The 57,671-nt window shown below is 41.7% G+C and carries 51 protein-coding genes, 4 tRNA genes and 4 pseudogenes (2 of these 59 only partly in view); 30 read left to right on the top strand and 29 right to left on the bottom strand.

Annotation, left to right across the window (positions count from 1 at the left end):
• Together AC4CVD_RS12235 and AC4CVD_RS12230 are read left to right on the top strand one after the other, a co-directional pair.
• Positions 1 to 159, top strand: partial view of a TetR/AcrR family transcriptional regulator gene (locus tag AC4CVD_RS12235; RefSeq protein ID WP_183173005.1) — the final stretch only. 420 nt of this gene lie to the left of the window's left edge; 159 of the gene's 579 nt are visible here — the last part of the coding sequence; the start codon falls outside the window, past its left edge; its stop codon occupies positions 157 to 159.
• Complete coding sequence (locus AC4CVD_RS12230; RefSeq protein WP_490753207.1) at positions 156 to 1,061, top strand: DMT family transporter; 906 nt, start codon at positions 156 to 158, stop codon at positions 1,059 to 1,061. Before AC4CVD_RS12235 ends, AC4CVD_RS12230 begins: the two co-directional genes overlap by 4 nt.
• A 122-nt stretch (positions 1,062 to 1,183) precedes the next feature.
• Here AC4CVD_RS12230 and AC4CVD_RS12225 read toward each other — a convergent pair whose 3' ends face one another.
• A complete protein-coding gene (locus AC4CVD_RS12225) occupies positions 1,184 to 2,332 on the bottom strand; it encodes an acetyltransferase domain-containing protein (RefSeq protein ID WP_490753206.1) in 1,149 nt (382 codons plus the stop codon).
• A gap of 435 nt (positions 2,333 to 2,767) precedes the next feature.
• On the opposite strand from AC4CVD_RS12225, the pseudogene AC4CVD_RS12220 reads away from it, so the two are divergent.
• The 3 genes and pseudogenes from AC4CVD_RS12220 to AC4CVD_RS12210 all read left to right on the top strand — a co-directional run.
• Positions 2,768 to 3,286, top strand: a pseudogene (locus AC4CVD_RS12220) (TetR/AcrR family transcriptional regulator); the annotation flags it as partial.
• A gap of 3 nt (positions 3,287 to 3,289) precedes the next feature.
• Positions 3,290 to 4,267, top strand: a complete 978-nt coding sequence (locus AC4CVD_RS12215; protein ID WP_490753205.1) for a zinc-binding dehydrogenase — start codon at positions 3,290 to 3,292, stop codon at positions 4,265 to 4,267.
• A 67-nt stretch (positions 4,268 to 4,334) separates the two neighbouring features.
• Positions 4,335 to 4,688: pseudogene (locus AC4CVD_RS12210) on the top strand (DUF1304 domain-containing protein).
• 81 nt (positions 4,689 to 4,769) lie between these two features.
• Here the strand turns inward: AC4CVD_RS12210 and AC4CVD_RS12205 are convergent.
• The 3 genes from AC4CVD_RS12205 to AC4CVD_RS12195 form a co-directional block, all read right to left on the bottom strand.
• Positions 4,770 to 5,465, bottom strand: a complete 696-nt coding sequence (locus AC4CVD_RS12205) for a pirin family protein (RefSeq protein WP_490753204.1) — start codon at positions 5,463 to 5,465, stop codon at positions 4,770 to 4,772.
• 122 nt (positions 5,466 to 5,587) lie between these two features.
• Positions 5,588 to 6,649, bottom strand: a complete 1,062-nt coding sequence (locus tag AC4CVD_RS12200; RefSeq protein ID WP_490753203.1) for a hypothetical protein — start codon at positions 6,647 to 6,649, stop codon at positions 5,588 to 5,590.
• An 81-nt stretch (positions 6,650 to 6,730) separates the two neighbouring features.
• Complete coding sequence (locus AC4CVD_RS12195; RefSeq protein ID WP_490753202.1) at positions 6,731 to 7,972, bottom strand: L,D-transpeptidase family protein; 1,242 nt, start codon at positions 7,970 to 7,972, stop codon at positions 6,731 to 6,733.
• 202 nt (positions 7,973 to 8,174) lie between these two features.
• Here AC4CVD_RS12195 and hemE point away from each other — a divergent pair, with 202 nt between their 5' ends.
• The 5 genes from hemE (at position 8,175) to AC4CVD_RS12170 (ending at position 14,223) form a co-directional block, all read left to right on the top strand.
• Positions 8,175 to 9,245 carry a uroporphyrinogen decarboxylase gene (gene hemE, locus AC4CVD_RS12190; protein ID WP_490753201.1) on the top strand — a complete coding sequence of 357 codons (1,071 nt, stop codon included), beginning with the start codon at positions 8,175 to 8,177 and terminating at the stop codon, positions 9,243 to 9,245.
• Between the two features lie 36 nt (positions 9,246 to 9,281).
• Positions 9,282 to 10,079, top strand: coding sequence for a DUF817 family protein (locus AC4CVD_RS12185; protein ID WP_279663848.1), 798 nt, complete (start codon positions 9,282 to 9,284; stop codon positions 10,077 to 10,079).
• A 144-nt stretch (positions 10,080 to 10,223) separates the two neighbouring features.
• Entirely contained in the window at positions 10,224 to 10,694 is a 471-nt protein-coding gene (locus AC4CVD_RS12180) for a DUF3015 family protein (RefSeq protein WP_004695672.1), read from the top strand.
• 69 nt (positions 10,695 to 10,763) lie between these two features.
• Positions 10,764 to 12,650: an Lnb N-terminal periplasmic domain-containing protein gene (locus AC4CVD_RS12175; protein ID WP_279663746.1), complete on the top strand. Its 1,887-nt coding sequence runs from the start codon at positions 10,764 to 10,766 to the stop codon at positions 12,648 to 12,650.
• 196 nt (positions 12,651 to 12,846) lie between these two features.
• A complete protein-coding gene (locus tag AC4CVD_RS12170) occupies positions 12,847 to 14,223 on the top strand; it encodes a diguanylate cyclase (protein WP_279663744.1) in 1,377 nt (458 codons plus the stop codon).
• 56 nt (positions 14,224 to 14,279) lie between these two features.
• Here AC4CVD_RS12170 and AC4CVD_RS12165 read toward each other — a convergent pair whose 3' ends face one another.
• From AC4CVD_RS12165 to AC4CVD_RS12140, 6 genes and pseudogenes are all read right to left on the bottom strand, one after another.
• On the bottom strand, positions 14,280 to 14,639 hold the full coding sequence (locus AC4CVD_RS12165) for a cupin domain-containing protein (RefSeq protein ID WP_004695678.1): 360 nt from the start codon (positions 14,637 to 14,639) through the stop codon (positions 14,280 to 14,282).
• 86 nt (positions 14,640 to 14,725) lie between these two features.
• Complete coding sequence (gene folE / locus AC4CVD_RS12160; protein WP_171054237.1) at positions 14,726 to 15,274, bottom strand: GTP cyclohydrolase I FolE; 549 nt, start codon at positions 15,272 to 15,274, stop codon at positions 14,726 to 14,728.
• A gap of 93 nt (positions 15,275 to 15,367) precedes the next feature.
• Positions 15,368 to 16,054 carry a Smr/MutS family protein gene (locus tag AC4CVD_RS12155; protein ID WP_004695682.1) on the bottom strand — a complete coding sequence of 229 codons (687 nt, stop codon included), beginning with the start codon at positions 16,052 to 16,054 and terminating at the stop codon, positions 15,368 to 15,370.
• Positions 16,055 to 16,306: 252 nt separating this feature from the next.
• The gene (locus tag AC4CVD_RS12150; protein ID WP_252715872.1) at positions 16,307 to 17,128 is read right to left on the bottom strand and encodes an SDR family NAD(P)-dependent oxidoreductase; all 822 of its coding nucleotides are present in this window, start codon (positions 17,126 to 17,128) and stop codon (positions 16,307 to 16,309) included.
• A gap of 32 nt (positions 17,129 to 17,160) precedes the next feature.
• Positions 17,161 to 18,794 (bottom strand): annotated as a pseudogene (locus AC4CVD_RS12145) (long-chain fatty acid--CoA ligase).
• A 70-nt stretch (positions 18,795 to 18,864) separates the two neighbouring features.
• The gene (locus AC4CVD_RS12140) at positions 18,865 to 19,359 is read right to left on the bottom strand and encodes a 2,4'-dihydroxyacetophenone dioxygenase family protein (RefSeq protein WP_419276783.1); all 495 of its coding nucleotides are present in this window, start codon (positions 19,357 to 19,359) and stop codon (positions 18,865 to 18,867) included.
• Positions 19,360 to 19,703: 344 nt separating this feature from the next.
• Here AC4CVD_RS12140 and AC4CVD_RS12135 point away from each other — a divergent pair, with 344 nt between their 5' ends.
• On the top strand, positions 19,704 to 22,358 hold the full coding sequence (locus AC4CVD_RS12135; protein WP_490753200.1) for a winged helix-turn-helix domain-containing protein: 2,655 nt from the start codon (positions 19,704 to 19,706) through the stop codon (positions 22,356 to 22,358).
• 115 nt (positions 22,359 to 22,473) lie between these two features.
• On the opposite strand, the gene trpC is transcribed toward AC4CVD_RS12135, so the two are convergent.
• From trpC to AC4CVD_RS12120, 3 genes are read right to left on the bottom strand one after another with little or no spacing between them, the layout of a single operon-like run.
• The gene (gene trpC, locus AC4CVD_RS12130) at positions 22,474 to 23,280 is read right to left on the bottom strand and encodes an indole-3-glycerol phosphate synthase TrpC (RefSeq protein WP_004695695.1); all 807 of its coding nucleotides are present in this window, start codon (positions 23,278 to 23,280) and stop codon (positions 22,474 to 22,476) included.
• 16 nt (positions 23,281 to 23,296) lie between these two features.
• Positions 23,297 to 24,343 carry an anthranilate phosphoribosyltransferase gene (gene trpD / locus AC4CVD_RS12125; protein ID WP_005400478.1) on the bottom strand — a complete coding sequence of 349 codons (1,047 nt, stop codon included), beginning with the start codon at positions 24,341 to 24,343 and terminating at the stop codon, positions 23,297 to 23,299.
• 16 nt (positions 24,344 to 24,359) lie between these two features.
• On the bottom strand, positions 24,360 to 24,944 hold the full coding sequence (locus tag AC4CVD_RS12120; protein ID WP_005400479.1) for an anthranilate synthase component II: 585 nt from the start codon (positions 24,942 to 24,944) through the stop codon (positions 24,360 to 24,362).
• 843 nt (positions 24,945 to 25,787) lie between these two features.
• Between AC4CVD_RS12120 and glnA the strand changes: the two genes are divergently transcribed.
• The 6 genes and pseudogenes from glnA (at position 25,788) to AC4CVD_RS12090 (ending at position 30,798) form a co-directional block, all read left to right on the top strand.
• Complete coding sequence (glnA, locus tag AC4CVD_RS12115; protein WP_005400480.1) at positions 25,788 to 27,203, top strand: type I glutamate--ammonia ligase; 1,416 nt, start codon at positions 25,788 to 25,790, stop codon at positions 27,201 to 27,203.
• Positions 27,204 to 27,292: 89 nt separating this feature from the next.
• On the top strand, positions 27,293 to 27,568 hold the full coding sequence (locus AC4CVD_RS12110) for a hypothetical protein (protein WP_201953687.1): 276 nt from the start codon (positions 27,293 to 27,295) through the stop codon (positions 27,566 to 27,568).
• Between the two features lie 87 nt (positions 27,569 to 27,655).
• Complete coding sequence (locus tag AC4CVD_RS12105; protein WP_078425361.1) at positions 27,656 to 28,141, top strand: chorismate--pyruvate lyase family protein; 486 nt, start codon at positions 27,656 to 27,658, stop codon at positions 28,139 to 28,141.
• The gene (ubiA, locus tag AC4CVD_RS12100; protein ID WP_078388623.1) at positions 28,138 to 29,019 is read left to right on the top strand and encodes a 4-hydroxybenzoate octaprenyltransferase; all 882 of its coding nucleotides are present in this window, start codon (positions 28,138 to 28,140) and stop codon (positions 29,017 to 29,019) included. Before AC4CVD_RS12105 ends, ubiA begins: the two co-directional genes overlap by 4 nt.
• Before the next feature lie 107 nt (positions 29,020 to 29,126).
• A pseudogene (locus AC4CVD_RS12095) lies at positions 29,127 to 30,468 on the top strand (alpha/beta hydrolase).
• A 99-nt stretch (positions 30,469 to 30,567) separates the two neighbouring features.
• Positions 30,568 to 30,798, top strand: coding sequence for a hypothetical protein (locus AC4CVD_RS12090; RefSeq protein ID WP_078425363.1), 231 nt, complete (start codon positions 30,568 to 30,570; stop codon positions 30,796 to 30,798).
• A 1-nt stretch (position 30,799) separates the two neighbouring features.
• Here the strand turns inward: AC4CVD_RS12090 and AC4CVD_RS12085 are convergent, their stop codons facing one another.
• From AC4CVD_RS12085 to AC4CVD_RS12050, 8 genes are all read right to left on the bottom strand, one after another.
• A complete protein-coding gene (locus tag AC4CVD_RS12085) occupies positions 30,800 to 31,198 on the bottom strand; it encodes a DUF2726 domain-containing protein (RefSeq protein ID WP_481148310.1) in 399 nt (132 codons plus the stop codon).
• Positions 31,199 to 31,320: 122 nt separating this feature from the next.
• Positions 31,321 to 31,396: transfer RNA gene (locus tag AC4CVD_RS12080), tRNA-Asn, on the bottom strand.
• Positions 31,397 to 31,684: 288 nt separating this feature from the next.
• A tRNA-Asn gene (locus AC4CVD_RS12075) sits at positions 31,685 to 31,760 on the bottom strand.
• Between the two features lie 195 nt (positions 31,761 to 31,955).
• Positions 31,956 to 32,031: transfer RNA gene (locus AC4CVD_RS12070), tRNA-Asn, on the bottom strand.
• A gap of 4 nt (positions 32,032 to 32,035) precedes the next feature.
• Positions 32,036 to 32,111 (bottom strand) — tRNA-Asn (locus AC4CVD_RS12065).
• A 144-nt stretch (positions 32,112 to 32,255) separates the two neighbouring features.
• A complete protein-coding gene (sodB, locus tag AC4CVD_RS12060; RefSeq protein ID WP_010327236.1) occupies positions 32,256 to 32,882 on the bottom strand; it encodes a superoxide dismutase SodB in 627 nt (208 codons plus the stop codon).
• A gap of 209 nt (positions 32,883 to 33,091) precedes the next feature.
• On the bottom strand, positions 33,092 to 33,712 hold the full coding sequence (locus AC4CVD_RS12055; RefSeq protein ID WP_490753199.1) for a superoxide dismutase: 621 nt from the start codon (positions 33,710 to 33,712) through the stop codon (positions 33,092 to 33,094).
• Between the two features lie 345 nt (positions 33,713 to 34,057).
• On the bottom strand, positions 34,058 to 34,816 hold the full coding sequence (locus AC4CVD_RS12050) for a Nif3-like dinuclear metal center hexameric protein (protein ID WP_114837191.1): 759 nt from the start codon (positions 34,814 to 34,816) through the stop codon (positions 34,058 to 34,060).
• Between the two features lie 168 nt (positions 34,817 to 34,984).
• Here AC4CVD_RS12050 and AC4CVD_RS12045 point away from each other — a divergent pair, with 168 nt between their 5' ends.
• Positions 34,985 to 36,163 (top strand): S1C family serine protease, encoded by a 1,179-nt coding sequence (locus tag AC4CVD_RS12045; RefSeq protein ID WP_114837190.1) that lies wholly within the window; start codon positions 34,985 to 34,987, stop codon positions 36,161 to 36,163.
• A 498-nt stretch (positions 36,164 to 36,661) separates the two neighbouring features.
• Here the strand turns inward: AC4CVD_RS12045 and AC4CVD_RS12040 are convergent, their stop codons facing one another.
• The 3 genes from AC4CVD_RS12040 to AC4CVD_RS12030 all read right to left on the bottom strand — a co-directional run bounded on the left by AC4CVD_RS12040 (position 36,662) and on the right by AC4CVD_RS12030 (position 40,639).
• Positions 36,662 to 37,624 carry a Tim44 domain-containing protein gene (locus AC4CVD_RS12040; RefSeq protein WP_490753198.1) on the bottom strand — a complete coding sequence of 321 codons (963 nt, stop codon included), beginning with the start codon at positions 37,622 to 37,624 and terminating at the stop codon, positions 36,662 to 36,664.
• A 118-nt stretch (positions 37,625 to 37,742) separates the two neighbouring features.
• On the bottom strand, positions 37,743 to 39,134 hold the full coding sequence (gene radA, locus AC4CVD_RS12035; RefSeq protein ID WP_004695771.1) for a DNA repair protein RadA: 1,392 nt from the start codon (positions 39,132 to 39,134) through the stop codon (positions 37,743 to 37,745).
• A gap of 143 nt (positions 39,135 to 39,277) precedes the next feature.
• Entirely contained in the window at positions 39,278 to 40,639 is a 1,362-nt protein-coding gene (locus AC4CVD_RS12030) for an alanine/glycine:cation symporter family protein (protein ID WP_004695773.1), read from the bottom strand.
• A gap of 331 nt (positions 40,640 to 40,970) precedes the next feature.
• On the opposite strand from AC4CVD_RS12030, the gene AC4CVD_RS12025 reads away from it, so the two are divergent.
• The 6 genes from AC4CVD_RS12025 (at position 40,971) to AC4CVD_RS12000 (ending at position 46,656) form a co-directional block, all read left to right on the top strand.
• Entirely contained in the window at positions 40,971 to 42,374 is a 1,404-nt protein-coding gene (locus AC4CVD_RS12025; protein WP_419276804.1) for an amino acid permease, read from the top strand.
• 133 nt (positions 42,375 to 42,507) lie between these two features.
• Positions 42,508 to 42,732, top strand: coding sequence for a hypothetical protein (locus AC4CVD_RS12020; RefSeq protein WP_004982578.1), 225 nt, complete (start codon positions 42,508 to 42,510; stop codon positions 42,730 to 42,732).
• Positions 42,733 to 42,764: 32 nt separating this feature from the next.
• Positions 42,765 to 44,015 carry a diaminopimelate decarboxylase gene (gene lysA / locus AC4CVD_RS12015; protein ID WP_078425372.1) on the top strand — a complete coding sequence of 417 codons (1,251 nt, stop codon included), beginning with the start codon at positions 42,765 to 42,767 and terminating at the stop codon, positions 44,013 to 44,015.
• A 6-nt stretch (positions 44,016 to 44,021) separates the two neighbouring features.
• Positions 44,022 to 44,867 carry a diaminopimelate epimerase gene (gene dapF, locus AC4CVD_RS12010; RefSeq protein ID WP_004695783.1) on the top strand — a complete coding sequence of 282 codons (846 nt, stop codon included), beginning with the start codon at positions 44,022 to 44,024 and terminating at the stop codon, positions 44,865 to 44,867.
• A gap of 154 nt (positions 44,868 to 45,021) precedes the next feature.
• A complete protein-coding gene (locus AC4CVD_RS12005; RefSeq protein WP_490753519.1) occupies positions 45,022 to 45,933 on the top strand; it encodes a tyrosine recombinase XerC in 912 nt (303 codons plus the stop codon).
• A gap of 324 nt (positions 45,934 to 46,257) precedes the next feature.
• Complete coding sequence (locus tag AC4CVD_RS12000) at positions 46,258 to 46,656, top strand: hypothetical protein (protein ID WP_490753197.1); 399 nt, start codon at positions 46,258 to 46,260, stop codon at positions 46,654 to 46,656.
• Here AC4CVD_RS12000 and AC4CVD_RS11995 read toward each other — a convergent pair.
• Entirely contained in the window at positions 46,583 to 47,188 is a 606-nt protein-coding gene (locus tag AC4CVD_RS11995; protein ID WP_419381257.1) for a GNAT family N-acetyltransferase, read from the bottom strand. The two genes, AC4CVD_RS12000 and AC4CVD_RS11995, sit on opposite strands and share 74 nt — an antisense overlap.
• Positions 47,188 to 47,682, bottom strand: coding sequence for an Lrp/AsnC family transcriptional regulator (locus AC4CVD_RS11990; protein ID WP_004695793.1), 495 nt, complete (start codon positions 47,680 to 47,682; stop codon positions 47,188 to 47,190). The genes AC4CVD_RS11995 and AC4CVD_RS11990 overlap by 1 nt, the downstream gene beginning before the upstream one ends.
• 114 nt (positions 47,683 to 47,796) lie before the next feature.
• On the opposite strand from AC4CVD_RS11990, the gene AC4CVD_RS11985 reads away from it, so the two are divergent.
• The 6 genes from AC4CVD_RS11985 (at position 47,797) to AC4CVD_RS11960 (ending at position 55,298) form a co-directional block, all read left to right on the top strand.
• Positions 47,797 to 48,402 carry a LysE family translocator gene (locus AC4CVD_RS11985; RefSeq protein WP_419381256.1) on the top strand — a complete coding sequence of 202 codons (606 nt, stop codon included), beginning with the start codon at positions 47,797 to 47,799 and terminating at the stop codon, positions 48,400 to 48,402.
• Positions 48,403 to 48,883: 481 nt separating this feature from the next.
• Positions 48,884 to 49,636, top strand: a complete 753-nt coding sequence (locus tag AC4CVD_RS11980; protein ID WP_005400499.1) for an electron transfer flavoprotein subunit beta/FixA family protein — start codon at positions 48,884 to 48,886, stop codon at positions 49,634 to 49,636.
• A gap of 17 nt (positions 49,637 to 49,653) precedes the next feature.
• Positions 49,654 to 50,589: an FAD-binding protein gene (locus AC4CVD_RS11975; protein WP_078426455.1), complete on the top strand. Its 936-nt coding sequence runs from the start codon at positions 49,654 to 49,656 to the stop codon at positions 50,587 to 50,589.
• 295 nt (positions 50,590 to 50,884) lie between these two features.
• Positions 50,885 to 51,493 carry a hypothetical protein gene (locus tag AC4CVD_RS11970; RefSeq protein ID WP_490753196.1) on the top strand — a complete coding sequence of 203 codons (609 nt, stop codon included), beginning with the start codon at positions 50,885 to 50,887 and terminating at the stop codon, positions 51,491 to 51,493.
• Between the two features lie 306 nt (positions 51,494 to 51,799).
• Positions 51,800 to 54,781: a DNA gyrase subunit A gene (gene gyrA, locus AC4CVD_RS11965; protein ID WP_490753195.1), complete on the top strand. Its 2,982-nt coding sequence runs from the start codon at positions 51,800 to 51,802 to the stop codon at positions 54,779 to 54,781.
• 73 nt (positions 54,782 to 54,854) lie between these two features.
• Entirely contained in the window at positions 54,855 to 55,298 is a 444-nt protein-coding gene (locus AC4CVD_RS11960) for a DUF3887 domain-containing protein (protein WP_114837183.1), read from the top strand.
• Between the two features lie 33 nt (positions 55,299 to 55,331).
• On the opposite strand, the gene AC4CVD_RS11955 is transcribed toward AC4CVD_RS11960, so the two are convergent.
• The 3 genes in view from AC4CVD_RS11955 to AC4CVD_RS11945 are tightly spaced (each overlapping or abutting the next) and all read right to left on the bottom strand, a layout consistent with a single transcriptional unit that may run on beyond the window.
• A complete protein-coding gene (locus tag AC4CVD_RS11955; protein WP_490753194.1) occupies positions 55,332 to 56,420 on the bottom strand; it encodes an ABC transporter permease in 1,089 nt (362 codons plus the stop codon).
• Positions 56,417 to 57,547, bottom strand: a complete 1,131-nt coding sequence (locus AC4CVD_RS11950) for an ABC transporter permease (RefSeq protein WP_490753193.1) — start codon at positions 57,545 to 57,547, stop codon at positions 56,417 to 56,419. The genes AC4CVD_RS11955 and AC4CVD_RS11950 overlap by 4 nt, the downstream gene beginning before the upstream one ends.
• On the bottom strand, positions 57,547 to 57,671 hold the end of the coding sequence (locus tag AC4CVD_RS11945) for an HlyD family secretion protein (RefSeq protein WP_490753192.1). The gene runs 1,024 nt beyond the window's last position; only the last 125 of its 1,149 coding nucleotides appear in the window; its start codon lies beyond the right edge, outside the window; its stop codon occupies positions 57,547 to 57,549. Before AC4CVD_RS11945 ends, AC4CVD_RS11950 begins: the two co-directional genes overlap by 1 nt.

The following is a 57,671-nucleotide window of genomic DNA, read 5'->3' as shown; positions in this document are numbered from 1 at the left end:
ATCATTTCGGACGCAGACAAGGTCAAACAAATGGCTTTGTTGTTGTCTTTTGTTTTAGAGGGATCGATTTCGCGAGCAGGCTTGGAAAGCTCGAGTGAAAAAGTACAAGCTGCAACGGTGATGGTGAAAATACTTTTAGCACAGGAAATCAGTACGTGAATCAGTCTGTTTCTGCGGTACCGAATTATGGTTTTATCGCGGTGCTGTTCGCTGCTTTTCTATGGGGAACGACGGGCACAGTCGCATCTTTTGCACCTAATTTGAGTCCTTTGGCTGTTGGCGCTGCCGCCATGGGCGGTGGTGGACTGTTACAGGCACTTTTGGCACGAAAAAGTATTATCTACCATCTGGCACATATCAAAGCCAATGCGGTGATGCTCGGTGTAGGCGTAATTGCGGTTTTTATTTATCCTTTGGCCTTTTATTCATCGATGCACTATGCAGGCATCACTATTGGTACGGTCGTGTCGATTGGTACGGCGCCTTTATTTACCGCACTTTTAGAAAGGGTGTTTGACCGAAAAGCACTTTCGATGACATGGTTGATGAGTTTCGTATTGGGCGTGACGGGCGTTGCGCTACTTTCTCTCGGAGAATCACATGCTGTGGCAACCACCGAGCATTTGTCCCAAAACCGACCAATGTTGGGTATTGCTTTAGGGGCGGTTGCTGGATTGACCTATGCTTTATATTCTTGGGCGGCAAAACGGATGATTGACCAAGGCATGGATGCAAAAGCGTCTATGGGGCTCATCTTCGGACTTGGTTCTTTATTATTACTTCCGACTTTATGGATAACAGGTTCAAACTTGTTTGAAGAAAACATCAACCTTTATGTCGTGGGTTATATGATGTTGATCCCTATGTTTTTGGGCTATGTTTTATTTGGATATGGCTTAAAAACTGTGCCTGCCAGTAAAGCCATTACCTTGACCTTGTTTGAACCTTTGGTTGCTGCTGTTTTTGCAATCCTGTTGGTGGGAGAACAACTTACACCAATCGGTTGGATTGGGATGGTTTTAATTTCAATCTGCTTAGCATTACTCACCAAAGCAAAGTAAATTTTTTGCTTCAGACATTCGTTGGCGCATAAAACATATTTGCCGGGTGTCGGGAAATTTGATGCCTAGTTGGACTAAGCATCAATCTTATTTCAGTGAAATTGGCTATACACCTTAAATCTTTATAGGTATTTAAGAATGCGAATGTGTTTGTTTTTATGTTTAAAGGCTGAAAATTTCAACATCAAGGGATAGAGAGCTACAGTTAAAATAATCGAAATGAGCCATAAGGTGGAGACATGATCGACGCCAAAGTATTCGCCATGGGTCGTGCCAAACAGTGCGACTGCAATGAGATAGAGGGCTTTCAGCACATATAAGTGTACGATATAGAAAAACATCGGCACGGAACCAAAGATAATCAAGGGTTTGACCCAAGGTTTACTTTCAACCCTTTGAAGTAACACTAACAGAACTAAGCCTAGCCCGACATTCCACAAAATAAACAGCAGCGATGGCGGATACTTGGTCAAGTTCAAAAAACTCATAACGGTTTCAGTGCTGGTCGGCATGACTGACCATGCTTGGTCGCCATAGAGATTGATCATTCTTAAAACGATAAATAAGCTGATACTGGCAAGCCCGAAGCCTAACAAGATTTGATTTCTTTTTGCGACATCGTATGTACTGTTAAATATGGTATGACCGATGCAATAGCCAAGGGTAATCACCCCAATCCAAGGCAGTACTGGGTAGGAGGTTCTAAAACGAATCAGATCTCCAAATTCGATCCAACCACGTTCATGTAAAATAAACCACAGATTTTGCAGGATCGGCATCTGCGAAAATGACACTTGATCCAGCGCATTATGTCCATAAATAATGCTGAGACTGATCACCCAGAGCCATTTTTGCGATAGCCCAATCAAGCCTGCTAAAACCACCATACTCAGACCAATGGCCCAAATTACTTGTAAATAGATGACATCGGGCGGGAACTGTCCAGTCCAAGCGAAGTTGATAATGATCAGTTCGAGAAAAATCAGAAATAGACCGCGTTTGAGTAAAAATTCACGTGTCATTTGAGCGCTGTTGTTTTTTGCTTGGTAAAGATAAGCCGATAAGCCTGTTAATACCACAAAAACAGGTGCACATAAGTGAGCCAAGATCCGGCTAAAGAAAAGGGATTCTTCGGTTCCTGGAATCAGCATCGGGTCGGGGACTTGCTGGTGGAGATAAAAAGTTTCTCTGACATGATCGACCATCATAATCAGAATAACTAATCCTCTGAGGGCGTCAATCGCTTGTAAACGTTGTGAAGGTGTAGACATAAGATGAATTGAAAATTAGTGTTATGGTATAAAGTAACATTTATTTCAATCATTTATATCTGAAATTCAATCAGTAAAATTTATATGCAATCCAATGGTTCGAGATGAAGTATCAAAGGTAGATGCATTAATTTGTAGACGACTGGTCTATTATTGATTTATAGTGTGGATATGAAACGATCAGACAAAAGTGAAGCAACACGACTACACATTTTAAATAGCAGTTTTCAACTGGTATTACATAAAGGTTTTGTCGGAGTGGGTTTACAGGAAATTCTAAAGAATTGTGGGTGGTGTTTCAAAAAGTATGCTAGTTAATTCTGTCAATAGAGAAATTGAAAATAAGTAAATTAAATTCACTATATTTTTAATGCTTTATGAGATTTCAATTGTGGTTAAAATATAATCAGTATACTTTTTGAAACACCACCGAATTGTGATGTGCCGAAAGGTTCATTCTATTACTACTTTGCTTCGAAAGAGGCTTTCGGCTGTGCGCTACTCCAGCAGTATCTGGCCGACTATAAAGTCAAAATCGATCAGCTGATACAGCAAGAACAGCGAAGCGCCTATGCAAGCTTGATGGCACTTTGGCAAGCATGGATTGATAACTCATCACATATTGAAAGTGATGTTGAACATCATAGCGATGGGGGATGGGCGGAGAATTGTTTAATCGTCAAATTGGCAGCAGAAGTCTCAGATTTATCTGAAGATATGCGTCAGATTTTGAACTTCGGGGTGCGTAAGTTAACAGAACGTATTTCGGTTCTAATCCAAGCCGGGCAGCAAGACGGTTCAATTCCAGTGCATATTGATGCTGAAAAAATGGCACAAACCATGTATCAACTGTGGTTGGGGGCAGCTTTATTGGCAAGACTGGCCCGAAATAAGCAGCCCCTTTACCTTGCTTTGGAAACCACCCAACAACTATTACAGCCGATAAAGGAATAGCAAATGCAAAGTATTATTCATCACCATTTTGGTGAGCCTGTTGACGCCTTGGAAGCTGCGGATATGCTGCAACCTGAACCGAAAGCGGGTGAAGTGCGTATTAAAATGATTCTATCGCCAATCCATAACCATGACGTGTGGACAGTGCGTGGTAGTTATGGTTATAAGCCAACACTGCCTGCAATTGGTGGCAGTGAAGCTGTGGGTGTAATTGATGCTCTGGGTGAGGGGGTACAAGGCGTATCGATAGGGCAGCGTGTAGCGGTTGCAGGAATTCATGGTAGTTGGGCTGAGTATTTTATTGCGCCAGCGCATGGCGTTGTGCCTTTAACTGATGCGATTGATGATGAAACGGCAGCGCAGTTGATTGGGATGCCGATCAGTGCACTGATGCTTTTAGATTTTATCGACTTACCAGCAGATTCGTGGTTGATTCAGAACACTGCCAATGGTGCGGTGGGTAAAACCGTGGCAATGATTGCAAAAGCGCGTGGTCAAAAGGTGATTCATTTGGTTCGCCGTACTGAGGCTGTAGCTGAAATGCAGGCCTTAGGCATTCAAAATGTGGTGGCAACAGACCAAGCCGATTGGAAAGAACAAGTGAAAGCGATTCATGCAGATCAGCCACTGATTGCGGGTGTAGACTCCATTGGTGGTCAGGCCAGTGGTGAAATGTTGGCTTTGCTGAGTGAAAATAGTCTATTGGTTTCATTTGGCAGCATGACGGGTGAGACCATGCAAATTTCTTCGGGAGATCTGATTTTTAAACAAGCCACAATCAAAGGCTTTTGGGCGAGTGTGGTGAATAAGCAATTGTCTGCTGAACGCAAAAAGGCGTTAATTGTAGAGTTATTGACGCTTGCTGCACAGAAAAAATTACTGCTGCCTGTTGAAGGCATCTTCAGCTTTGCACAAATTAAAGATGCAGCACTGAAAGCGACGCAAGGCGCACGTCAGGGTAAAGTACTTTTGAAACCTTAACCGTTTTCGACTTAGATCAGCTGTGAAGCTGATCTAGCATCATTCATCAAAAATAAGGATAAAGCATATGATGGGACAAATTTTGATTGCTTTAATTGCACTGTTGCATGTGTATATTTTAGTTTTAGAGATGTTTTTATGGGATAAGCCCTATGGCTTAAAAGCCTTTGGCAATACGCCCGAAAAAGCACAACTGACCAAAGTTATGGCACAAAATCAGGGTTTATAGAATGGTTTCTTGGCTGCAGGTTTATTTTGGGCATTATGTGCACCTGAAACTTATGCACTGCCACTGGCCAATTTCTTTTTAGGCTGCGTTTTGGTTGCTGGTATTTACGGTGGCCTGACCGCCAGTAAGAAAATTATCTACATCCAAGCCTTACCTGCGGCTGTAGCGTTACTTGCGGTAAATTTTTTCTAAGGCAAGAGAAAAATTGCTTGAGTTCTACATTAAAAAAGCCAACGTCGAGACGTTGGCTTTTTATTGTGAGTGGGTACGTACTTATTTGACTTCAGGCAAATCAAACCAAATCACTTGTGCATCTTCCAAGGCTTTAACGTCACTTGCTTCTAAGAACGCAATTGCGTCACCTGCATGAAGAGTATGTTCTGCAACTTGGATTGAACCTGAAATCACATGTACATAATTAATATGCTGTGTAGCTTTAACTTCTAGCATTTGATCTTTTTCAATCACAGCCGTTTTGACTTCGGCATCTTGACGAATATGCATTGCAGCATTGTCATTTGGACCACAGATCACATGCCATTGATTTGGTTGCTCATGCGGATCAAGATGAATCTGTTGATAGGTTGGCGCTGCATCTATTTGATTTGGGGTAATCCAAATTTGTAGCAAATGTACTGGCTCATCACCCTGATTCATTTCACTGTGCTGTACACCCGTACCTGCACTCATCAGTTGCCATTCACCTGCAGAAATACCGCCGTGGTTGCCCATGCTGTCTTTATGGGTGATGGTGCCTTTGATCACACAGGTCAAGATTTCCATATTGTCATGGGGGTGTTGCCCAAAACCTTGATGGTCCGCGATCACGTCGTCATTGATGACACGTAAGGCACTCACGCCCATATATTTAGGGTTATACCAACTGCCAAAAGAAAAGCTGTGTTTAGACTCTAGCCAGCCGATATTGACATGACCACGGTCTTGACTGCGATGAATGAAAGCATCCATTTTGAACTCCAATCTTATTTTTAATCTATGGAGGAATTTTAGCGTTTTATATTTATCGCTAAAACAGTGAATTTGCAATGTTGCGTTTCAATATTGAAATGATTAAACGCAACATTGCAGTCTTAGTCTAAATCACAATACCGCACACGGAAATCTTTCCAGACGTAGTTTTTGCTTTGAGCATATTCAGCTAAAAATTGTTGATGCAACTTCGGCTGCTGTTGCATCCAGTCATTGCCCCATTTCACACCAAGCGGAGCCGCTTTGTCTTTAAAAACAAAATAGTCATCGAGGCAAGTACTGCTTTCAACGGAGAGCGGTACATCTTGATCATCGAGATAATTTTCATAGTTAATCGAGTTGGGTGGATTCTTCAAGAATACTTTGTCACTGGCGGTGAGTAGAGTTTTCTGTTCAAAGTGCTTAAGCGTACCTTGTCTGTACTCATAATGGGTTTCAAGGTTATAAGGATGCACGGTTTGGTAGTCGCCCGGGGACTTGGTGCTGTATTCAAGTGTTGCATTATTATAATCTGATGAGTTCTCATCCCATTTGGGGCCAAAACTCATCCCATCTTCAATGGCTGGAGCCACAAATTGCACGCGGTGGAGCTGTTTGCCATTCGTGTCGATTTCAATAATTTCATAGCTGTATCGGTAGTGATTGTTGGCATAGATGGAGTTCATGGCCGCACTGGCTTTTAACTCTGTAGGAGTATAGGCATAGCGAGTACGAAAAATCAGGGCGAGATGCTTCGCGACGGGCATAATCGAAAACAGCTCATGATCTTTGACTATATTGTCGAGTTGAGGCTGTAGGGTGATTTTTTCTCGATTTTCAGCATAAGCCTCGCCTATTGAAAAAACTGCGGATTGGGGCTGGTTTAAATAAAGCAGTTTAGGCTTTTGCTCTGTTCGAATCACGTAATAGTGAATCGGAGATTTGCCTGCGATGACATAATAGCGTGCATTCAAAAGTGGATCTCTGAGGCTATCTTGCTCTGGAATGTATTGCGGATGACGGATTTTTTCATGATCATCCAGACTGTCGAATGGATTGTCAGATTCCACCACATAAGCAGAAGCATCCACGCTGGTCACTATTTCTTCATCTAATTCGGCAAAGCTATAAGTTGAGAAAGATAGTAAGCAGGCCACGGGCAGTATTATTTTTAAAGCATTCATCGTCATTTTTATATTGTTGTAATTGAAAAAAGGTGCTCTCAAGAGAACACCTTTTATAGCGTAAATGCCTTAGAAAGCCAATTATTCTAAGAATTTAACCGTTACACCTGACTTCACTTTTTTGCCAAGATCATTGGCATCCCAGTTGGTCAAACGGATACAACCGTGTGATGCTGTTTTAGAAATAGCAGAAGGGTTTGGCGTACCGTGGATACCAAATGATTTTTTGCTTAAACCAATCCAGATATTCCCTACAGGACCGTTTGGACCCGGTGGTAGAGAAAGTGGTTTTAAGTTTTTGCCCTGTACAAAGTTACTTGGCGAGTAGCTATACCATGGATTTGGTGCAACACCAGTGACTTTATAGGTACCCGCTGGCGATGGAGTGTCCGAGCTACCAATGGTTGCAGGGAAAGAACCAATCATTTGGTTGCGGCTGTTAAATAAATACAGCTGTTTTGCACCTTTGTGCGCAACGATCAAATGAATGTCTTCTGGCACTTCATTGCGGATATTGGCCACAATAATTTTTTCGCCCGCTTTTTTGAAGGTCGCTTTTGGATTTAACTTCTGCAAGAAGTCTTCATCCATATGGAACTTTTCACCTAACATTTCAGTCACACGGGTGTAATACAAACCTTTCATTTTGGCTTGTAGTGCATAATCGCGTGGAATTGATGCAGCATAAGGACCTTTTAGGTCTGCTTCGGTAATGGTGTATTCAATAAATGCAGGCTTAGAACCTTGGCTTGCCAGTAAGGCATCCCAAGTTTCTTTGGTTAAGGTGCCTGTTGCTTTTAAACCGCTCATTTGCTGGAACGAGGCAATGGCTTTGAGGGTATTTTTACCGCTCATGCCATCAATTGCACCCGGAGACGCATGTGCATTATTCAACATCACGTGAGCACGTGCATAGACAGGGAATTGGCCTTTACCAATGTTGTCAAACCATTCTGCACTGTTTAAACCATTTAATGTCCACGATGCTTTTGCTGCAGCAGGATTGGTCGTCGTGGTGGTCGGTGCAGTGGTGGTTTTGCTTGGTGCAGCACCAACGTCAGCTGTTTTATCTTCAGATTGTTCAAGTTGATCTAAAGTTTGCGAAGCTTGGTTTAAGTCTGCTTGTTCTTTTGCTGTAATTTGGCTATTTGCAACCGCAGTAGAAGCTGAAGCGACATCTGTTGCTAAAGGATCAATAGGATCTTGAACTGAAGTACCAATGATCTTTTTGGGCGTCAAAGGTTGTTCAGTAGTAGATGCAGCAAACGCTGTACCAGCAAGAATGCAACTTAAACTCATCGCGAGTATTGTGCGAACGAACATGTAATTCAACCTTAAGAATTATTCATTTACAAAGTAAAAACTAGTCAAGTATTACAGAAAAAAGATGGAGATGCAGTATTTGTTTTGTGTAAATATTCGTTTGCATCTTTGTCCTGATCGAATTTTAGTGTTATGAGAAGTTATTAAAAATTCGACCTTTTTGTTATGATGGTGAGCAAATTTAATTGAGATGGGAAAGTAAATGACGACGCTTAAAAATGATCGTTTTCTACGTGCTTTATTACGTGAACCTGTAGATACCACACCCGTCTGGATGATGCGTCAAGCAGGGCGTTATTTACCTGAATATCGTGCAACCCGTGCACAAGCGGGTGATTTCCTTTCGTTGTGTAAAAATAACGAATTTGCGTGTGAAGTAACTTTACAGCCTTTACGTCGTTATGAGCTCGACGCAGCCATTTTATTTTCAGATATTTTAACTGTACCCGATGCTTTGGGTTTAGGGCTTTATTTTGAAGCTGGGGAAGGGCCTAAATTTCATAAAACGGTTCGTACTGAACAAGATGTGGCGAATTTACCTAAGTTTAATGCTGCATCTGATCTCGACTATGTGATGAATGCAGTCAAGACGATTCGTTCAGCCTTAGGTGGAAAAGTGCCTTTAATTGGCTTTTCAGGCAGTCCTTGGACGCTAGCAACTTATATGGTTGAAGGTGGTTCGAGCAAAGATTTCCGTTTCACCAAACAAATGATGTATGCGCAACCTGAAGTTTTACATGCGCTGCTCGATCGTTTGGCTGATGCGGTGATTGATTATCTAAATGCGCAAATTGATGCAGGTGCTCAAGCCGTACAGATTTTTGACAGCTGGGGCGGGGCATTGGCACACCGTGAATATTTAGAATTTTCTTTAAAATACATGCAAAAAATTGTTGCAGGTTTAAAGCGTGAAAATGAAGGACGTAAAGTGCCTGTGATTTTATTCACCAAAGGTGGCGGTCAGTGGCTAGAGCCAATGGTGGCAACAGGGGCGGATGCTTTTGGTCTAGATTGGACTACGCCATTAAATGTGGCTCGCCAAACGGTGGCTGGCCGTGCGGCACTGCAAGGCAACTTAGACCCTGCAACATTATATGGTTCGCATGAGACCATTGTGAAAGCCACCAAAGCCATGTTAGATGACGCTTATGCAGGCGGTGAGAAAACGGGTTATGTTGCAAACTTAGGTCACGGTATTACCCAGTGGGTTGACCCTGAAAACCCGAAAGCCTTTATTGATACTGTGCATGAATACAGTGCCAAATATCTCTAAGTTTCACAGCTTCAATTCAATTAGGGTTCATGCGTGATCACGATTTTAAAATCATGTTTTGAGTTCTCATCTAAGGCAGCTTCGGCTGCCTTATTTGGGATATTACTGCTATTGGCTTTTGCGTTCACAGCCAGTATGGGAAGTCAGGAATATTTCGGTTTTTTCCGTTATGACTATCTATTGTTTTATGCCGTGTTGATTCAGGTAGGTCTGCTGTATTTAAAACTCGAGTCTTGGGCCGAAGCCAAAGTGATTGCGTTATTTCATGTGATGGCAATGGTGATGGAAATCTTTTTGACCCATCCGCAAATTGCATCTTGGCAGTATCCGCATCCCGCCGTGTTTAAAATTCTCACCGTGCCGTTGTTTGCAGGTTTTATGTATTCGGCTGTAGGCAGTTTTTTTTCGCGCTCATTGCGTCTCTATCATGTTTCTTTTCAGCACTTGCCCCGTTTCTCCGCCATGCTGACATTGGCGGTGTTGTCTTATATCAACTTTATGTCCAAATTTTTTGTTCCCGATATTCGTTATCTTTTGTTTGCGTGGAGCATAGTGCTGTTTTGGAAAACCAAGATTGGCTTTGAATTACAGCAGCACCGTTTTCAACTGCCGATGTTACCCGTACTTTTACTGTTGGCTTTTATTATTTGGATTGCGGAAAATATCAGTACGTTTTACCAAATCTGGCTGTACCCAAGTCAAGTCGATGCATGGCATATGGTCGGTTGGGGTAAGTTGGGTTCTTGGTATTTATTGCTACTGCTCAGTCTGGTGTTGGTGTTAAAGATTTTAGGGAAACGAGACCTACGTGGCAGTTGGTCCTTATACCGCTAGCACATTTTTAAATATTCACTTCACTTTAGTATAAATTGTTTTGCGTTATGCGCTTGTTACCGCTATCTTACAAGGGTGTAGATCAAAATACACACAATAGGAACAATAAAAATACTCGGAGATAATCGAGTCTGGAGAAACCTTATGTTGAAAAAAATAGCATTGGCTGCGGTTTTGGCTGTTGGTTCTACCGCTACATTTGCAGATAATGACGTCGGTTGTGGTATTGGTTCACAAATTTGGGCTGGCCAGTCTGGTAAAGTCGCTAAAATTTTAGCGGGTACAACCAATGGTCTTTTTGCTAACCAACTTTTCGGTATTACCTTTGGTACTTTAGGTTGTAGCGGTACAGGTACTGTGACTGCTCAGGCAGTAACATTTACCAACGAAAATGCGGAAGCATTGGCGCGTGATATGGCAGTTGGTGAGGGCGAAAGTCTAAATGTACTGGCTGAATTACTGAACATCCAGTCTGAAGATAAAGCACGTTTCTTTGAAGTGTCTAAACAAAACTTCGCAAAAATTTATTCAGCTGAAAACCAAGATGCGCTTCAAGTATTAGCATCTTTACAAGCAGTGATGGCAACGGATAGCGTATTAAAAGCATACGTTTAATTGCACCATAAAACCCTGCCATTCAGGCAGGGTTTTTCATATCTAAAAAAGAAGAATAGCTAACACTGCATGAAATCTGTTGTCCTCCTCTTTAGTGTGCTATTCAGCACCAGCATCTTTGCTCAAGCACCTAGCTCAGCAGAGTTTTATATTGAAAAAGCACAGCAACTGGAGCTAGCATCAAATGTGACTTGGCAACGTTTGATGTATGTCAATGTTTCAGGACAAAGTGAAGTCACTTACCGTCCTTTTTTTTATAGCGAACACGGACAAACTCAGCTCAAACAAGAGCTTGATGCCAATATTGCAGCACTTTTTACTCCAGCCGAAGCCAATCAATCGATTCAGTGTCGCTTTCCGGCACGTTCAAAGTGGCTCATAGGACAACTGAATATTGCATCAAACCAACTGCCTAAAGCCTCATGTCCTGAGCTGGATGAGTGGCTTGGGCAAATTAAGCCGTATAAGGCGACTTTAATTTACGCCACGGACTTTATGGGCAATCCCAGTTCGATGTTTGGGCATACCCTGTTAAGGCTCGATCCTAAAGACCAAAAACAGCTGAACTTAGTCTCTTATGCCGTGAATTATGCAGCGACAGTGGCCAATAGCGACAGCTTTTCTTTTGCATGGAAGGGCTTAACCGGGCAGTACCCAGGTGAGTACTCACTCATGCCGTACTATCGAAAAGTGAAAGAATATGGTGATTTGGAAAGCCGCGATTTGTGGGAGTATGAGTTAGCCCTGACGCCAGAAGAAACCAAAACCATGGTTGAGCATATTTGGGAACTCAAGCATGTGCAATTTCCTTACTATTTTATCAGTGATAACTGTGCCTATCGTTTACTGGGTTTAATTGATTTGGTACGGCCAGAGGTCAACCTACAAAAACAATTTAAAACCGCTGCGATTCCTGTTGAGACTATTAAGGCGGTCGATGAAAACCATCTAATTGCAGAAAGTGTTTACCGTCCAGCTTTAGAAACTCAGTTGTTGGCACAAGCCAAACAACACGGACAAGCCTTGGCAGCGGCTGCGCATCAGGTTGCGCAACTTGAACCTGCTCAAATGCAAGATTATTTGAATCGCTATGCCTTGGTGGATCAGGCACGTATTTTAGAAATGGCCTATGACCATGTGTATTTACAGTTAATTGCACAAAAGATTGCGGCAGAAGACGCCCAACCGCGTATTCGACAACTGCTGGGTTTGCGGAGTCAGATTGACTTGGAAAAGCAACGTCAAGTGGTCGAAGCGCCAAAAGTAGATCCAGTAAAAGGCCACCATGCGCGAACCGTTCAGCTTGAAGCAGGTGAGATACAAGGTGACACTTATTTCCGACTGAGCCATCGTCAGGCCTATCATGACTTGATTGACCCACAAGGCGGCTTTCGTTTGGGTACACAGCTTAAGTTTCTAGATGGTAGCCTCGAATATCGCGATGATCGACTAAAACTGCAAGAACTAAATGTGCTAGAGGTCAATGCCTACAGTCCACTGACTGCCTTTAAAACACCATTAAGCTGGGGTTTTAACATGGGTTGGCAACAAGAGGCACTACTAGATCGAGATGGTGCATTTAGTGAACAGGATCAACACGGTGTATTCAATCTATCCAGTCAGTTTGGCTATAGTGTGGCAGATCAAGAGCGTCAACATTTATGCTATGCACAATTGCAAAATCATGTTCAAGCAGGTAAAGCTTTAGACCGAGGTTGGCGCGTGGGACTTGGGCCAACGGTAGGCTGCCAGAACATCTGGAGCGAACATATCAATAGTTTGGTACAGGTCGAGCTGCCATATTGGGAAGATAGCCATCAATGGCAAGTCAGACTGAATACACAGTTGCAATATTTATTCAATCAGCAAAATGCGTTGAGGCTTCATTGGCAGTATCAACAGCAAAAAGGCAAAGATTGGGATCAGACGGGTTTGAGTTATATCCATTTCTTTTAGTTCGATCCTCTTTTCAAAGCTCCAATAATGGGGCTTTTTTTATGAAAGTCATTGCCGTTAAAACAACCAAACGTGAGCCTTACTTTTTATAAAGCGCTGAAAATGAAAGCTGATGGTGAAAATAAGTATTGAAATTTGTTATATTAATCACATAAATGTCTAGTAAGTCTCAAAAATATATAAATAGGTAAGTTTTATGAATGATGAATGCATGGCTAAATTGGCCGAGCAATGGGGGAAAATTTGCCAACATTATTCAGTGAATGATCACGTTAAAGCGCAAAATTTTATTCAGCAGCATTCGTCTGTATTGGTTAATGAATTTTATAGCAATATTGTCTTGGAGCCTGAGGCTGCAGATTTTTTTAAAGATGACATCATTCAACAACGTTTAAAAAACAGTTTAAACCAATGGCTCATTGAAAGTTTCGACGTGGCTGTGAATGAAGCTTATTACGCAGCAGTTGAAAAACAACAAAAAGTTGGGCAGGTACATGCGCGGGTGGGTATTCCTTCTTGGTTGATCATGCGCGGTATTCGCGAGATTGAAAACAAGATCTTGGAACTCTTGGCTGAACTTCCGCTAGAAAATAACCACCACATGCTGAGTTATATGCTGCAAATTATGGGTTTTGCGACAGAAATTATGTGCAGATCCTATGAAGCTAATACTGAGCGGAGCCATGAAGTTAAGCATAGCTATCGTTTATTTTCTGCAATGCAAGATGTCGCGATACAAAAAGATAAGCAGCGCAGTATTTTGCTTGACTGGGAAAATGAGTTGATGTTCAAAGTCTTCTCCGAGCATCCGCAGTTACAACACATTGCTTTGTCTAAGTCGGAATTTGGTCTATGGTTTGTGCATAAAGCTGCGTATGCGTTTACGGGTGCAGAGCAGGTGGAGACCATTATCAGGCTGATTCAACAGGTCGATACCCTCAATTTTGACGTGCTCGACTGTCAAGATCAGGCTCAGAAGGTAGAACGCATTCAAGAAATTCGTGACGTGAACCGACAGATTCAGCATTTGGTCGATCAACTGTTTCAAGTGACCGAATATATAGACTCAGGCAATGACTCACTGACTCAGCTGTTAAACCGTCGTTATTTAAGTACGATTGTGTCGCGTGAAATTAATTTTGCCCGTAAAAATGATGCAGCGCTGAGCCTATTGGCAATCGACGCAGATTATTTCAAACGTATCAACGATAAATATGGGCATACCGCAGGGGACTTGGCACTGCGTTTTATTGCTGAAGTCTTGTTAGATGTAGCGAAGGGTAGTGACTATGCCTTCCGTGTCGGTGGAGAAGAGTTCTTATTGCTGTTGGTCGACAGTGATCTCACGCGTGCTTTACAAATCGCTGAAACGATTCGCATGCGGATACAAGAAACCCCAATTCGTACCGCTCATGGGCAAAGTTTTAGTTTTACCGTCAGTATTGGCTGTACGGTTTATAATGGTCATCCTGACTATCAACGCTTTTTAGACACTGCCGATTCGGCACTCTATGCAGCCAAAAATAAAGGGCGTAACTGTATTCATGTGACTGAAAAAGTCCTGAGTGTTTAAATCTCAGACTTAAACACGAACTGTTCTAAGACGTTTCAAATCGGTTGTTGAGGTGCTTATACCTCAACAATCACATAGTATTTTTTTACAGCTTCAATCACTTCAAATGTGCCGATAAAACTCGGTGGAATAATTCCTGCCTGACCTGCTTTGACTTCAATGAAGTTTTGAGTGTGGGCATCATGAATACGGATGCAGCCTTCCATCACTTGAAAGAATTCTTGTTTGTTGTCAGCAAATTGAATATTCCATGAGCCAACTTCACAGTGCCAAATCCCGCAGCCCATGTGTGGATGCTCGTACAGATTATAGGTCAAGCGCTGTGGGTTACCTTGAACTAAACGGTCTGAACGTGGAAAATCAATACTCTGTTCGCCTTGGGTCAAACCATGACCTGCTAACCAAATTGCTGACATTGCGTATTCCTCTAAACAAAAAATGAATCGTTCAATGATATATGCATAAAAAAAGCCCCAACAGAGGTTGAGGCTTTATGTTTCAATTAATAGCTTTCAGGGACTGCACTTAAAAACTCACGACGCTCTTCTTTATTGGTTTTAAAGTCACCAATAAAGGAAACGGTACGTGTAGTCGATTCTTGCTTGCCGACGCCGCGCATCATCATACACATATGTGCAGAATCAATCATAACCGCCACGCCACGTGCGCCTGTCACTTCTGCAACCGCTTCTGCAATCTGCTGCGTCAGATTTTCTTGAATCTGTAGACGACGTGCAAACATTTCGGTGATGCGTGCAAATTTAGAGAGTCCAAGGACATTGCCTTCAGGTAAATACGCAATATGTACGCGACCATAAAAAGGCAATAAATGGTGTTCACAGAGTGAATAAAATTCGATATTTTTAACCAGCACCATTTCACGGTTGTCCGATGGGAACACCGCATTATTGGTCACTTCTTCTAAGCTTTTGCTATAACCAGACGTTAAATACGAAAAAGCTTTAGCAGCACGCATAGGCGTATCGAGGAGACCTGGACGGGTTAGGTCTTCACCAACGGCAGTTAAGATGTTAGCGTAGGATTGCTGCATAGACATAAGACGTGTTCACTTACACTGATATTGAACAAGGACGGCATTGTAGCAGAAAACTATTCCAATGCCTTATTTTGGACAAAAATCCGATTACTGTTTAAACTTTGGGTTCTTTTCAGCACGTTTTAGCAACACTAAAACTGCACCTGTGCCACCTTGTTTCTCTGGTGCACTCACAAAAGCCAATACATCGCGGTGTTGACGCAGCCAACCATTCACATATGTTTTTAAAATGGCTTCTGGACCTTTGCCGTGTACAATTTTAATGACATTTTGATTTTCATCTTTGGCCATTTGAATGACTTGTAAAACTGCGACACGGGCTTCTTCAACGGTGCAACCATGCAAGTCGACTGCTTCAAACCAACGAATGTTACCCGCTTTTAAATCTTCAAATACTTTGTGTTGCAGCGTAGCAATGCGATAACTGAGCGCGGCTTGGCTCGCGACAGGATTGAGCATGGCTTGAGTATCAGACAGCTCAGTTGCATCGGTATGCATTGGGCCTTCAGCCGCTGCACGTTTTGCTAAAGTTTGTGCATCGATTTTTTTCTTTGGATTTTTTTCTATTTTGGCAATGTTCGCGGTCTCCATTTTTTGGACACCTTGCATTTGTTTTTGAAACAACGCGAAATCATCTTCTGGCTCGGGCGGAGCAACTTGAGCTTGGGCCTCAGACTGTTTAATCGCAGTCGAATGCGGATTAGTGATTTGCTTTTTAAAGTCTTTCAGTAAATTAAACTGTTCTTTAGAAAGCGATGAATCATGTTTGCTCATAGGGTCAGAAAAATACGCAAAATAAGGAATTAGGCGATAATTATAGTCTGATTTTTCCTATATTTGAACTGAATTGCATTTATAGAGAATGGCAAAAAATTGAATAGCAAATGACTGATAGTATTTTGTGGAGTGCTCAAGAGAGCGACTGCCGTGGAAGAACCTAAAATGATTGAACCCGAGTAACCATGCTACCTAGATAGACAAATGATCCACTCGGGTTCAGGTTTGGCGTGCTAAGTCAGTCGTGACTTAACTTGCGCGTAAAGTACGGATGATTTTATCCAGTTTTTTATCGATTTGGTTACGATAAAGGTCAGGCAAGACCCGCGAAATTTTCGCAAGAATACGTGCTTGAGCACTTGGAATGATCATAAATTGAGAAGAAAAAATGCCGTTGTAAATTTCTTGGCAGGCTTTCTCCACAGGCATACTGCCACCCAATTGCTTTAATGCTGCTGTGACTGGCGAACCGTGTTTACGTTCTTCCGTCACAAGCGGTGTGTCCACTTCGGGTGGGCAAACCACAGCAACATCAATTTTTTGACTACGAAGTTCCATACGCAGTACTTCAGCCAAACCGACGACACCAAATTTAGATGAGCAGTAACCTGTATAACCATAACAACCCACCAAGCCCGCAGCAGAGGCAATAAACACCAGTTTCGGATGTTTACCCTGTTGAACAGCTTGCTTGAGATGCGGTAAGGCAGCATGGGCGACATTACGGCTACCGATAAGATTAATATTGATTTGTCTTTCGAATTCTTGAGAAGTCATTTCATCGAAATTCTTAGCAATGCTGATTCCTGCGGAATTAATCAATAAATCTGGTGCACCAAATTGAGCAGTCGCTTCAGCAAATTTTGCCTCCATTGTACTTTCATTTTGTACATCGACTTCAAAACCACAGACAGCAGGAGAACGCTTTTGCAAATCAGCAACCGCTTGTTCAATCCCAGCATGGACAAAGATACACACTTGGAAGTTGTCTTTGAGTAAACGTTTAGTCAACTCAAGACCGATACCGCTACTGCCGCCTGTCACCCAAGCTGTTTTCAAATTCTTCTTCACATCAATATCCTTTTGAATGTTTCGAATGAGTCTTAAACGACTTCGGCTTGAAGTAAAACATGACCAAATTGTTTACGCAGTTCCGCTTTCACAATTTTACCTGTACCGTTGATTGGCAGTGCATCAACAAAAATCACCACATCAGGAATCTGCCAGCGGGCAATTTTATTGTCAAAGTAAGCCAATGCCTCTTCTTCAGTCAGTGTCGAGTTCTCTTGTTTCACGGCAATCAAAATTGGGCGCTCATTCCATTTTGGATGACGTGCCGCAATGGCTGCTGCCATACGAATCTCCGGGTGACCCACAGCAATATTTTCAAGTTCAACCGAAGAAATCCATTCACCGCCCGATTTGATCAAATCTTTGGCACGGTCACAGATGGTCATATAACCGTCTGCATCTAGGGTCGCGATATCACCCGTGTCGAACCAACCATCTGCTGTGGTAGCACTTTGCTCTTGGTTGAAATAATGATCGACAATCCAAGGGCCACGAATTTGTAAATTCCCTTGAGTATGACCATCATTAGCTAAGACTTGATTGGTGCTTTCATCAACGATACGTAATTCAACACCAAAAGGTGGACGACCTTGGGTTAAGCGTAACTTTTCAAACTCTTCAGCACTCAACGTGGCATGTTTTGCTTTCGGTTGGTTCGCTGTTCCCAGTGGGCTGGTTTCAGACATTCCCCATGCATGAATGGTGTCGCAAGCATAGTTGTTTTTGAAATCACGAATAATCGATGGTGGGCATGCAGCGCCACCCACGACATTACGGTTCATACTTTCTAAAGTTGTCCCACGTTTTTCGCAGCTGCAAGTAAGCCTTGCCAGATGGTGGGAACACCTAAAGCCACAGTAACTTTATAGTTGTCAATCAGATTAACAAGGCTGTCACCATCTAGATTGGGGCCTGGTAAAACGATACTTGTACCCACCATGGCTGCTGCATATGGCACACCCCATGCATTGACATGGAACATTGGAACAACAGGCATGACCACATCATTTGCCGACAGGTTCAATGCGTCTGGCAAGCTAATCGCCATAGTGTGTAGTAGGGTAGAGCGGTGGCTATACAGTACGCCTTTCGGATTGCCAGTCGTACCTGAGGTATAACATAAAGAACTTGGGGTTTCTTCACCGAATTGCGGTCAGCTAAATTCAGCAGATTGGTTTTGAATCAAATCATCATAGAAAATAACATCTGGAAGTGCAGCTAAGATTTTTTCATCATGTGCACCGTAACAGATAAATTTTTCAACGGTTGGTACTTTGCCTTGGATTGCGACAATTAACGGTAGGAAAGTCGAATCAAAGAAAATGGCTTTATCTTGTGCATCGTTAATAATGAACACCAGTTATTCTGGGAATAAGCGAGGGTTGATGGTGTGGCAAACATAACCACTCCCTGAAATAGCATACCAAGATTCTAAATGACGGTGGTTGTTCCACGCGATTGTTGCAAGACGATCACCTTGATTAAGATTAAATGACGTGAAAGCATTGGCTAAACGTTTGCTATTCTGTTGGACCTGTAACCAATTGGTGGTGGTCATTTGACCATTTACTTCACGTGAAAAAATAGAAGTATCTGCGTGGTACTTTGCCGCATGTTCGATTAAATTACTAATCAATAAAGATTGGTGCATCATTTTGCCAAACATTTCATTCATCCTTGGTGGCTATTTTTCTAATAAAAAAGGCTATTAGCCGAGGCCAAAAGCCTTTTGGAATTTATTTGTCGCTAAATACAACATCCGAGCCCGGTTTAATATAACGCGGCATTTTTTGCCCTGTATGTTCAGCCACGACGTGAAGAGTGCGCTCGATCCAACCGGCATCCATAATAAACATCAGTGAATCATCATCATTTAAGTTGACGTTCGCACCATTAATGACCATAAAGCCTTCAGCACCTTCTGGGGTTGCTAAAGTATGGATCGAACCTGCTGGTTCAAATAAATAGCTGCCAGCCGTTTGAACATCTTCAGGATATTCGACATAATGCCATGAACCTGCTGTTGTATAGAAATGGACAACACCGGTATGGAAGTGACGTGGAAGGATGGTACCCGGTTCAAAACGGGCATGAATAACCCAGACGCCATTATCGGGGTCTAAAAAGCAAGGTGTGACATGCACACCTGGTAGTGCATTTTTGATTTCGCCATTTTTGATGTTAATTGTTAATAGTCGATCCTGATGTTTAACTGATTGTGCGATGCTCATGACAAACTCCTTGTATGTCTTGGAATCAGAATATGATATGAGATATCAATATCTAAGATTTACTTAAGCCTGAGCATAACAATGTTTCAGAAAATGCAAACCACTCGAAAGAATGGAATTCACATTGTTTGATAAATGCGCGAATGAACAGTTTAAAATAGGGATTGGAATGATTTTTGATGCTATTTCATCTTGCTTAACTGCTGTGCCCCTACTAATTTATAAGTGTTTTAGACTGATGAATGGCATAACATGATTCGTAGAGGATGATGTTTTGCCAAATGCAAAATTCAGGGAAATGAATGTTGCAGATGTAATTGAATAAAAAGATTGGATGAATATACATGCAAGTGTTGAAGACTAAACTCAGTCGTCCGAGCATGCTGAATGGCAGGGCAATGCAACGTCCCCAACTGTTAAGTCAGATCGTGGACTATTGTCAGTCTTCTTTGGTTTTTATTCACGCTGCGGCAGGTTATGGAAAAACCACGCTGATGCATCAACTTTCAGAGTCTCTTTTAGCAAAGGGAAAGAAAGTCTGTTGGTTAACTTTGGATGATGATGACAATGATCCAATTCGACTCTATCAATACTTGCGTTTGGCGCTTTTGGATTTAGAACCACCGCATTCGATCTCTTATGGACAGATCCATAAACAATACATCATTGAGCTGACACAAAAAGTTGCAGAAGAGGATGCTGACACAGTTTTATTTATCGATGAGTTTGAAGCATTAACAAACCCAGAATGTTTGAATATCTTTTGGTGGTTGTACCAGTCCTTGCCTGAAAATTGTCATTTGGTGATTGCTTCAAGGGTCAAACCCAACTGGAGTTTCGCGAAAGAATATCTACTAGGTCGTTTAAAGTGGGTCACAGAGTCTCAGCTCAGTATCAAACAGCAAGAAAGCAGTGCGCTTATTCAGTTTTTACAGCAACAAAACTTTGACCAGCTTGTTTTAAGCACAGAGCTTGCAGAACAATTGATTGATAAAACTGAAGGCTGGTTTACAGGTATTCAGTTCACTAATTTATATTTGAAAGAACATCAAGATATTCATGGTTTTATTCAAAACTTAAGTGGTGCGCATCATCAGATTGTGAATTACCTCAGTGAGCAGGTTTTTTTACAACAAGACCCTGAAATCCAGCAATTTTTATTGCAAATTAGTGTACTAAGAAAAATTAATCCAGCTTTGGTCATTGCCTTAACGGGTAATCCTGCTGCACAGCAGATTCTCGATGCCATTAGCCAAAAAGGCTTGTTCATTCAAGCGATAGATGAACAGCGTACGTGGTATCGCGTGCATCATTTATTTCGAGACTTTTTGCAATCGAAGTTTAAGCTTTTACAACCTGATGCATATCAGCAAATGCATAGTAAAGCGGCAGAATGGTTCAAACAACAGCGTTATCTGATGGAGGCAATTTATCACGCCCAACAAGCAGAAGATCAGCAGTTGATTTTGTCTTTGCTCAACTCGGTGTGTCGTGAACTGATTTTAGAAGGCCGACACTATACTTTCTTGGAGTTGGTCAAACAAATACCAGATTCTGTTTTGGTGCAAAATCCAAATTTGCTCTATGACATTATTTGGACCTTAGTGCTGACTCATCAAGTGACCTTAGCCAATCATTATCTACAGCTCTGGCATAGTGTGGATCAACATGAAACCTTATTACAACATGAGGACCAATTAGGTTTAGCCCCTCTCATTGCTGTTTTAGAAGACAAGTTAGATGTGGCTTATCGCTTAGCGCAACAAAACTTAGCACAACTGCCAAGTACCGTTTATTTTGTCCGTGCTCTACTGATTGGGATTGGGGCTTTACATCACATTTGTTTGGGGCAAATGAGTGAAGCACGAAAGCTATTACTACAAACGCGCATTATCTATTTGCAAGGTCATAACCTATATGGTTTGGCAATGGTCGATTGTATTGATGCTCTATGTGATTATTTACTAGGAGATTTGCCTCTCGCAGCAGAAAAGTTTGCACAAGTTGGGCAGAGCGAGGAATATCGTAAATTAGGCTTAGATGATGACAATAAAGCAGCCATTATGAATATTCTGAGCAGCTTTAAAGCAGACGTGTATTATGAAATGAACCAAATGTCGCAAGTCGAAGTTGCATTAATGGACTTTAAGGGCGGCGGTAATCTAGCAATGCCTGATATGGTGATAGTCGGTTATATTTTACAAATGCGACTAGCGACCTTGCATCAAGATCAAAGTGCGATACAAACGTGTTTGCACCAAGCACATACCCGTAGTAGCCAATGGTCATTACCTCGACTCGCACAAACCATACAAGCCTATGTGCAACAATCAAGCCCGCTTTCTGCATTAGCTGATACTGAACAGGCAGCATTTCAGCCATATTTAAATTTTACGAATTTGCTGCGTGGCGATGATTTAATGCTGGTGCGTCAGCAAATTTTCATGGGGCAAGCCGAGCAAGCCAAAGAATATTTAAGCCAGCAGTTAGCATTTTTTAGGATTTATCCGATACGTTTTGCGCGTGTTCAAATTTTGTTTGCACTGGCCCTGTATCAGCTGAAACAACATGAACAGGCTTTTGAGGCGCTACAACAAGCGCTTGAAACCCTCATGCCGACTCAGGCGGTGCGGGTGATTCTAGATGAAGACCCTTTAATTTGGGATATATTAAGTGGGCTAAGTCAGCATTTAAGTCGACAGAAGCAAAAGCATACAGTTGTGTTATTAGAATATATTCAGCAACTTCAAAAGCTCAATCAAGCTGAAAGCAGTGCTGAAGCTTTGATCGGAAGTTCTGGCCTTGAGGCTTTATCAAAACGTGAAGTCCAAATTTTAGAAAAATTAAGCCGTGGCTGTACTGATGCTGAAATATCCGAGTCGATCTTTTTGTCCATCAATACGGTGAAATGGCATCTGCGTAAAATCTATAACAAGTTGCAGGTCCGCTCTCGAATGGAAGCAGTGAATGAAGCCAAGAAGCAGGGTTTAATTGAGTAATTTAAGATTGAATAATTTTTTATATGTTACTGTTTAACGAGATCTTCAACGGCTTTTTGAAAGAACATATCACAAAGTATTCAGGGCAAGGGCATGCCTTACCCTGAATATGCCATTAAAGTGATTTAGGTGTTCCAAACAGCTCAGTAAAGGCGTGGTCTGGACGTGGCTGTTTCATAAAACTTTCACCGACCAAGAAAGCATGAATGTCATGCTCTTGCATCATGGCAACATCCGCTGGGGTCGCAATGCCGCTTTCAGTCACCAGTAGACGAGATGGTTCAAGCAGTTTTTTCAGTCGAATCGAGGTGTTTAAGTCCACATCAAAGGTTTTTAAATTGCGGTTATTGACACCCAATACGCAACGCTCAGATAGACGTAAAGCACGTTCAAGTTCTGCTTCATCGTGTACTTCAACCAAGACATCTAAATTCTGCTCAAAAGCCGTTTTCGACATTTCTTCGAGTTGCTGATCGGACAAGCATGCCACAATCAGAAGAATACAGTCCGCATGTAAAGCACGTGCTTCAATCACCCCATAAGGGTCAATCAGAAAGTCTTTACGTAATGCAGGCAGGGCACAGTGAGAACGTGCAATTTGAATATTCTCATCGGCACCTTGGAAAAAATCGACATCGGTTAAAACCGATAAACATGCTGCACCTGCGGCTTCGTATTGCTGCGCGATTTCAGCAGGATCAAAGTTTTCACGAATGATGCCTTTAGATGGTGATGCTTTCTTAATTTCAGCGATCACACCCGGTTGTTTGCTCAGTAAAGACTTTGCAAAACCACGCACAGGAGTTGCCTCAAATGCCCATTCTTCAACATCTTTATAGCTACGTTGTTTGAGGCGTGCAGCAAACTCTTCCTGCTTGCGATCCACAATTTTGCCTAAAATCGTATTTGCGATATCTACCATGACAAAATCCTGTCTATCAAGCGTCGTATTGTTTAAGGGTTTTGCTGAATTCAGCAAGGATGCTCATCTTTTCTAAGGCTTGTCCGCCGTAGATGATGTCATGTGCTAAAGCCACGCCTTGTTTATAGCTAGTACAAAGTCCAGAGACATACAAACCAGCACCTGCATTTAAAGCAATCATGTTGGCTGCTTTTTCGCCTTTATCGGATTTATTTTTGCCTAAGGCATCTTTAATTAGGCTTAAACTTTCAGCAGAATCTTGAATGATTAAACCAGTTAAAGTTTGCGACTCAATCCCAACATCTTCAGGTTGAATCTCCCATTCGGTGACTTCACCATTTTTGAGTTCAGCCACATAGGTACTTGATGCAAGGCTAATTTCATCTAAACCATCTTTCGAATGAACCACCATGACATGTTCTGCGCCCAGTTGTTTCATCACTTCTGCAATAGGACGGCACAATTCAGTCGAAAACACCCCAATCACTAGACGTTTTACTCCAGCCGGATTCGTAAGCGGGCCAAGTAAATTGAAAATACTTCGAATGCCTAATTCACGACGTGGGCCAACCGCATACTTCATCGCTTTGTGATGATTCGGGGCAAACAAGAAACCTACACCCATTTCACGAATACAACGTTCAGTTTGTTGCATGTTTAAGTCAAGTTGGATGCCTGCTTGTTCTAACAGGTCCGATGAACCCGATTTGGTTGAAACACCACGGTTACCATGTTTAGCAATGGTTGCACCTGCCGCAGCAATCACAAAAGCAGACGCAGTCGAGACGTTAAATAAGTTCTGACCGTCACCACCTGTACCGACGATGTCGACTAAATAAGGAACATCACTGACATCAATTTTGATGGCAAACTCGCGCATGACACGAGCCGCTGCGGTAATTTCATCAATACTTTCGCCTTTTAAGCGTAGACCCATCATCAGTGCACCAATTTGGGCATCTGTTGCTTCACCATTCATGATGGTGCGCATGACGTCTTCCATTTGCGGTTGCGTCAATTCAATATTTTTAGTGATGTTATTTAAAGCTTGTTGCATATTCATTTTTCACTGCACTCATTTATGCGTAAATTTCTAAAAAGTTCTTAAAGATTTGATGGCCATGCTGACTCAAGATTGATTCAGGGTGAAATTGCACGCCTTCAACGGCAAGCGTCTTATGCTTTACACCCATGATTTCTTCAATTGAGCCATCTGCTTCATTGGTCCAGCAGGTCACTTCTAAGCATTCAGGCAAGCTTTCTTGATCAATCACCAGTGAGTGATAACGCGTTGCTGAAAACGGGGAAGGGAGGTTGCTAAAAATGCCTTTATTCGAGTGGTGCATGTCAGACAGACGCCCATGCATCACTTTTTTGGCACGAATGATTTCGCCACCAAATGCTTGACCAATGGCCTGATGTCCTAAGCACACCCCTAATAATGGAATTTTTCCAGCAAAATGCTGAATGGCAGGAATGGAAATTCCTGCTTCCGAAGGTGAGCATGGACCAGGGCCAATCACAAGATACTTAGGTTGCCATCGCTCAATATCTTCCAATGTCACGGCATCATTACGTACTACTTTTACTTCTTGATTTAACTCGCCAAAATACTGGACGATGTTGTAGGTAAAAGAGTCATAGTTGTCGATCATTAAAAGCATGAGCTTAACCTATTGAAATTTATGCAAATAAATGTGCTTGAAGAGTCCTATGGTATTCGTGCGTTTACATTATAAAGCTATAAGTAAATTATTTTTCTCATTCAATGACTTGAATGGAGGCACAAAACCGAAATTATCATAGCAAAAAATACACAGCTAGGGCGCGACATTTTTTTGTGGGTCTAAAAATTACAATGGGTTTTGTTACTAACTGATATAGAGTTTATGAATATCTCAGATTCAAATCCTAACGAGAAGCCTCGTGGACTATGTATAAATGTCATGAAGCATGCATATTCAATGAATATAAAAAGAATATCTTCTGATGTTGTGAGCCAAAAACTCCCCTAATGTCACCAAAACAGAGCATATTTTTTTGCTTGCTCACATCTGAGATGTCGGCTTTATATTTAGTTTGAAAGGAGAGGTTTTTTGTTTTTTAAAAATCAAATAAAAACAGTTGATTACGCTGCTTATATTTGATTTAAGGTATATCGCTCGCTGTGATATGAGGTGTGGAAGTCAAATCAAGGCGAAAATAACAGCTTAAAAAGTGCTCTAATTTATAAAAAACGGGTGTAAATCGACCCATAATATTTAAAAATGCACCATTATGATCCACACTCAAAATCTTTTAGATTAAATGTGAAGAAGCGTGCTTGAATATGGTGCATTTACTTTTTAGCTCAGTATAATAGAGCCAAAGCAAACAGCTTAAAACTGTTATTCTGATAATGAATTCAATATTTTAGCTAAGCTTTTTAAAGTTGGTACGGTAATTGCTTTAGAACAACCAACTACTAACACGCACTAAAGAGTGCAACAAAAATTCATCGGAGCAAAATGAGCATGGCGAACAAGGTCCTACAACTCATCCAAGAAAGTGGCGCAAAATGGGTCGATTTCCGTTTTACGGATACTAAGGGTAAAGAACAACACGTAACTTACCCAGCAGATACTATCGACGAAGATACTTTTGAAGACGGTAAAATGTTTGATGGTTCTTCTATTGCTGGTTGGAAAGGCATTGAAGCATCTGACATGATCTTACGGCCAGATGCTGCAACTGGTTTTATCGACCCGTTCTTCGCTGAGCCTACAGTAGTTGTTACTTGTGACGTTATTGAGCCATCAACAGGTCAAGGTTATGACCGTGACCCGCGTTCGATTGCTCGCCGTGCTGAAGAATACCTAAAATCGACAGGTATTGGTGATACTGCATTCTTTGGTCCAGAACCAGAATTCTTCGTATTTGACGAAGTAAAATGGGAAATTGATATGTCTGGCGCGCGCCATACATTGATTGCTGAAGAAGCTGCTTGGTCAACAAACAAAGACTACGAAGGCGGAAACTCTGGTCACCGTCCACGTGTTAAAGGTGGTTACTTCCCGGTTCCTCCAGTTGATTCTTCGCATGACATGCGTGCTGATATGTGTGCGCGTATTGAAGACATCATGGGCCCAGGTCGTGTAGAAGTACATCACCACGAAGTTGCATCTTGCCAATTAGAAATTGGTGTAAGCTTCAACACAATGGTTCGTAAAGCAGACGAAGTACAACAGTTCAAATATGCTGTTTGGAACGTTGCGCACCAATATGCAAAAACTGCGACTTTCATGCCTAAGCCAATGGTTGGTGATAACGGTTCTGGTATGCACGTTCACATGTCGATCTCTAAAGATGGCAAGAACTTGTTTGCTGGTGATGAATATGCTGGTCTTTCAGAAATGGCGCTTTACTTCATCGGTGGTGTAATTAAACACGCTCGTGCATTGAACGCAATTACGAACCCATCTACAAACTCGTACAAGCGTTTAGTTCCACACTTCGAAGCGCCGATTATGTTGGCTTACTCAGCACGTAACCGTTCTGCTTCTATCCGTATTCCTTACGTTTCTAGCCCTAAAGGCAAACGTATCGAAGCTCGCTTCCCAGATCCAATGATGAACCCGTACTTAGGTTTCGCTGCATTGTTAATGGCGGGTCTTGATGGTATCCAAAACAAGATTCACCCAGGTGAAGCAGCTGACAAAAACTTATACGACCTTCCTCCTGAAGAAGAAGCGAAAATCCCTACAGTTGCGCACAGCCTAGATATGGCTCTTGAAGCGCTTCAAGCGGATCACGAGTTCCTTCTTAAAGGTGGTGTATTCACTAAAGAAATGCTTGATGCATATATCGAACTTAAAACTGAAGAAGTGCGTCGTTTGAACACGACAACTCACCCAGTTGAATTTGATATGTACTACAGCTTGTAATTCTGAACTGAATTTCACTGCAAAAAACCCGCGCTAGTCGCGGGTTTTTTTGTATCATCTGTTTAACTTGAAAAAAATTGATGAGAGCAATGGCACAGCGTAAGAAGCACACCAGTTTTTATCCGTGGATTGACCCTAAAGATCACGATAAAGGTTTTAAGCTAAATTTTTCGATGGTGACTTATATCGAAGTTGGTCGCACCTCTGAAGGCTACAAGCAGGCAGAATTTGTTGCATTGAAAAGCCCTGAGTTAGCACTGGATTATGATTATCCTCAAAGTTTTTACTTGAGTGCTGAAGGTTTTATTTTGGTAAAAACTCCGCAGGGTAAATTTGAAACCATTGCAAAAACAGATAATTGCTAAAGATTGATCTTAGAATTGAATCAATGACATTCTGCATAACTCAAAAAGCGTTTAAGCGCACAGTAAATCAATGGTACAGGTAGGCTTATGCAGCAGATTCCAGCTGAACTGAAAACATGGTTATATGCTTCAGGTTCACTTACTCAGCAACTGAAGGATTTGGCTGATGGAACATTTAGGGTTCAACCAACCAAAGAGTATTTTCAGCGTCTTCAGTTTATCGATGCAAAATGGATGGGCATGCCGTTTCAGCATACGTCATGGGTACGAGAAAGTTTTTTATATGGCAGTGATGTAGAGCCTTGGGTCAAAGCCAAAAGCATTTTCCCGATCTTAAGTTTGCAAGGCCGCGCACGGCTTTTTAAACATATTGGTAAAAAACCGATTGGTTGGTTCTTGTTTCAGCGCACCAATCCAGCATGTGAACGTCGTGTGATTTGGCTAGAAGATGGCTGGACTAGACAGAGCTGTTATACTTGGCACGGCTGCAAGTTTATTGTTCAAGAAACTTTTTTAGCGAGTTTTGAGCAATTTTTGCAAAAGCAGAATTCAGCATCTGAAGGACAGTCATGACAACTGCGCATCAAATTACTTGGCGTGAACGTTTAGAAGCCTATTATTATTTATGTCGTTTTGATAAGCCTGTTGGCACAGAATTGGTATTCTGGCCCACCATGTGGGCACTGTGGATTGCAGCAGAGGGCATACCGCCAATTGGTATTCTGATTCCGATGGTACTTGGCACGATATTTATGCGTGCGGCTGGGTGTGCAATTAATGATTTTGCTGATCGTAAGGTCGATGCGCATGTAGAGCGCACGAAAACAAGGCCTTTAGCAACAGGGATTATCACGGCCAAAGAAGCCATTTATGTGTTTCTAGCTCTAGTCTTTGCTAGTGCTTGTATGTTGTTGTTTCTACCGATTGAAACGTTTTATTGTGCTTTAGGTGGGCTTGTTCTCGCATTTATATATCCTTTCATGAAGCGCTATACCCATTTGCCTCAGGTTGTTTTAGGCATGGCTTTTTCGTGGGGAATTCCGATGTCATTTACGGCTATGGGTAAACCATTAGATTTAACCTGTTGGTTGCTGTATTTCGGCAATCTGGCTTGGACTGTGGCATACGATACTCAATATGCGATTACCGACCGTGAATATGATTTAAAAATTGGGGTGAAGTCGACAGCCATTTTATTCGGTCGTTTTGATATTCAAATCATTGCACTTTTACAGGCGATGAGTGTCGTTTTGATCGGTACGGCGCTTTACCTTGAAAATTTATTGATGCCATTGGGTCTAATCGCATTGCTTGTAGTCGTGGCTGATTTTATTTATCAATGGTCAAAAACCAAAGACAGAGATCCACAGCGTTGTTTTTGGGCATTCCGTCACAATCGTTGGGTGGGATTGATTGTTTTTGCTGGAATCTTTTTAGAATTAATTATTTAAATTTATATATTGGTTGAAAAAGCGTCCTGTACAGGGCGCTTTTTTATGTCTTAATAAAACGGCATGTAGTTTCATGCTTAAAAAAACAACGAATAAAAGGATATTTTATGAAACGCTCGAAAATAGCATTAGCCCTTACAGTTGCCGTTTCAATGCTGTCTTTAACTGCTTGTAATGACGATGATGATTCGCCCGCTTCAAATCAAAAAACAGACCTATGTTTCTGAAAGTACCTATTCAGAAGACACATTAACCACTGCAGCTTCTATTAAGGTAATGACGTATAACATGGAAAATGTTCAAGGTCAGACCGCTAAAGCAACGGCGCTGGTGATGTTCCCTAAAGTAGCACCACCTACAGATGGTTATCGCGTAGTGGTTTGGGAGCATGGCACGGTTGGGGTTGGTGATAGTTGTGCGCCAAGTAATAATATGATTCACCCACGTTTTAAAATTTTAGCAGACAGTCTACTGGCTGCGGGTTATGTCATTGTTGCCCCCGATTATGAAGGTCTGGGTACACCAGGGATTCATCCATATTTAAACTTATCTAGTGCTGCGAAGTCAGCGCTTTCTGCTGTACAAGCGGCAAAAGATCATTATGGTAAGCAGTTGAATGGTGCGTGGATGTCTGTGGGGCAATCTCAAGGGGGTCATGCCTCGTTAGCGACCGCAGAATATGCAAATACAGATGCAACCTATAAAGGTGCTGTGGCGGGTGCACCAGCTTCGAGTTTGGGTAAAATTATTCTTGAAGTTGCGCCTGCTGCATTGGCTGACATCGAAGCACGTGAAACGGCTGCTAATGTCCCTCTAGCATATCGGACATCGGTGGATACTTATGCAACTTTATTGGCTTATGCAGCGTTAACAGGGGTGGGTATTAAAGCTTATGAGCCACGATTTAATTATCAAGATATTTTCCAATCACGTGCCAAATCTTTGGCTGAGTTTGCAGAAGGTTCAACAGGGGATAATGGCCTGTGTTTAGACAATGATAGTGACCCAAGTTTAAGCTTAATTAATAAATTTAAAGACGATATTATTCAGTTTATGACAGCAAATCTTGATAAAAAAGTCATGGATTATCCTGGTTTAGATACTAGTGTGTTTGCAACCAATGAAACCGTAAAAAACTTCTTAATCAGTAGTCAGCCTGGGACTAAACGAATTGATAAACCAGTCTATGTAATACAAGGCACAGCAGATACAAATGTACCCTATCCAATTACGCAAGCATTGGTTGCAAACTTGAAAACATTGGGTTCGCCAAATATCACGCTTGATCCCGTTATAGGTGCATCTCATACCCAAGCTATAGTTTGTCGGAATGCAGAGGCAGTAGACTTTATTCAGACCTACATGTCTGCGGGTACGGGTATTGTGTTAACTGATGCACAAAAAGATGCTAGCACCAATGAAAATTGTACAGGTATAGCGCCGACATAAAATTAACCATTTAAACTGAAGACAGAGCCTCATGATTGAGGCTCTTTTTTTGTTATAGTATTGGCCCATCAAAATCTAGATATTGGAAATAGGCTGGCTATGACGAAATCAACTAAAAAACTAACGCCGAAAGTGATGTTTTTGGCGAGTCTTGGTATTGTGATTCCATTGCTTATTTTAGGGATTGCTTTTTTAGCGGTAAAAAGCGATGCAAAAAACCAAGCGGAATATCAGCGTATTAAGGAAGAACAACAGCAGCGTATTCAAGAAAAATTGGCTGCCGAAAAGCAATTCACACAGCAGGAAGCGAGCAGTGCGATCTCAAAATAATTCAAGCACGCATTGCAGGCGTGATACCAATGTGTTTGTGCAGTTGGCGAATGCTTGGAATTTCTGTAAAACGCAGAACGATGTAACCTGCTTCATTGAGCATGGCATCACGTTCTGCATCTTCTTGTTCTTTGCCGATATGGGAAGGATCATCGAGTTCAATAATCACCACGACCGCTAATTGTTCATCTAATAAAACGAAGTCAGTGACTTTACGGTTAAATTTGGCCCGTATTTTATAGTGATCACTGGTAATCAGCGAACTAAATGAAACTTGGGCTAGAACATGATGGCGTGGAAAGGCTTCTTTTAAGCGAATAAACATTTTACGTTCAAATGGTGTAATGACGTGTTTGGCATAAAACTTTTGCTTACGGCGAAATAGGTCAGGGTAGACCATGATCACTAACGTAATAGTAGCGAAGCAGCCGATGATAAAAAAGATGATTTGACTCAGATCGAACACAATATTTTCTAGCGCAAAGAAAAAACCCACTCGCATGGAGTGGGTTTTTAGAATTTTGGCTCTCCAACCTGGGCTCGAACCAGGGACCTGCGGATTAACAGTCCGTCGCTCTACCGACTGAGCTATTGGAGAATCTGCACGCATTCTATGTGGCAAAGCTCAAAGGGTCAAGCCTTTGGCCTGATATTTTTATATAATTTGCTTTAAATGATTTAAAAATAAACGGTTTAGCTTTTATTGATGTAATTTGATTCAGTCTTTTTGGTTTTCGATGGAGAGATTTGGGAGATTAAAGCTGAGAAGGGCCTGTATGGAAAGCTGCTTTGGAGTAATTTTAGAATAGTGATTTTATTTATGGGTTAATGTCATGTTTATAGATAGAAAAAAGCCCAAGTCATAATGCTTGGGCTTTTTAAAATTTGGCTCTCCAACCTGGGCTCGAACCAGGGACCTGCGGATTAACAGTCCGTCGCTCTACCGACTGAGCTATTGGAGAATCTGAAATGCAGTATAGAGAAAATTACACATCGGTCAAGTTACAATTCTAAAAAAAGTCGAATTTTAGATTAAATGTTTTTTTTATAAACAATTTGATATGTCATAGCTGTATACCAGAAGGGTATAGGGTGTGGATCAAAACAATGAGTGATAAAAAAAGCCCAAGTCACGATGCTTGGGCTTTTTAGAATCTTGGCTCTTCCACCTGGGCTCGAACCAGGGACCTGCGGATTAACAGTCCGTCGCTCTACCGACTGAGCTATGGAAGAATAGTGGCTCTCCAACCTGGGCTCGAACCAGGGACCTGCGGATTAACAGTCCGTCGCTCTACCGACTGAGCTATTGGAGAATCTGATGCGCATTTTAGGGAGGAAAGGAAAATGGGTCAAGCAAAAAATATTGAGAAATGAATTGTTTGCTTTATAAATATGCGTTTAGGTAGCAAAAACAAAAAAACCGCTCAAAAAGAGCGGTTTTTTAAACAAGACGAATCTTATTTTTCAACGCCAGCAGCTTGACCTGCATATTTCGCGTTTGCATAATCCCAGTTTACAAGGCTTTCAAGGAAAGTTTTGATGTAAACAGGACGCGCATTGCGGAAATCGATGTAGTAAGCATGTTCCCAAACGTCAATGGTTAACACTGCAACTTTACCGTGTGCAAGTGGAGTGTCTGCATTTGAAGTTTTAAGGATAGAAAGGTTACCATTTACTTCGTCAGCAACTAACCAAGCCCAACCTGAACCGAATTGAGTTGTTGCAGCAGCAGCAAATTCTTCAGCGAATTTTTCGTAAGAACCGAATGCTTCATCAATTTTAGCAGCTAAAGCACCTGTTGCTTTACCACCACCGTTTTTAGCCATACAGTTCCAGTAGAATGTGTGGTTCCAAACTTGTGCTGCGTTATTGAAGATACCTGCTTTAGATGCATCACCAGCAGAAGCTGTGATGATTTCTTCTAAAGTTTTGCCTTCAAGGTCAGTACCCTTGATTAGGTTGTTTAGGTTAACAACATAAGTATTGTGGTGTTTGTCGTGGTGGAATTCTAAAGTTTCTTTGCTGATGTGTGGAGCAAGATCTTCGTAGCCATATGGAAGTGCAGGTAAAGTAATGGTTGTCATGTTTCATTCCTTGCAGATTTGCTGGGTTTTACTTTAAGTGCATTTATTGTAAATGATTCTATAGACAATAGGGCAGTCTTTTAATACACAAAATATGCAAAAAATTTCGCAAGGAGACATATACGATACACAAGATATCGTTAGAGTCTTTTGTACAGAATGTGTTCATTTTAAAAGACTCTAAGCTCTAGATGGATTGAAATGGTTGGTTAATTTTTAGCTTGTAACGCAATATGGTAACGGTGATTCACTTCATCCCAATCGACCACATTATAAAAGGCATTGATGTATTCAGGACGACGGTTTTGGTATTTTAGATAATATGCATGTTCCCATACATCTAAACCGAGAATAGGGATGTGTCCCCACATAATCGGTGAATCCTGATTTGCACTGCTTTCAACAATTAAGTTGTGTTCAGGTGTCACGCTCAGCCATGCCCAACCACTGCCAAAACGGCTAATTGCGGCTTTAGTAAATGCCTCTTTAAAAGCATCAAAACCACCAAGTTGTTCATCAATAGCCTTTGCGACAGCCCCAGTCGGTTGCCCATCACCTTGTGGACTCATGACCGTCCAAAACAGTGAGTGGTTGGCATGACCACCTGCATTATTGATCACCATATTTTTAAGATCAGTAGGGACTTCATTGACTTTGGCAACCAAATCTTCCACAGACAGTTTCTCCCATTCTGTGCCTGCAATCGCGCCATTAATGTTATTGATGTAGGTTTGATGGTGTTTACTGTGGTGAATTTCCATCGTTTTCGTATCAATATTGGGTTCGAGTGCGTCATAGGCATATGGAAGAGCGGGTAAAGAATAAGCCATGTGTTTGATTCCTTTAATCATCAAAATTGTTTTATTGGGATTTTTTAAAGCAGTTTTATTATCCACTTAAAAGTTAATGAGAATCAATATGCTTATTATTTGCAGTTTTGAAGTGAAAGGTCGCAAGTTTTATTGTTCATGTTAGGTTGGACGTTCAGTATGTATAACAAAGGTGAGATGCACAGAATTTTTGAGCTGATGCTATGTTTTGATTTAAAAAGATGAAAGGCTAGGAATAATATTTTAGAAATTCATAATTTGCTGAAATGGAAGTGATGTTGGATGCCGTGCGATGTAAGCGCATTGAAAGGACTGGGATGAAAATAGTCTCATCCCAGCGATTGCTTAGATCGGGTTGTTTAACTCGAAATAAATATATTCAATATCAAATTGTTCTGAAATGGCTTGACCTAATCGCTGCACGCCATAGCGTTCAGTCGCATGATGTCCGCAAGCAAAATAATGTACGCCTAATTCTTTAGCTTCATAGAAGGTACGTTCACTGACTTCGCCTGAAATATAGGCATCACAGCCTTGTTCAGCGGCTTTTACAATAAAATCTTGTGCACCACCGGTACAAAAACCGACTTTTTCAATCATGTTCTTGTCCGCAGGAAGATGGATGGCATCGAATTTTAATTTCTTAGATACAAACTTTTTAAACTCTTCCACAGGCATCGGCTGGTTTAAATAACCAATATTGCCAATAGGATGACGCTCAGATGGATCAAGTGCCTCAATACGTTCCAATTTGAGCAAATCTGCAATCGCTACATTATTTCCAAGACTCGGATGGCTGTCGAGGGGGAGGTGATATGCCAACAAAGAAATGTCATGTTGAATCAGACTCTTGATCCTTTTACCGCGCATACCTGTGATGGGATAGGCTTCACCTTTCCAAAAATAACCATGATGCACCAGTAAAAGATCCGCATTTTCTCGGATCGCGGCATCTATAGCATCTTGCGATGCAGTCACAGTAGCTAAAATTTTACGCACTTCGGTTTTACCTTCAATTTGAAGGCCATTCGGTGCATAGTCCTTAAACTCAGATGATTTGAGGGTTTGATCACACCACTGAATAATGTCTTGTAATTTTGCCATATCGACTTAAAAACTCTTTTAAATTGATTACATCGGAACCTATTGTTTATTGTAACTAAAGCATGACAAAACTCTTGCTTATTTTTGTGCTTCGGCTTGAATTTCGCTTTACAATAGGCATAAATTACTTAGTCATCAATGAATTAAAACATTTTAGAGGGTGAAATCGTGCGCAGGACCTTTTCCTGGTTACCTTGGGTATTACTCATTTTAGTCATTGCTGGATTTTTTGCTTGGCAGCAGTATCAAAAGCCAAAAGCGCCTGTGGCGTCCGATGGGATTAAGATGCCTGCTGAAAAGGTGGAGCCTTTAATTAACACCACGCGTACCGGTGGGGTGGTTTCTTATAGTGCCGCCGTGAAAGTGGCTGCGCCAGCAGTAGTGAATATTTTTACCACGCAAAAAGTCAAACAACTTGACCATCCATTACTCAATGATCCTGCGTTTCGTGAATTTTTTGGCAATCAAATTCCAGATCAGTTTAGCCAAAATAAAAATGAAAACAGTTTGGGTTCAGGTGTGATTGTTCGTCCTGATGGTTATATTTTGACAAATAACCATGTGATTGCTCAAGCCGATCAAATTGTTGTGGCGTTACAAGATGGCCGTCGTGCAGTGGCAAAAGTGATTGGTACAGACCCCGATACCGATTTGGCTGTGATTAAAGTTGAGTTGGCGAATCTGCCTGTTTTACCCTTTAAGCTCAGTGGCAACGAAGTGGGTGATGTAGTCTTGGCCATTGGTAACCCATTTGGTGTAGGTCAAACCGTTACGCAAGGTATCGTCTCTGCTACAGGACGCTCTGATCTAGGTATTAACACTTATGAAGACTTTATTCAAACCGATGCTGCAATTAATCCCGGCAATTCTGGCGGTGCTTTGATTGATGTCGCGGGGAATTTGATTGGAGTGAATACGGCCATTTTCTCTCAGTCAGGTGGGTCTTTAGGTATTGGTTTTGCCATTCCTGCAAGAATTTGCCAACAAGTACTGAACTCTATTCTTAAAGACGGTCGCGTGGTACGTGGTTGGCTAGGTATCAGCTTATTGCCTGTTGAACAAGTCAATATCTTAGAGCCTAAAGGACCAGGTGTGGTTGTCGCGGATGTGTTAAAAACGGGACCTGCTGCAAAAGCTGGTTTAAAGAAAGGCGACAAGATTGTGAAAGTGAATGATGAAGTGATTACTTCAACCTCACATTTGATTAATTTTGTGGCTTTACAACCGCCAAATAGCACCATTCAGATTTTACTTGAGCGCGATGGCAAACCTTTAGATGTTGCTGTGGTTGTTGGGGAAAGAAAAGAGCAAAATCAGGACTCTCAATTTATCCCATTACCTGAATAAGACTAAAAAGCGTAAATAAAAATGCCTCTTTTATAGAGGCATTTTTTATGAGTAGATTAGATGATTTACAGTGTGGATATTAAATGCAGAGCATGATCAATAGAAGACTCTGTGCATTTTAAAGCTTGAGAGTGGTAAATGATGATCTCAGTTTTAGTCGAAAATCAAAGCTCACTTATTTTTAGATATTGCCCAATGGCATCAAGTATGAATAATGCGATTAACTTATGTGGAGTGGAAATATAAGTCTAAGTAAAATTAAAGCGTGTGGCTGAGGGTGCATTGTGCAGTCTTTCCTTGTGATTCTTATTTAACATACATGATAGGTTTTACTTATTAGGAAATGTTGAGCCTAACTTTTAGGAAAACCATTGCTGTTATCGTTTTGAATGCTGTTTTTGTTTAAGCGAGGCGCTGATGACTAGGTTGAATCGACAGGAGGATTTATAGGGCACAAAAAAACAGCAACCGAAGTCGCTGTTTTTATATATCTAGAAATTACGCTTCTTGTTGGATACCCGCAACGAGCCAGTCTTGGGTAGAACCCGCAGGTTTTACAAAGTGCCAAACTTCAGCAAAAGGTTGCGGTAAGCTGTTGAGGTCTTCACTTACTGTACCAGTAAAACGTACGCTAACCACGTATTGGCCATTTTCTGTCGCAGAGTCCGCAACCATCGCATTAAGGTTTGAAAACTCAGCTACATCTTGATCTTGGTTTGCCATAATGTCTTGATACATAGACTGGTAAAGATCAGGTGTTAAATAACGCTGAATTTCAGAAATGTTACTTGCCGTGTTCATCGACTGAATATGATTGAAACGTTGACGAGCAATACGTAAGAAAGCCGCAGGTTCTGTACCGTCTGGCAGCTGACTACCACTATTGGTATAGGCAGTGCCAAAAGGTGCGTTGTTTTGTGGTGCAGCAGCTGAACCACCTACAGACTGACCAAAAATATTGCTATTGTCATTTGATGTACGTGGTGCAGCTTGTTGGCCAAACGGTGCTTGAGTTGAACCATTGTTTGGCGCATAGGGATTAGCTGCTACTTTTTTTTTTGCGCCCATTTTACGGAAAATGAAGAAGGCAACAGCAGCGGCAAGAAGGATCCAAATCCAACTTGGAATACCACCTTTTTCTTCCTGTGCTTGTGCTTGAGAAGCAGAGTTATCATCTGCCAATGCATTTGCAGCAACAGCACCAATTGCAGCACCCGCTACACCAGCCGCAACCATACCACCGACGCCTGGACCAGATTTAGCTGGAGCTGTAGCGGGCGCGGTAGGTTGTTGAGCTGGAGTTGCTTGACGAGGTTGTTGATAAGACTGAGTTGGTGCAGCTTGACGGCTCATACCGTGGCTTTTACCACCACCTGCACGTTTAGCTTCTGCGGCTAAGGGTGCAACTAAAAGAGCCGCTGTTAAAAAACCAGCAATCAAACCACGCTGTCGAACTTCCATCAAATTTTCCTACTCTATAAAAAATAAATTTTAACTCTACCTTTATGCAGCCTTTCATCCTAAATTTCAATAAAAAACGTGTTTATTTTATGAGAAATTCAAATGCATGGAATTTAGCTTAGTTGAGTTCGTCACTTAAGCTCATGGCTTCAGTGAGTGCCTCATGTAAGCGCGCCACGGCGATTACCTTCACCCCAGCAATATCTTTTTGCGGTGCGTTGCCTCGCGGTAGAATAATGTATTTAAAACCATGTTTAATGGCTTCTTTTAAGCGTTCCTGCCCATTTGGCACTGGGCGAATTTCCCCAGAGAGTCCTACTTCACCAAAAACAGCCAGTTGTTGTGGCAGCGCTTTACCTCGCAGGCTAGAGGCACAGGCCAATAAGACGGCCAAGTCAGAGCCTGTTTCCGTGATTTTTAAACCACCGACAACGTTGACGTAGACATCTTGTCCAGATGTTTGCACGCCACCATGGCGATGCATTACCGCCAAGAGCATATTTAAACGGTTTTGTTCTAAACCTAAGGCGACTCGACGCGGTTGACCATGTGCATCATCAACCAAAGCTTGAACCTCAACCAACAGAGGACGTGTGCCTTCACGGCTGATCATTACGATTGAGCCTGCAATGGCTTCATCATAACGGCTTAAGAAAATGGCTGAAGGATTCGCCACTTCCCTTAAGCCTTTATCAGTCATGCCAAAAACACCGAGTTCATTGACTGCACCAAAACGGTTTTTAACAGCTCGAATCATCCGATAACGTGAGTCGGACTGACCTTCAAAGTACAGAACACAGTCCACCATATGTTCAAGCACACGTGGACCAGCCAGTGCACCTTCCTTGGTGACGTGTCCGACAATGAACAAGGCTGTGCCACTATTTTTAGCAAAACGAGTTAGTAAAGCAGCAGATTCGCGAATTTGAGAAACGCCGCCCGGCGCTGACTGGAGTGTTTCGGTATACAGGGTTTGAATGGAATCTAAAATTGCCACAGCTGGACGCTCATGGGCAAGCATTTCACATATCCGCTCGACACAGGTTTCAGCCATGACTTTGAGTTTATCTGTGGGCAGATCAAGACGATTTGCACGCAAGGCCACTTGAGAGAGTGATTCTTCACCTGTGACATACAATGCCGCACTGTTGGCCGCGGCCATATGCGTTGCCGTTTGCAATAAAATGGTCGATTTTCCAATGCCCGGATCACCGCCAATCAGTACCACAGAGCCCGTGACGAGACCACCGCCAAGCACACGATCAAACTCACCAATTCCTGTAGCCAATCGAGTCTCATGTGAAACTGAAATTTGATTTAAGGTGCTAATAGCAGCAGCTTGACCTGCATAGCCGCCACCCATTTTGGGCTGCGCACGATGTGTGACTGCTGGTGCAATATTGACTTCAACTAGACTATTCCATTCTCCACATTCAGAACATTGGCCCGCCCATTTTGAATGGTCAGCGCCACATTGTTCACAGCGGTAAACACTTTTTGCTTTTGCCATGCTTTATTTGATGCACTATTTGGAGTATTCGATGGTTCAACAGCATACAGAGGATTGGATTTGAAATGAATGCTCTGAATCAAAAAGCCACCCGAAGGTGGCTTAACGATTGAAGATTTTAAAAATGTGCTTTGAAAATAACCTTAGTACAACTCACCTGATTTACGCTTTTCGACAAAATCACGTGACTCTTTCACAATCACCGTTGACAGCAATAACAAGGCAATTAAGTTTGGAACCGCCATTAAACCATTAAAGGTGTCGGCAAATAGCCAGACTAAATCAAGTGATGCTACGCAACCAATAAAGACTGACGCGATGTAAATGAGACGGTACAGCAGAACATACTTTTCACCGAGTAAATAAGTACAGCATTTTTCGCCGTAATAGCACCAACCTAAAATGGTGGAATAAGCGAAGAACACAATACCAAAAGTTACGATCCAGCCTCCGACACCCGGCAGTAATTGGTTAAAAGTATGGGTGGTTAATACCGCGCCTGTTTCGCCACCAAAACTATTGCCCGCCATAATAAAGCCCATGACCAAAACGATCCCTGTAATACTACAAACGATAATGGTATCGATAAACGTACCTGTCATTGAGACTAAGCCTTGACGTGCAGGGTGGTCGGTTTTTGCAGCAGCGGCAGCAATGGGTGCTGAACCCATCCCAGCTTCATTTGAGAAGACGCCACGAGCGACACCGTAACGAATGACAGCACCAATTGCGCCACCTGCTACCGCTTCACCAGTAAAGGCATCACGGAAGATCAGTTCAAGTGCAGGCATGACGAGTTCAAGATGGTTGAAGATAATAATGAGGCCACCGAGGACATAGCCAATCGCCATAATCGGTACGATGAAAGAAGCGGCTTTAGAAATAGATTTAATCCCGCCTAAAATAACCAAAGCGGAGAATACCGTAATGACGATACCTGTGATCCATGTCGCAACTCCCGTACTGTTTTCAACAGCGAGCGCAACTGTGTTGGATTGTACTGAGCTGCCAATCCCAAAAGACGCCAAGGTGCCAAATAGTGCAAAAATCAGTGCTAACCATTTCCATTTTAGACCGCGTTCAATGTAGTACATTGGACCGCCAGACATTTCACCTTTTTCATTTTTGATTCGGTATTTAACTGCCAGTACGCCTTCACCATATTTGGTTGCCATACCGAACAGGGCTGTCATCCACATCCAAAACACCGCACCTGGGCCACCAAGGACACAAGCGGTTGCAACACCGGCGATATTACCCGTACCAATGGTGGCAGAGAGTGCTGTCATGAGGGATGCAAAGTGCGAGATATCTCCTGCATGAGAATGTGCTTGGTCATGTTTGCCAAAGACTTGTTTAAAGGCCAGAGGCAACATGCGAATTTGCCAGAAGAACAAGCGTAATGTGAGGAATATCCCTGTTCCGACAATGAGGACCAACATATAGGGTCCCCAGACCCAACCACTGATGGTTTCCATAAAAGTTTGTAAACTTTGTGTATTCATTTTTCTTTTAGTCCTCTATGTTTTAAAACTTGAAATTTCTAGAAAAATTTTGAGTTTTATTAAGCAATTGATATGCCACAGTCATGCTTCCTGCACGATTTTTTATTGATTTTTAGTCTTGTTGTATTTGTTACACGGAAATTTATTTTTGACAAGTGTTTTGCTGATTTTTTCAACAGGAACTTTTACGTGTCCTTTGTCGTGTTAAATATAAGAAAAATTAATTAACTTTTCAAAAGATGTTGAAAATATAGATTAATACAATTTTATTTTTATTTTTTTGTTCTTTTCGGGTAATTTTGGCGACTGGAAATAAAAGACGACATCAAGAATGAGTTTAGAAAATACAGAATCGACCTCTGAACAAGGTGATTTAAAACGGAGTTTATCCAACCGCCATTTGCAACTCATTGCGATTGGCGGTGCGATTGGTACAGGTTTATTTATGGGGTCGGGGAAGACGATTAGTCTCGCTGGGCCATCTATTTTAATCATTTACATGATTATTGGTTTTATGGTGTTTTTGGTCATGCGCGCGCTTGGCGAATTACTGCTGTCTAACTTGAAGTACAAATCGTTTATCGATTTCTCTACCGATTTGATCGGACCGTGGGCAGGCTATTTCGTTGGTTGGACCTATTGGTTATGTTGGATCACGATTGGTATTGCGGACTTATCAGCCATTATTTATTACCTTCAGTTCTTTAATGGAGGTATGCCGTTCACACCTGGGGAAGGGGTGATGATCAGTGTTGCGGCCATTGTGTTCATCATGGGCTTGAACTTGGTCACGGTGAAACTGTTTGGTGAGCTGGAGTTCTGGTTTGCACTGATTAAGATTATTGCCATTGTGGTGTTGATTGCCGTTGGTCTATGGATGATCTTTACAGGGTTCACTTCAACGACGGGTGAAATTGCATCATTTAGTCATCTTTGGTCACATGGCGGAATATTCCCAACAGGCGTGACGGGCTTCCTAGCGGGTTTCCAAATTGCGATCTTTGCCTTTGTGGGTGTAGAGCTGGTCGGTACCACAGCTGCTGAAACCAAAGACCCAGAAAAGAATTTGCCTAAAGCGGTGAACTCGATTCCAATTCGTATCATTATTTTCTATGTACTGTCTTTAGTAATTGTGATGTCAGTGACACCATGGAACGTGATTGATCCTGCGGTTTCGCCTTTTGTGAACTTGTTTAGTCAAGCGGGTATTGCAGCAGCAGCAATCATCATGAACTTGGTGGTATTGTCTTCTGTGATGTCATCAATGAACAGTGGTGTGTTTTCAACGTCGCGTATGTTGTTTGGTTTGTCTCGTGAAGATCAAGGGCCAAAAGCATTTGGCCACTTAAACAAGCGTGCTGTTCCTGCAAATGCATTGTACTTTTCAGCAATTTGTTTATTGTTAGGTGCTGCACTACAGTACTTTGTACCAAATACTGTTGAAGCCTTTACTTTGGCAACTACACTGTCGACGATTTTGTTTATCTGCGTCTGGATTATGATTATCTGGAGCTACATTGTGTATTACAAAACACGTCCAGAGTTACATGCAAAATCGACCTTTAAACTACCAGGTGGTCTCTTTACCTGTTGGTTTGTGATCGTTTTCTTCATTGGCGTGATCTATGTGTTATCACTAGAAGCCGATACCATGAAAGCTTTAATGGTGAGTCCAATTTGGTTCATCATTTTGATTATTGGTTATTTTGGTTTCTACAAACCGAAACATAAATAATCGATACGATTGAGAAAAACGCCAGTCTTTAACTGGCGTTTTTTTTTAACTCACTATAATCTTTAGCGCTTAGTGGTTTGGTCATGCATGTTGATCAGGTTATACTTCTTCAAAATATCAAATAGGTGATCAGATGCGTTCTGTCATTTGCTGCATCAGTGTCTTGGTGATGAGTACTGCATTCGTCGGTTGTGGTCAGTCTGGTACATTACATATGCCAAATGATCCAAACTACGACAAGCGAGCGAAATATTTGCTTTATAAAGACGCAGCATCTAAGCCGTCTGCACAAAAGGAAGATACAGCGCCTGTTAAGCAAGAGTTTGCTGCACCTTCAGTTGAAACCAATCAGCCTTAATACCTTAAACGCTTCATAGAAAGGATACATTCATGAGTTTTACCCGCAATCATGGGGTTTTGCACGCTGAGCAATGCTCGCTGCAACAGCTTGCGCAGCAATTTGGTACACCACTGTATGTTTATTCAAAAGCGACTTTTGAAAAACACTTTACAGAGATGGATCGTGCTTTTGACTTTATCGATCATCAAATTTGTTTTGCGGTTAAGTCAAACTCAAACATTGCGGTATTGAATGTCCTTGCAAAGCTCGGTGCAGGTTTTGATATTGTGACCGGTGGAGAACTGGCTCGTGTACTAAAAGCGGGTGGCGATGCTTCTAAAATTGTCTTTTCGGGTTTAGGTAAAACTGAGATTGATGTTCAAAAAGCATTAGAAGTGGGTATTGCATGCTTCAATGTCGAGTCTCATGCAGAGCTGGATCGTATTCAAAAAGTTGCAGCGAAGCTCGGCAAAAAAGCACCCATTTCATTGCGTGTCAATCCAGATGTAGATGCGAAAACGCATCCTTATATTTCAACAGGGCTGAAAGAAAATAAATTTGGGATTCCATCAGATACAGTTTTTGAAACCTATCAATATGCTGCAACGCTGCCGAATTTAGACATTATTGGTATTGACTGTCATATTGGTTCACAGCTGACTGAAACACAGCCTTTTGTGGATGCGCTAGATCGCGTGATTGTGATGATCGATCAGCTTAAAACCATGGGTATTCAGCTGAAACACATCGATATTGGTGGTGGTTTAGGTGTGACCTATAAAGATGAAGTGCCGCCTACCGTTTTTGAATATGCCAATGCAATGAAGCCCGCTTTAGAAAAATTGGGTTTGAAAGTGTATATGGAACCAGGACGCAGTATTTCGGCAAATGCAGGAGTACTCCTGACCAAAGTAGATTTACTCAAACCGACCATTCACCGGAACTTTGCGATTATTGACGCAGCCATGAACGACTTGATTCGTCCTGCACTGTATGAAGCATGGATGGATATTCAGCCCGTTACACCACATTCGGATATCGAGGCAAAAGAGTGGGATGTGGTTGGTGCGATTTGTGAAACAGGTGATTTCTTAGGTAAAGAGCGTGTGCTTGCACTCAAAGAAAATGACGTACTGGCGGTATTGGGTGCTGGTGCTTATGGTTTTGTCATGAGTTCAAATTACAACAGTCGTGGTCGTGCCGCTGAAGTGATGGTGGATGGTGAAAACGCACATTTGATTCGTGAGCGTGAAACCATTGAGTCGCTTTGGGACAAAGAACGTTTATTGCCTGAAGGATAATTCAAGATGTTATTAGAATTTACCAAAATGCATGGTCTAGGCAATGACTTTATGGTGGTCGATTTAATCAGTCAAAGAGCATTCCTTGATACTGTTACGATTCAGCGCTTGGCGGATCGCCATTTCGGCATCGGTTTTGATCAGTTGTTGATTGTTGAGCCACCTGATTTACCCAATGTCGACTTCAAATACCGTATTTTCAATGCTGATGGTTCTGAAGTTGAACAATGTGGTAATGGCGTGCGCTGCTTTGCACGCTTTGTACATGAGCGTCAGCTCACTACAAAAACCAAGATTAAAGTGCAAACCAAGGCAGGGATTGTAGAACCCGAACTCGGTCAAAATGGCTGGGTACGCGTGAATATGGGCTATCCAAAATTCTTACCACAGGAAATTCCATTTATTGCGGATGCACCAGAAGCATTGTATGACATTGCTTTGGCGAACAATGAGCAATTGACCATTGATGTGGTGAATATGGGTAACCCTCATGCAGTTACTATCGTTCCTGATGTAATTACAGCTGATGTTGCGCGTCTAGGGCCTCAGGTTGAATCGCATGAGCGTTTTCCGCAGCGTGTGAATGCAGGGTTTATGCAAATCATTGATGAAAAGCATGCGCGCTTACGAGTGTTTGAACGTGGAGTAGGCGAAACCTTGGCCTGTGGAACAGGAGCTTGTGCGGCTGCGATTTCAGGTATGCGCCGTGGTTTACTCGATTCATCTGTTGAGATTGAGCTCGCAGGTGGTAAGTTGCATATTGAATGGCGTGAAGGTGATGTGGTTTGGATGACGGGTCCAACCTCAAATGTCTACGAAGGACGTATCGATCTGAGTTACTATCAAAACTAAGTTTAGCGTCATAAAAAAAGCACTGATTCATCAGTGCTTTTTTTATGAAAAATGAACATAGGCATATAAAGAGCTGAGACAGTGCTACTATGCAAAAGCCAATTAATTTTTCACCGAATAGAACTATAGAGGCTGACTTGTGACTTTTGAGCCGATGCAACTGCTCGCGATGTGGTTAAAACAACGAGAAATACAAAATCAGTCTGTTCATACTTTGCAGGCCTATGAACGAGATGTGTCTGATTTTTTGCTATTTTGCGAACAGAAAAAGCTTGAGTTGGGCGATGTTGAAGCCACTGATTTACGCGAATTTATTGCACAAAAAGTTGAATATCAACAGTTGAGCTCTAGTAGTTTACAGCGGATGTTGTCTTCTATTCGTCAGTTTATGAAATGGGCTGAGCAGGGGCAACATTTGGCTTTTAACCCCGCCGATGACTTTCAACTTAAACGTAAACCTCGTCCTTTACCTGGGCTAGTGGATATTGAAACTATCAATCAAATTTTGGATCAGGCCTTGCCTGAGAAAGAAGTCGAACAGCAAATGTGGTATCGAGACAAAGCTTTGCTAGAGTTGCTTTATGCCAGTGGATTACGTTTAGCAGAAGTGCAAGGCTTAAGAATTAAAGATATCGACTTTAACCGACAGTTACTGCGTATTACAGGTAAGGGGAATAAAACTCGGGTTGTGCCTTTTGGTTCTAAAGCCAAAGATGCAGTAATGAAATGGCTGAGCATTTATCCGCTATGGAATGGTGATTTTGTGCCCAACGCACAAGTTTTTATTACTCAAAAGGGCAATCCTTTGGGGATGCGCCAGATTGAAAATCGGGTTAAGTTTCAAGCACAGCGTGCAGGCGTAAATATCGATCTGCATCCGCATTTACTACGCCATTGTTTTGCTAGTCATATGCTGTCAAACAGTGGTGATCTGCGCGCAGTGCAGGAAATGTTAGGACACAGTAATTTAAGTACCACCCAAATTTATACCCATGTCGATTTTGACCGACTGGCTCAAGTGTATGATCAGACGCATCCACGAGCACAGCAAAAGGTGAAAGCTTAGTTCATTCATACTTTAAAAATAGTGTCACAGAATGCATGCACTATAGCGCTGTGTTTTAGGTTAAATGCCAAAGGTCAGAACAAACGGCGTAAACACATCCGTTGATAACTATTGTACGCACTAGGGCGTCTGTGATATTCGGCATTATTCTTGCTTTCATCAACTTGATCAATAAGTATCAATGATCGCTCACTTTTGTTAGAAAAAGTGTGATTATGAACTTTTGTAGAATAATAAATCGGCAAAAAATAGAGTATAAACTTAAAAGAGGATGGGCTTAATGTTCCTGTTTAATGAAACTGTAGATTTAAGCTTATATTGAAGATGACAAATGTGAAAATAGGTCAGTATATGATTTCAGATATACAAGCAAAGTATGATCAACTCAGCTCCGCGCAAAAAGATATTTTTGAGGGCTATGGTTTGCGTCAGGTCAAACACTTTGTTGAAATTAGTTTAGCCAATATTGAGCCTGTACTGCCTGAAAATGCATTTGTTCAAGGCGTCAATGCAGCAGGTAAAGTTCAGGCTTTTAATGCAGAGACTGGGCAATACTATTTATGGATTTCCGATTTACAGTGGCAAGCGACTGCACAGCCCTCAAATAGCATTGATTTAAAAGACGACTTTCTTGAAGTCTGGAAAATTTTTAATCTTGGACAATATGAATTGATTGATTTAAGTCATATTCATCGTGATTTTTTAGAAAGTCAGTTGGCTTAATAGCATAGAGTGTATGTCGAAGCAGTGGGCTATTTTGGTCGAGTTTAGGATGATTAAAATAGCCACGATGTTGCATGCCGAGACGTTTCATTACCGCTTCAGAAGCCCTATTTTGAACTGCGGTAAAAGCAACAACCTCATCCAAGTTTAAAACCGAAAAAGCAAAATATAGGCAAGCCCGTGCAGCTTCTGTGGCATAACCCTGATGCCAAAATTTCGAGTCCAATCGCCAACCAATTTCGACACAGGGTGAAAAATCAAAGCGCTCAGGTTGAGCATGTAAGCCTGTAAATCCAATGAACTCCTGACTATGTTTCAGTTCGACTGCCCAAAAGCCCCAACCATTTTGATTGATGAATTGCTGAAACGTTTGCGCAAGGGCATCGCTTTGTGTTTGCGTGAGTGGACTAGGAAAATAACGCATCACTTGAGCATCGGCATTTAACTGCGCAAATGCAGGAAAGTCATCTGCGTGCCAAGCTCTTAGACGTAAACGCGTCGTTTCTATCGCAAAATTTAAATGCGCTGACATTAGATTTCATCAAGCGGCAGTTGGAAACTTTGTTTAATGATTTGACTTGGCAAGTCTGTTTTGACACTGGTAATGCCATTCTTTTTGGTCAAATGCGTGGATTGGAACTCACGATAGCTTTCTAAATCGGGGACCACAACTTTCAGCATTGCATCGCATTCCCCTAAAATAATGTAGCATTCCATGACTTGAGGGAGCTCTTTCATGGCTTCAATAAAGGTGTCGATGGTTTCGGCATCTTGACCGACCAGCCAAATGCGCGAGAACAGAATCAGTTGAAGGCCAATTTTTTGTGGATCGACCACTGTAGTATAATTTTGAATAACACCTGCTTCTTCTAATAGTTTGACGCGTCTTAGGCACGAAGACGGCGATAGACCGATTTCTCGTGCTAAGTCATTATTTTGAATGCGGCCATTGTCTTGTAAGTGGCGAATGATATTTTTATCAATACGGTCAAGTTTTATGCGCACAGACTTTGGTGATTGTTTCATATCTTAGAATATAATTTGAAAAATACGTTTTATTATAGAATAAATTGAAAGCCAATTTTGTATTATTTCGCACATACTAATTTTCACTTTCTAATGGATGAAAGGGGAAAGGAAATGTCTGTATATGTACTCTTTGCACTGACCGTGCTGCCGCTGATTTTTACACCTGGGCCAGATATGTTATTTATTCTGTCTCAAGTTATGGGCAAAGATGCAAAAGCAGGCATGATGGCGACTATCGGTGTATGTACAGGCTATTTACTACATTCAATTTTAGTGGCTTTGGGTATTGCTGCCATTATTGTGTCTTTCCCGCTTTTGTTTGAAACCATCCGCTGGCTGGGTATTGCATATTTGTTGTATTTGGCCTTTGGTTTATTAAAGTCGGTTTTTAGCACTAAAAAATTGCAACTAGACCGAAAAACGGAAAATAACCCGATCAAAAAGGGCTTTTTTACCGCACTGTTAAATCCCAAAGGTATGCTTATCTATTTTGCGATCTTGCCGCAATTTATCGATAAATCTGCCAATGCTGTCAGTCAAGGTTTGATTTTATCTTTACTCTTTATCGCGATGATTTTTGTGGTCTATTGTAGTTTGAGTCTGGTTTTTGCAAAACTGACACAGAAGTCCCCAATAGATGAACGTAAGCAAAAATGGATTGATGGCACTTCAGGTGGGCTGTTGGCATTGGCCGCGACATGGCTGATTGCCAATTAAACTCAGAGAAGCATGTCAGAATGGCATGCTTTTTTTTGAGGAAGTTTTTTAGATTGGTTAATAAAGCAGCAATATTGTGTCATCGTATGTCTAGAATAATGAGTATTTGAATCTAAGGCTGTGTGATCTATCTTAAATGACAGATTTGTGAAGCCCGATAAAGATGTGAACAGACAGTCAATAATCTAAATAGCGGTGAATATTAGAGAAAAGAAATCAAATCTTTGAATAATGTAAATCAAATAAAAATATAATAAAAATCATAACTTAATCTGAGTGCGATTTTGTGCAAATATAGTGCGTACAAAAAAGTATGAACGCGTCGTTCAGCTAAATTTACGCATTTTTACAGCTCTTTGGTGAATTGTGACTTGACCGAAATGCCGTACACATTGCAAGATAGGGCACCTAAAAAAATTTAAGTGAAGAGTTAAACTAACTTTTCTCAACATTTACATTTGCTAAAACAGCCGAGGATTACATGAAGGCTCTTGTTGCTGTAAAACGTGTGGTTGATGCCAACGTTAAAGTTCGCGTTAAGCCGGACAACAGTGGTGTTGACTTAACCAACGTTAAAATGTCAATTAACCCATTCTGTGAAATCGCAGTGGAAGAAGCGGTTCGCTTAAAAGAAAAAGGAACTGTTTCAGAAATCATCGTTGTTTCTATTGGTCCTAAAGAAGCGCAAGAGCAAATCCGTTCTGCAATGGCGCTTGGTGCTGACCGCGGTATTTTAGTTGAAGCTGATGACAGCCAACTGGGTGCTTTAGAAATTGCGAAAGTGTTGAAAGGCGTTGTTGACGCTGAACAACCTCAGTTGATTCTTCTTGGTAAGCAAGCAATTGACGATGACTCTAACCAAGTCGGCCAAATGCTTGGTGCGCTTCTAGGTGCAGGTCAAGGTACTTTTGCTTCTGAAGTTAAAGTTGATGGCGACAAAGTACAAGTAACTCGTGAAATCGACGGTGGTTTACAAACTGTTGAACTTGCACTTCCAGCGATCATCACCACTGACTTACGTTTGAACGAGCCACGTTATGCTGCTCTTCCAAACATCATGAAAGCGCGTAAAAAACCGCTGGATACCAAGTCTCCTGCTGATTTTGGTGTTTCTACAACAACTAAACTTAAAACAGTTAAAGTTGAAGCGCCTGCTGAACGTAAAGCTGGCGTACAAGTGAAGTCTGTAGACGAACTTGTAGAAAAACTAAAAAATGAAGCGAAAGTGATCTAATACAGAAGGATAAAATCATGAGTATTTTAGTTATCGCTGAGCACGACAACAAAGCACTAAATGGTGCAACTTTAAACGTTGTTGCTGCAGCTCAAAAAATCGGTGGTGATATCACTGTATTAGTTGCTGGTTCTGGCGCTCAAGCTGTTGCTGATGCTGCTGCAAAAGTTGCGGGTGTAAGCAAAGTATTACTTGCTGACAACGCAGTTTACGCAAACCAATTGGCTGAAAACGTTGCAGCTTTGGTTGCAGATATTGCTAAAGGTGGTTTCAAACACGTATTGGCTGCATCAACTACAACGGGTAAGAATATTCTTCCACGTGTGGCTGCACTTCTTGATGTCAGCATGATTACAGACATCATTGCTGTTGAATCTGCAAATACGTTCAAGCGTCCAATCTATGCAGGTAACGCGATTGCAACAGTTCAGTCTGATGAAGCAATCATTGTTGGTACTGTACGTGGTACAGCATTTGACCCTGTCGCTGCTGAAGGTGGTTCTGCTGCGGTTGAAGCTGTAAGCGAAGCAAAAAATGCGGGTATCTCTAAGTTTGTTGCTGAAGAGATCGTAAAATCTGAACGCCCAGAATTAACTGCTGCGCGTATCGTGGTTTCAGGTGGTCGTGGTGTGGGTTCAGGTGAGAACTACCATACTGTTCTTGATCCATTGGCTGACAAATTGGGCGCTGCTCAAGGTGCATCACGTGCTGCGGTTGACGCTGGCTTCGTTCCAAACGACATGCAAGTAGGTCAAACAGGTAAAATTGTTGCTCCTGATCTGTATATCGCTGTAGGTATCTCTGGTGCGATCCAGCACTTGGCAGGTATGAAAGACTCTAAAGTGATCGTTGCGATCAACAAAGACGAAGAAGCACCTATCAATGCAGTAGCAGATTACTGGTTAGTAGGTGATTTGAATACCGTTGTTCCAGAGTTAGTATCTAAAATCTAATTCCTGACAACGTTTCAAAAAAACGCTTTTGTGCAAGCAGTTTAAGCAATGCTTAACTACCATGTGCAGGAGCGTTTTTTTATGCGCGTAAATCATTCTCAATATTATAAGAAATCAAATCACTCGATATTTATTTTGTTATTTTAAATCATTGTATTCTGCAAATAATAATGAAAATTTAAGCATTTCTTAAGTTGAGTGTGCATCTGAATATTCAGATTTATGATACTATTTGCCATCCATTTTTAAGCTTAACTTACATAAAACTTTTTTTGTTAAGTTGGGAGTTGTAATCTTGCTGATTGATACTCGCGTATCTTGGTCTGTTCTGATCCTTGCTGTTCTGTGTTTAATTTTTCCATTTTTAGCTGATCTACAGTTTCCACTTTTAGGTGGTGCTGTTGTACGCGGCGTGGAAAATATTCAAGCGTTACTTTTATTGATATTTGCTGTATTTAGCTATTTTTACATGCAACCGATGCATCTTCCTGATGGTAAAAAGTATTTTTGGATCTGGGCTGTGTTGTGGTGGTTACTTTTGTTTGGACGTAGCACCAGTTGGGGTAGAGACTATTTCCCTGAAGTCCCAAAAGTATATTTTCGTGGCATCTCGGTAGTTTTGATTGGTTCAGTCGTGTTTATGTTGTTGGTTAAACCATTGCGCCATGAGATTGCGACAAAAATGAAGAACATTACGATACCTGCTTGGGCAATGCTGCTCACGGTGTTGGGTTTGATTATTTCTGACGGCATTGAACACAGTCGCATTTATGGTGGAATTTTCTTACATCAGATTGCATATAAAGACCTTATGGAGGAGCTGTATGAGTTTCCTTTAATACTGGGTTTGTTTATGGTTGCATTTCATATTATGCAGCGCGATAAGCAAGGGATCGATCAGTAAGTCCAAAGATAGGCAAGACATGGCTTAAAGCTCTCAAAAATGAGGGCTTTTTTGCATTTTATGCAACGCTGATAGGGAATGTGATGGAGCTGTAAATGTACATCCTATACATGTGTAAAAAATAACCCCTAAATTAAAGAAAATTAACGAGATTAACTGTGGTGACGTGACACAAAAATCAGAGTGTTTATGCTATAATTTACGGCTATATTTCAGTTTTTAGTTCAGTATTTTGAACTAATAATTTTGCAAGTTTTACGACATATAAATGCAAGCGGTTTTACGTTTGTAGAATAAGGAGTATGCATGAGCGTATCGGAAATCAGACCGATTGCGATTGAGGATGAACTCAAGAACTCGTATCTTGACTATGCAATGAGCGTGATTGTTTCTCGTGCTTTGCCAGATGTTCGAGATGGTCTAAAACCTGTTCATCGTCGTGTGCTTTATGCAATGCACGAATTGGGTAATGACTACAACAAAGCTTATAAAAAGTCTGCCCGCGTGGTTGGTGATGTGATCGGTAAATATCACCCACACGGTGATTCTGCTGTTTATGAAACCATTGTTCGTATGGCTCAAGACTTTAGCTTGCGTTATCAATTGGTTGATGGTCAGGGGAACTTTGGTTCGGTCGATGGCGATAGCGCAGCTGCGATGCGTTATACCGAAGTTCGTATGCGTAAGTTGACTCATGAAATCCTTGCTGATCTTGAAAAAGATACGGTGGATTGGGAAGACAACTACGACGGCTCTGAACGTATTCCGCAAGTGATGCCAACGCGTATTCCTAACTTACTGATTAACGGTACTACAGGTATTGCTGTGGGTATGGCGACCAATATGGCGCCGCACAACATGACTGAAGTAGTGAACGCTTGTTTGGCCTATGCTGAAAACCCAAATATTTCAATTGAAGGATTGATGGAATATATTTCGGGTCCAGACTTTCCTACAGGTGGCATTATTTACGGTAAAGCGGGCATTGTTGATGCTTACCGTACGGGTAAAGGTCGTTTGCATATTCGTGGTAAATACCACTTTGAAGAAGACCAAAAAACAGGTCGTACCACGATCGTTTTCACAGAAATTCCATATCAAGTCAACAAAGCAAGAACGATTGAGCGTATCGCTGAGTTGGTGAAAGAGAAAAAACTGGAAGGTATTTCTGAGCTACGTGATGAATCTGACAAAGACGGGATGCGTATTGCCATTGACTTAAAGCGTGGTGAAAACGCTGAAGTTGTGGTAAATAACTTATTCCAAAACACGCAGTTGGAAAACTCTTTCAGCATTAACATGGTGTGCTTAGACAACGGCCAGCCAAAGTTAATGAACTTGAAAGACATTGTTGCGGCATTTATTCGTCACCGCCAAGAAGTAGTGACGCGTCGTACCATGTTTGAATTGCGCAAAGCACGTGAACGTGGCCATATTTTAGAGGGTTTGACGGTAGCATTAGCAAATATTGATGCGATCATTGAAACCATTAAAACTTCTGCAAACCCAGCTGAGGCGCGTGAGCGTTTACAAGCAGGTGAGTGGGCAGCTGGGAATGTAATTGCACTGCTTGAAAAAGCAGGTTCTGTTTCTGTACGTCCAGACGAAATTGAAGGTGAAGATCCAAGTCGTCCGTTTGGTTTAGATGGTCAGATATATCGTTTATCGCCTGCGCAAGTTGGTGCGATTCTTGAACTTCGTTTGCACCGTTTAACGGGTCTTGAACAAGACAAGTTACAAGCTGAATATACTGAAATTTTAGGTCAAATTGCTGAACTTACAGCTATTTTAAATGACTTCAATTTATTGATGGCAGTGATTAAAGAAGAATTAGCTTTAATTTTGCAACAATACGGCGATGCTCGTCGTACCGCAATTGTTGAGTCTCGTATTGACTTCTCGCGTGAAGATTTAATTCCTGAAGAGCAAGTGGTACTGACTGTTTCAAAAACAGGTTATGCGAAAACTCAACCGCTTTCAGACTATGCTGCGCAGCGTCGTGGTGGACGTGGTAAATCTGCGACCTCGATGAAAGAAGATGATTACATCCAGCATCTGATTGTGACATCTAACCATGCCACAGTGTTGTGCTTTACCAATGTTGGTAAAGTCTATCGCCTGAGAGTGTTTGAAGTGCCTCAAGCATCGCGTGGTTCGAAGGGTCGCCCAATGGTGAACTTATTGCCACTGGATGCCGATGAGACGATCACAGCAATTCTTCCTGTGATTGATGCGCCGAAGAAATTTAAAGAACGCTTAGCTGAGTTCAAAAACTTTGTGCGTAGCAATGTCGCGATATTACGTGAAAATAGTATTATCGACGCACATTATGAAGCGTTAAAAGCTTCATTCGATGAGTTGGCTGAAGATGCTGATGAACTCTCTGATGCATTACGTAAGCAATTGAAAGAGTTGGGTGTTGAGCTTTCAACAACAGATTTGGACAATGAAACCGTTGTTGAATTTGCTGATCTTGCAGAGAAAATGCGTAAGAACTTCTTTGTATTTATGGCAACAGCGTCTGGTACAGTCAAGCGTGTTGAATTAGAGCAATTTAGTAATGTTCGTTCAAATGGTTTACGTGCAATTGAGCTGAAAGAAGAAGATACCTTGATTGGTGTTGCAATCACCGATGGCGAACAGCAAATTATGTTGTTCTCAAATGAAGGTAAAGCAATCCGCTTCTCTGAAACTGATGCACGTGTGATGGGACGTACTGCAAAAGGGGTGCGTGGTATGCGTGTCACTTTAGCTGCAGCCCAGGCCGAAGATGATGTTGAAACTGACACAGATTCAGATGATGAAGAATCTTCTGATTTAAATGTGGCGAGCCGTATTGTTTCATTAGTTGTTGTGCCTGAAACTGGCGAAGTACTGTGTGCTTCTGCAAATGGTTATGGTAAACGTACGCCAGTGGACGACTTCCCAACCAAGAAACGTGGTGGTAAAGGTGTTATTGCCATCAAAACATCTGAACGTAATGGTGAGTTGGTCGGTGCGGTTGCCATTGATGAATCTAAAGAGTTGATGTTGATTTCTGATGGCGGTACTTTAGTTCGTACTCGTGCATCTGAAGTTGCTAGAACGGGTCGTAATGCACAAGGTGTACGTCTGATTCGTTTAGGTAATGAAGAAATCTTGGTCGGTGTCGTTGCTGTTGAAGCGGTTGAAGTCGAAGACGATATTTTAGATGCTTCTATGGAAACAACTGAAGAAACTGTGGTTGACGAAGTAAATGTAGATGCATCTGAAAATACAACAGATACCTATACATCGAACGAAGACTAACTGAATGAAAAAGAAAAGGGCGCTTCGGCGTCCTTTTTCATATTGGCGATGACCTAGTGGTGGATAAGATTTTATGAAAGCAAAATTACTGGTTTTGAGTTGTGCGTTGGCTTTAACAGCGTGTGATAAATTGGGACAACAGGCATTGGATTCGATCCCAAATCCGAGTCCTGCTCAAGAGAAAGCAGCTCAGCAAGCTTATCAAGCCTTTACTCAGGGCGATTTTCCGCAGCTCTATACTTATTTTGAGCCAGAGTTACAGCGTGAATTTAAAACTCATGAAAAAGACATGCGAAAATTTGCAAAATCGATTCCTAAACAAGCCATAACGACTCAAAAAATTGTATCGAAACACATTGAAAAATCGACGGAAAAACCAAGTTTGTATGCAGTTACCTATGAGTATGCTTATAGCAATAAAAACCTAGTTCAATACGATGTTGGTTTTGACAAAGCCGGCGGAAGCACAAAAATTCGCAGCTTTGATGTCAAACTTTATGGGGCTTCAACGGATTAAATTGGTAGGATTGCTATCAATAGGTTCTAAAATTTAGCGATGCTTGAGACGCCAATAAGCAAATGCTGCGCACGCTATACCAAACACAAAGAGATACAGTAGTTTCGGCAGAATAAGTGTAGTTGGTACACCCATTTGGTTCAGTTGAATAAACATTTGAATCCCTTGGGTCGATGGCAAAACATTGCCCAAGTATTGCATCCAAGCGGGCATTGCGGCGTGTGGCCATGCTGTTCCTGAAAGTAGAAATAGCGGAATAGAGGTAAATACAATGACATGTCCTGCACGCTCAGGCATATCGAAAAATGTTGAAATCAACATGCCTAAAGCCACGATACAGCCTATAAAAATCGGCACGGCCAGTAACATGCCACTAAAATTTCCCCCATGTGGGTAGTCATTTAACCAATAAATAAAGCCAAATAAATATAAACAACCGAGCATACCAATGGTCAGAATGGCGCAAAAAATCGCAAAAAATTCCGTCGTCGTTGGTCGCCATTTCTGTTCGCGGTATCCAGCCAATAACATCCCTAAACCGAGCACGATGGTTTGATGAATAATCAGTGGAGCAATGGCGGGGAAAATATAACTGCCATAACCCGACATGGTGTTAAAAAGCGGCGTTTGATGAATGGAAATAGCTGGAGAAAAGTGCGAAATATTGCCAAATTTTTCCACGTGCTCGCGTACAGCATTTTCAATTGAGGTAGCGAGACCTAGTCCAATTTGCTTGGTTTTTAAGAAGTTTGCCGCGCTGAGATAGAGCCCAATCCCACCGACTTCGCCATGCCGAAGACTATTGGAAAGATTTTCGGGTAAGAGCAAAATACCATCGGCTTGCTGTTGTTTAATCATATTTTCAGCATCGAGGAAATTGCCTGTCACAGCTTTCACTTCAACATTTGGACTTAGCGAAACTTGCTGAATGATGTTATTGGTCACGATACTTTGTTCTTCATCCACAATCACAATGGGCAAAGCTTCTGCTTGCTGTGCTTTGTAGGCAGTCGGATAGAAAACACTATAGAAAATTACCGAGAGGATGAGCGTGGTTAAAATCGACTGATTAGCGATAATGTCTTTAAATGTCTTGAGGTAATAGTGCAAAAATGACTTCATGATACTGCTCCTTTGCTTCGTTTTTTGAGCAGCAGGACAGAGGTTACAGTGTAAAAGACCACATAGAGGATAAGTATGAGTAAAGGCAACAGCGATGAACTGATTGGGCTACCAATGACCCATTGTTCGGTTTGTAATTTTGCATAGGGTGTGTAAGGGATAATATTGGCCCAAAATTTGGTAAACAGTGGTGCGTTATTTAAGGGGAGAGTCACTCCTGCAAAACTGAGTGATGAGCCGCCGTACACAGCAATTAAACCAAAGGTTTTGGATAAGTTGTTGGTGGCTAAAACAATGGTGCTACTGATCAAGGCATAGGCACTATAAAATAAAAGCTGTGCCAACATGATCAACCAAAGTTGACCTGCAACAAACCAACCGCGAATCTCAATCAGCCAAAACATCCACGCCCATGTCCATAAGCTAAAAATTAGTACATAGGTCAGATTCTTAGAGAGGATGGCTTTAAAAGCAGATTGGTTGTTTAGCCAATTTTGCGCTGTATGAAACTTAAATTCTTGACCGACTGAAAACGCGACACAGCAGCAGAGTAGTAAATGCAAAATTGCAGGAATCATAAAGGGTTCTAAATAGAACTCATAACTCAAATTTGGGTTGTATAAGGTCGAAATTTTAACGTGTGGTGTAGGTACATCTAAATAAGGAATAGTATTTTCTAAATAGCTTTCACCAGCATAGTCTGCCATGGCTTCAACTGTGCTGAGTAACATGGCTGATGAAATGGTGTTCCCCACACTAAAGTAACTTTGGTTATAGGCGATGCTGATTTCAGCATCTTTAGCTTGAACAAAACGTTGTTCGGCGCCATTGGGAATACTGACGTAACCCCAAACTTTGGTTTGGTTCAGCAGCTTTTCAACTTCGGTATTTTGATCACTGACGATGGCGACATCTAAAGTATGGTTGAGTCTCAAGTAGCGCTGTATGTTTTGGCTTAGCTCGCTTTGGTCCTGATCAATAATCGCAATAGGCAAATGTTCAGGTTTACCTTGGGCAAACATACTGGAAAACAGCACGATAATAAACAGTGGGGCAAGCGTGACTAAACATAGATCCCACTTATGCTTCAGTAAATAGTTCAGTTCCCGCAGTAGCCCGCTTAGCATTATTTGCTCTCTTTGACTTTAAACAACACACTCATGCCAACTTTTAGGTCTGGAATGGCTTGCGCAGGCGTTAAATGAACTTTAAAGCTACGAATGTCATAGCCTCCTGTTTGGCGTGTGGTTT

It is taken from the genome of Acinetobacter sp. LipI_23 (genome assembly GCF_058243045.1).
This window is presented reverse-complemented; position numbering and strand designations above follow the sequence as displayed.

What these genes read in the sequence shown, in the direction of transcription:
- AC4CVD_RS12055 (WP_490753199.1), bottom strand. Translation starts at nt 33,712, where the DNA reads ATGGCTTATTCTTTACCCGCTCTTCCATATGCCTATGACGCACTCGAA.
- AC4CVD_RS12200 (WP_490753203.1), bottom strand. Translation starts at nt 6,649, where the DNA reads ATGAATGCTTTAAAAATAATACTGCCCGTGGCCTGCTTACTATCTTTC.
- AC4CVD_RS11985 (WP_419381256.1), top strand. Translation starts at nt 47,797, where the DNA reads ATGTCTGTATATGTACTCTTTGCACTGACCGTGCTGCCGCTGATTTTT.
- AC4CVD_RS11960 (WP_114837183.1), top strand. Translation starts at nt 54,855, where the DNA reads ATGAAAGCAAAATTACTGGTTTTGAGTTGTGCGTTGGCTTTAACAGCG.
- AC4CVD_RS12105 (WP_078425361.1), top strand. Translation starts at nt 27,656, where the DNA reads ATGCAGCAGATTCCAGCTGAACTGAAAACATGGTTATATGCTTCAGGT.
- glnA (WP_005400480.1), top strand. Translation starts at nt 25,788, where the DNA reads ATGAGCATGGCGAACAAGGTCCTACAACTCATCCAAGAAAGTGGCGCA.
- AC4CVD_RS12205 (WP_490753204.1), bottom strand. Translation starts at nt 5,465, where the DNA reads ATGGATGCTTTCATTCATCGCAGTCAAGACCGTGGTCATGTCAATATC.
- AC4CVD_RS12225 (WP_490753206.1), bottom strand. Translation starts at nt 2,332, where the DNA reads ATGTCTACACCTTCACAACGTTTACAAGCGATTGACGCCCTCAGAGGA.
- AC4CVD_RS12120 (WP_005400479.1), bottom strand. Translation starts at nt 24,944, where the DNA reads ATGCTTTTAATGATCGACAACTATGACTCTTTTACCTACAACATCGTC.
- AC4CVD_RS12155 (WP_004695682.1), bottom strand. Translation starts at nt 16,054, where the DNA reads ATGAGCAAACATGATTCATCGCTTTCTAAAGAACAGTTTAATTTACTG.
- gyrA (WP_490753195.1), top strand. Translation starts at nt 51,800, where the DNA reads ATGAGCGTATCGGAAATCAGACCGATTGCGATTGAGGATGAACTCAAG.
- AC4CVD_RS11950 (WP_490753193.1), bottom strand. Translation starts at nt 57,547, where the DNA reads ATGCTAAGCGGGCTACTGCGGGAACTGAACTATTTACTGAAGCATAAG.
- AC4CVD_RS12135 (WP_490753200.1), top strand. Translation starts at nt 19,704, where the DNA reads ATGCAAGTGTTGAAGACTAAACTCAGTCGTCCGAGCATGCTGAATGGC.
- AC4CVD_RS12020 (WP_004982578.1), top strand. Translation starts at nt 42,508, where the DNA reads ATGCGTTCTGTCATTTGCTGCATCAGTGTCTTGGTGATGAGTACTGCA.
- AC4CVD_RS11980 (WP_005400499.1), top strand. Translation starts at nt 48,884, where the DNA reads ATGAAGGCTCTTGTTGCTGTAAAACGTGTGGTTGATGCCAACGTTAAA.
- AC4CVD_RS12025 (WP_419276804.1), top strand. Translation starts at nt 40,971, where the DNA reads ATGAGTTTAGAAAATACAGAATCGACCTCTGAACAAGGTGATTTAAAA.
- AC4CVD_RS12000 (WP_490753197.1), top strand. Translation starts at nt 46,258, where the DNA reads ATGACAAATGTGAAAATAGGTCAGTATATGATTTCAGATATACAAGCA.
- AC4CVD_RS12005 (WP_490753519.1), top strand. Translation starts at nt 45,022, where the DNA reads ATGCAACTGCTCGCGATGTGGTTAAAACAACGAGAAATACAAAATCAG.
- AC4CVD_RS12110 (WP_201953687.1), top strand. Translation starts at nt 27,293, where the DNA reads ATGGCACAGCGTAAGAAGCACACCAGTTTTTATCCGTGGATTGACCCT.
- folE (WP_171054237.1), bottom strand. Translation starts at nt 15,274, where the DNA reads ATGCAGCAATCCTACGCTAACATCTTAACTGCCGTTGGTGAAGACCTA.
- ubiA (WP_078388623.1), top strand. Translation starts at nt 28,138, where the DNA reads ATGACAACTGCGCATCAAATTACTTGGCGTGAACGTTTAGAAGCCTAT.
- lysA (WP_078425372.1), top strand. Translation starts at nt 42,765, where the DNA reads ATGAGTTTTACCCGCAATCATGGGGTTTTGCACGCTGAGCAATGCTCG.
- AC4CVD_RS11995 (WP_419381257.1), bottom strand. Translation starts at nt 47,188, where the DNA reads ATGTCAGCGCATTTAAATTTTGCGATAGAAACGACGCGTTTACGTCTA.
- AC4CVD_RS12090 (WP_078425363.1), top strand. Translation starts at nt 30,568, where the DNA reads ATGACGAAATCAACTAAAAAACTAACGCCGAAAGTGATGTTTTTGGCG.
- AC4CVD_RS12040 (WP_490753198.1), bottom strand. Translation starts at nt 37,624, where the DNA reads ATGGAAGTTCGACAGCGTGGTTTGATTGCTGGTTTTTTAACAGCGGCT.
- AC4CVD_RS12215 (WP_490753205.1), top strand. Translation starts at nt 3,290, where the DNA reads ATGCAAAGTATTATTCATCACCATTTTGGTGAGCCTGTTGACGCCTTG.
- AC4CVD_RS11990 (WP_004695793.1), bottom strand. Translation starts at nt 47,682, where the DNA reads ATGAAACAATCACCAAAGTCTGTGCGCATAAAACTTGACCGTATTGAT.
- AC4CVD_RS12050 (WP_114837191.1), bottom strand. Translation starts at nt 34,816, where the DNA reads ATGGCAAAATTACAAGACATTATTCAGTGGTGTGATCAAACCCTCAAA.
- AC4CVD_RS12030 (WP_004695773.1), bottom strand. Translation starts at nt 40,639, where the DNA reads ATGAATACACAAAGTTTACAAACTTTTATGGAAACCATCAGTGGTTGG.
- sodB (WP_010327236.1), bottom strand. Translation starts at nt 32,882, where the DNA reads ATGACAACCATTACTTTACCTGCACTTCCATATGGCTACGAAGATCTT.
- trpD (WP_005400478.1), bottom strand. Translation starts at nt 24,343, where the DNA reads ATGAATATGCAACAAGCTTTAAATAACATCACTAAAAATATTGAATTG.
- AC4CVD_RS12165 (WP_004695678.1), bottom strand. Translation starts at nt 14,639, where the DNA reads ATGTCAGCAATTTGGTTAGCAGGTCATGGTTTGACCCAAGGCGAACAG.
- AC4CVD_RS11955 (WP_490753194.1), bottom strand. Translation starts at nt 56,420, where the DNA reads ATGAAGTCATTTTTGCACTATTACCTCAAGACATTTAAAGACATTATC.
- AC4CVD_RS12180 (WP_004695672.1), top strand. Translation starts at nt 10,224, where the DNA reads ATGTTGAAAAAAATAGCATTGGCTGCGGTTTTGGCTGTTGGTTCTACC.
- radA (WP_004695771.1), bottom strand. Translation starts at nt 39,134, where the DNA reads ATGGCAAAAGCAAAAAGTGTTTACCGCTGTGAACAATGTGGCGCTGAC.
- AC4CVD_RS12085 (WP_481148310.1), bottom strand. Translation starts at nt 31,198, where the DNA reads ATGGTCTACCCTGACCTATTTCGCCGTAAGCAAAAGTTTTATGCCAAA.
- dapF (WP_004695783.1), top strand. Translation starts at nt 44,022, where the DNA reads ATGTTATTAGAATTTACCAAAATGCATGGTCTAGGCAATGACTTTATG.
- AC4CVD_RS12170 (WP_279663744.1), top strand. Translation starts at nt 12,847, where the DNA reads ATGAATGATGAATGCATGGCTAAATTGGCCGAGCAATGGGGGAAAATT.
- AC4CVD_RS12140 (WP_419276783.1), bottom strand. Translation starts at nt 19,359, where the DNA reads ATGAGCATCGCACAATCAGTTAAACATCAGGATCGACTATTAACAATT.
- AC4CVD_RS12175 (WP_279663746.1), top strand. Translation starts at nt 10,764, where the DNA reads ATGAAATCTGTTGTCCTCCTCTTTAGTGTGCTATTCAGCACCAGCATC.
- AC4CVD_RS12195 (WP_490753202.1), bottom strand. Translation starts at nt 7,972, where the DNA reads ATGTTCGTTCGCACAATACTCGCGATGAGTTTAAGTTGCATTCTTGCT.
- hemE (WP_490753201.1), top strand. Translation starts at nt 8,175, where the DNA reads ATGACGACGCTTAAAAATGATCGTTTTCTACGTGCTTTATTACGTGAA.
- trpC (WP_004695695.1), bottom strand. Translation starts at nt 23,280, where the DNA reads ATGGTAGATATCGCAAATACGATTTTAGGCAAAATTGTGGATCGCAAG.
- AC4CVD_RS11975 (WP_078426455.1), top strand. Translation starts at nt 49,654, where the DNA reads ATGAGTATTTTAGTTATCGCTGAGCACGACAACAAAGCACTAAATGGT.